General features: G+C 70.1%; 51 protein-coding genes (1 of these 51 only partly in view). 31 read left to right on the top strand and 20 right to left on the bottom strand.

Annotated features, from left to right (window positions below; translation table 11 throughout):
- Positions 1 to 19 precede the first annotated feature (19 nt).
- The 9 genes from C4K88_RS15280 (at position 20) to C4K88_RS15240 (ending at position 9,160) form a co-directional block, all read left to right on the top strand.
- Positions 20 to 1,339, top strand: coding sequence for an extracellular solute-binding protein (locus C4K88_RS15280; protein ID WP_104122493.1), 1,320 nt, complete (start codon positions 20 to 22; stop codon positions 1,337 to 1,339).
- A gap of 26 nt (positions 1,340 to 1,365) precedes the next feature.
- Entirely contained in the window at positions 1,366 to 2,253 is an 888-nt protein-coding gene (locus C4K88_RS15275) for a carbohydrate ABC transporter permease (protein ID WP_174705261.1), read from the top strand.
- A 3-nt stretch (positions 2,254 to 2,256) separates the two neighbouring features.
- Complete coding sequence (locus C4K88_RS15270; protein ID WP_104122491.1) at positions 2,257 to 3,147, top strand: carbohydrate ABC transporter permease; 891 nt, start codon at positions 2,257 to 2,259, stop codon at positions 3,145 to 3,147.
- A 17-nt stretch (positions 3,148 to 3,164) separates the two neighbouring features.
- Positions 3,165 to 4,346 (top strand): Gfo/Idh/MocA family protein, encoded by a 1,182-nt coding sequence (locus tag C4K88_RS15265; protein ID WP_104122490.1) that lies wholly within the window; start codon positions 3,165 to 3,167, stop codon positions 4,344 to 4,346.
- Complete coding sequence (locus C4K88_RS15260) at positions 4,339 to 5,406, top strand: sugar phosphate isomerase/epimerase family protein (protein WP_104122489.1); 1,068 nt, start codon at positions 4,339 to 4,341, stop codon at positions 5,404 to 5,406. Before C4K88_RS15265 ends, C4K88_RS15260 begins: the two co-directional genes overlap by 8 nt.
- On the top strand, positions 5,403 to 6,098 hold the full coding sequence (locus C4K88_RS15255) for a ThuA domain-containing protein (RefSeq protein WP_167399065.1): 696 nt from the start codon (positions 5,403 to 5,405) through the stop codon (positions 6,096 to 6,098). Before C4K88_RS15260 ends, C4K88_RS15255 begins: the two co-directional genes overlap by 4 nt.
- Positions 6,083 to 7,216, top strand: coding sequence for a Gfo/Idh/MocA family protein (locus tag C4K88_RS15250; RefSeq protein WP_104122488.1), 1,134 nt, complete (start codon positions 6,083 to 6,085; stop codon positions 7,214 to 7,216). Before C4K88_RS15255 ends, C4K88_RS15250 begins: the two co-directional genes overlap by 16 nt.
- Before the next feature lie 170 nt (positions 7,217 to 7,386).
- Positions 7,387 to 8,217: an oxidoreductase gene (locus C4K88_RS15245; RefSeq protein WP_104122487.1), complete on the top strand. Its 831-nt coding sequence runs from the start codon at positions 7,387 to 7,389 to the stop codon at positions 8,215 to 8,217.
- Positions 8,218 to 8,272: 55 nt separating this feature from the next.
- The gene (locus C4K88_RS15240; protein WP_104122485.1) at positions 8,273 to 9,160 is read left to right on the top strand and encodes an NAD-dependent epimerase/dehydratase family protein; all 888 of its coding nucleotides are present in this window, start codon (positions 8,273 to 8,275) and stop codon (positions 9,158 to 9,160) included.
- Between the two features lie 34 nt (positions 9,161 to 9,194).
- Here the strand turns inward: C4K88_RS15240 and C4K88_RS15235 are convergent, their stop codons facing one another.
- The 3 genes from C4K88_RS15235 to C4K88_RS15225 all read right to left on the bottom strand — a co-directional run bounded on the left by C4K88_RS15235 (position 9,195) and on the right by C4K88_RS15225 (position 12,054).
- Positions 9,195 to 10,406, bottom strand: coding sequence for a cation:proton antiporter domain-containing protein (locus C4K88_RS15235; protein WP_104122484.1), 1,212 nt, complete (start codon positions 10,404 to 10,406; stop codon positions 9,195 to 9,197).
- 63 nt (positions 10,407 to 10,469) lie between these two features.
- Positions 10,470 to 11,621, bottom strand: a complete 1,152-nt coding sequence (locus C4K88_RS15230) for a glutamate--cysteine ligase (RefSeq protein WP_241522000.1) — start codon at positions 11,619 to 11,621, stop codon at positions 10,470 to 10,472.
- Between the two features lie 16 nt (positions 11,622 to 11,637).
- Positions 11,638 to 12,054 (bottom strand): hypothetical protein, encoded by a 417-nt coding sequence (locus C4K88_RS15225; RefSeq protein WP_146065707.1) that lies wholly within the window; start codon positions 12,052 to 12,054, stop codon positions 11,638 to 11,640.
- A gap of 162 nt (positions 12,055 to 12,216) precedes the next feature.
- Here C4K88_RS15225 and C4K88_RS15220 point away from each other — a divergent pair, with 162 nt between their 5' ends.
- Complete coding sequence (locus C4K88_RS15220) at positions 12,217 to 14,088, top strand: alkyl/aryl-sulfatase (protein WP_104122481.1); 1,872 nt, start codon at positions 12,217 to 12,219, stop codon at positions 14,086 to 14,088.
- Between the two features lie 48 nt (positions 14,089 to 14,136).
- Here the strand turns inward: C4K88_RS15220 and C4K88_RS15215 are convergent, their stop codons facing one another.
- Positions 14,137 to 15,414 carry an LssY C-terminal domain-containing protein gene (locus C4K88_RS15215; RefSeq protein WP_104122480.1) on the bottom strand — a complete coding sequence of 426 codons (1,278 nt, stop codon included), beginning with the start codon at positions 15,412 to 15,414 and terminating at the stop codon, positions 14,137 to 14,139.
- 161 nt (positions 15,415 to 15,575) lie between these two features.
- Between C4K88_RS15215 and C4K88_RS15210 the strand changes: the two genes are divergently transcribed.
- Positions 15,576 to 16,376 (top strand): CPBP family intramembrane glutamic endopeptidase, encoded by an 801-nt coding sequence (locus C4K88_RS15210; protein ID WP_104122479.1) that lies wholly within the window; start codon positions 15,576 to 15,578, stop codon positions 16,374 to 16,376.
- 24 nt (positions 16,377 to 16,400) lie between these two features.
- Here the strand turns inward: C4K88_RS15210 and C4K88_RS15205 are convergent, their stop codons facing one another.
- Together C4K88_RS15205 and C4K88_RS15200 are read right to left on the bottom strand one after the other, a co-directional pair.
- The gene (locus tag C4K88_RS15205; protein WP_104122478.1) at positions 16,401 to 16,865 is read right to left on the bottom strand and encodes a GyrI-like domain-containing protein; all 465 of its coding nucleotides are present in this window, start codon (positions 16,863 to 16,865) and stop codon (positions 16,401 to 16,403) included.
- Between the two features lie 56 nt (positions 16,866 to 16,921).
- Complete coding sequence (locus C4K88_RS15200; RefSeq protein WP_104122476.1) at positions 16,922 to 18,484, bottom strand: chitinase; 1,563 nt, start codon at positions 18,482 to 18,484, stop codon at positions 16,922 to 16,924.
- A gap of 200 nt (positions 18,485 to 18,684) precedes the next feature.
- On the opposite strand from C4K88_RS15200, the gene C4K88_RS15195 reads away from it, so the two are divergent.
- The 3 genes from C4K88_RS15195 to C4K88_RS15185 all read left to right on the top strand — a co-directional run bounded on the left by C4K88_RS15195 (position 18,685) and on the right by C4K88_RS15185 (position 25,029).
- A complete protein-coding gene (locus C4K88_RS15195; protein ID WP_104122474.1) occupies positions 18,685 to 21,021 on the top strand; it encodes a glycosyltransferase family 2 protein in 2,337 nt (778 codons plus the stop codon).
- A 535-nt stretch (positions 21,022 to 21,556) separates the two neighbouring features.
- Complete coding sequence (locus tag C4K88_RS15190; RefSeq protein WP_104122473.1) at positions 21,557 to 22,150, top strand: hypothetical protein; 594 nt, start codon at positions 21,557 to 21,559, stop codon at positions 22,148 to 22,150.
- A complete protein-coding gene (locus C4K88_RS15185) occupies positions 22,147 to 25,029 on the top strand; it encodes a PKD domain-containing protein (RefSeq protein ID WP_104122471.1) in 2,883 nt (960 codons plus the stop codon). The genes C4K88_RS15190 and C4K88_RS15185 overlap by 4 nt, the downstream gene beginning before the upstream one ends.
- Positions 25,030 to 25,115: 86 nt before the next feature.
- Here the strand turns inward: C4K88_RS15185 and C4K88_RS15180 are convergent, their stop codons facing one another.
- The 3 genes from C4K88_RS15180 to C4K88_RS15170 form a co-directional block, all read right to left on the bottom strand.
- Positions 25,116 to 27,449, bottom strand: a complete 2,334-nt coding sequence (locus tag C4K88_RS15180) for a coiled-coil domain-containing protein (RefSeq protein ID WP_104122470.1) — start codon at positions 27,447 to 27,449, stop codon at positions 25,116 to 25,118.
- Between the two features lie 220 nt (positions 27,450 to 27,669).
- Positions 27,670 to 27,966 carry a hypothetical protein gene (locus tag C4K88_RS15175; RefSeq protein ID WP_104122468.1) on the bottom strand — a complete coding sequence of 99 codons (297 nt, stop codon included), beginning with the start codon at positions 27,964 to 27,966 and terminating at the stop codon, positions 27,670 to 27,672.
- A 99-nt stretch (positions 27,967 to 28,065) separates the two neighbouring features.
- Positions 28,066 to 29,529 (bottom strand): protein adenylyltransferase SelO, encoded by a 1,464-nt coding sequence (locus C4K88_RS15170; RefSeq protein ID WP_104122467.1) that lies wholly within the window; start codon positions 29,527 to 29,529, stop codon positions 28,066 to 28,068.
- Positions 29,530 to 29,713: 184 nt separating this feature from the next.
- Here C4K88_RS15170 and C4K88_RS17470 point away from each other — a divergent pair, with 184 nt between their 5' ends.
- A complete protein-coding gene (locus C4K88_RS17470; protein ID WP_167399064.1) occupies positions 29,714 to 29,872 on the top strand; it encodes a hypothetical protein in 159 nt (52 codons plus the stop codon).
- A gap of 70 nt (positions 29,873 to 29,942) precedes the next feature.
- Here C4K88_RS17470 and C4K88_RS15165 read toward each other — a convergent pair whose 3' ends face one another.
- A complete protein-coding gene (locus C4K88_RS15165) occupies positions 29,943 to 30,788 on the bottom strand; it encodes a metal-dependent hydrolase (RefSeq protein ID WP_104122466.1) in 846 nt (281 codons plus the stop codon).
- Between the two features lie 144 nt (positions 30,789 to 30,932).
- On the opposite strand from C4K88_RS15165, the gene C4K88_RS15160 reads away from it, so the two are divergent.
- The 5 genes from C4K88_RS15160 to C4K88_RS15140 all read left to right on the top strand — a co-directional run bounded on the left by C4K88_RS15160 (position 30,933) and on the right by C4K88_RS15140 (position 36,838).
- Positions 30,933 to 31,934: an MsnO8 family LLM class oxidoreductase gene (locus tag C4K88_RS15160; protein WP_104122465.1), complete on the top strand. Its 1,002-nt coding sequence runs from the start codon at positions 30,933 to 30,935 to the stop codon at positions 31,932 to 31,934.
- Between the two features lie 106 nt (positions 31,935 to 32,040).
- Positions 32,041 to 32,985, top strand: coding sequence for a DUF2382 domain-containing protein (locus tag C4K88_RS15155; RefSeq protein WP_104122464.1), 945 nt, complete (start codon positions 32,041 to 32,043; stop codon positions 32,983 to 32,985).
- A gap of 112 nt (positions 32,986 to 33,097) precedes the next feature.
- Positions 33,098 to 33,505, top strand: coding sequence for a hypothetical protein (locus C4K88_RS15150; RefSeq protein ID WP_104122463.1), 408 nt, complete (start codon positions 33,098 to 33,100; stop codon positions 33,503 to 33,505).
- Between the two features lie 59 nt (positions 33,506 to 33,564).
- A complete protein-coding gene (locus C4K88_RS15145) occupies positions 33,565 to 34,698 on the top strand; it encodes an aminotransferase class V-fold PLP-dependent enzyme (protein ID WP_167399063.1) in 1,134 nt (377 codons plus the stop codon).
- A gap of 322 nt (positions 34,699 to 35,020) precedes the next feature.
- Complete coding sequence (locus C4K88_RS15140; protein WP_306418624.1) at positions 35,021 to 36,838, top strand: immune inhibitor A domain-containing protein; 1,818 nt, start codon at positions 35,021 to 35,023, stop codon at positions 36,836 to 36,838.
- Between the two features lie 228 nt (positions 36,839 to 37,066).
- Here C4K88_RS15140 and C4K88_RS15135 read toward each other — a convergent pair whose 3' ends face one another.
- Positions 37,067 to 37,891, bottom strand: coding sequence for a hypothetical protein (locus tag C4K88_RS15135; protein WP_104122458.1), 825 nt, complete (start codon positions 37,889 to 37,891; stop codon positions 37,067 to 37,069).
- A gap of 142 nt (positions 37,892 to 38,033) precedes the next feature.
- Positions 38,034 to 38,492 (bottom strand): GtrA family protein, encoded by a 459-nt coding sequence (locus C4K88_RS15130; protein WP_241521999.1) that lies wholly within the window; start codon positions 38,490 to 38,492, stop codon positions 38,034 to 38,036.
- Positions 38,493 to 38,659: 167 nt separating this feature from the next.
- On the opposite strand from C4K88_RS15130, the gene C4K88_RS15125 reads away from it, so the two are divergent.
- On the top strand, positions 38,660 to 39,673 hold the full coding sequence (locus C4K88_RS15125; RefSeq protein WP_241521998.1) for a zinc-binding dehydrogenase: 1,014 nt from the start codon (positions 38,660 to 38,662) through the stop codon (positions 39,671 to 39,673).
- A 20-nt stretch (positions 39,674 to 39,693) separates the two neighbouring features.
- Here C4K88_RS15125 and C4K88_RS15120 read toward each other — a convergent pair whose 3' ends face one another.
- The 4 genes from C4K88_RS15120 to C4K88_RS15105 all read right to left on the bottom strand — a co-directional run bounded on the left by C4K88_RS15120 (position 39,694) and on the right by C4K88_RS15105 (position 42,110).
- A complete protein-coding gene (locus tag C4K88_RS15120; protein WP_104122456.1) occupies positions 39,694 to 40,218 on the bottom strand; it encodes a flavin reductase family protein in 525 nt (174 codons plus the stop codon).
- Positions 40,219 to 40,252: 34 nt separating this feature from the next.
- Positions 40,253 to 40,705 carry a redox-sensitive transcriptional activator SoxR gene (soxR, locus tag C4K88_RS15115; protein ID WP_241521997.1) on the bottom strand — a complete coding sequence of 151 codons (453 nt, stop codon included), beginning with the start codon at positions 40,703 to 40,705 and terminating at the stop codon, positions 40,253 to 40,255.
- A 130-nt stretch (positions 40,706 to 40,835) separates the two neighbouring features.
- A complete protein-coding gene (locus C4K88_RS15110) occupies positions 40,836 to 41,474 on the bottom strand; it encodes a nucleoside/nucleotide kinase family protein (protein WP_104122453.1) in 639 nt (212 codons plus the stop codon).
- 90 nt (positions 41,475 to 41,564) lie between these two features.
- Positions 41,565 to 42,110, bottom strand: a complete 546-nt coding sequence (locus C4K88_RS15105) for a hypothetical protein (RefSeq protein ID WP_104122452.1) — start codon at positions 42,108 to 42,110, stop codon at positions 41,565 to 41,567.
- A gap of 138 nt (positions 42,111 to 42,248) precedes the next feature.
- On the opposite strand from C4K88_RS15105, the gene C4K88_RS15100 reads away from it, so the two are divergent.
- The 5 genes from C4K88_RS15100 (at position 42,249) to C4K88_RS15080 (ending at position 48,779) form a co-directional block, all read left to right on the top strand.
- Positions 42,249 to 42,563: an MmcQ/YjbR family DNA-binding protein gene (locus C4K88_RS15100; protein WP_104122451.1), complete on the top strand. Its 315-nt coding sequence runs from the start codon at positions 42,249 to 42,251 to the stop codon at positions 42,561 to 42,563.
- Between the two features lie 376 nt (positions 42,564 to 42,939).
- Entirely contained in the window at positions 42,940 to 44,400 is a 1,461-nt protein-coding gene (locus C4K88_RS15095) for a hypothetical protein (protein ID WP_104122450.1), read from the top strand.
- A gap of 59 nt (positions 44,401 to 44,459) precedes the next feature.
- Complete coding sequence (gene pelF / locus C4K88_RS15090) at positions 44,460 to 46,154, top strand: GT4 family glycosyltransferase PelF (RefSeq protein WP_104122449.1); 1,695 nt, start codon at positions 44,460 to 44,462, stop codon at positions 46,152 to 46,154.
- Entirely contained in the window at positions 46,151 to 47,230 is a 1,080-nt protein-coding gene (locus C4K88_RS15085; RefSeq protein ID WP_104122448.1) for a putative glycoside hydrolase, read from the top strand. Before pelF ends, C4K88_RS15085 begins: the two co-directional genes overlap by 4 nt.
- Before the next feature lie 94 nt (positions 47,231 to 47,324).
- Entirely contained in the window at positions 47,325 to 48,779 is a 1,455-nt protein-coding gene (locus C4K88_RS15080; protein WP_146065706.1) for a hypothetical protein, read from the top strand.
- A gap of 10 nt (positions 48,780 to 48,789) precedes the next feature.
- Here C4K88_RS15080 and C4K88_RS15075 read toward each other — a convergent pair whose 3' ends face one another.
- The 4 genes from C4K88_RS15075 to C4K88_RS15060 all read right to left on the bottom strand — a co-directional run bounded on the left by C4K88_RS15075 (position 48,790) and on the right by C4K88_RS15060 (position 52,683).
- Positions 48,790 to 49,779, bottom strand: a complete 990-nt coding sequence (locus C4K88_RS15075) for an acyl-CoA thioesterase (protein WP_104122446.1) — start codon at positions 49,777 to 49,779, stop codon at positions 48,790 to 48,792.
- Between the two features lie 49 nt (positions 49,780 to 49,828).
- Entirely contained in the window at positions 49,829 to 50,872 is a 1,044-nt protein-coding gene (locus C4K88_RS15070) for a zinc-dependent alcohol dehydrogenase family protein (protein WP_104122444.1), read from the bottom strand.
- Positions 50,873 to 50,938: 66 nt separating this feature from the next.
- The gene (locus C4K88_RS15065) at positions 50,939 to 52,183 is read right to left on the bottom strand and encodes an MFS transporter (RefSeq protein WP_167399062.1); all 1,245 of its coding nucleotides are present in this window, start codon (positions 52,181 to 52,183) and stop codon (positions 50,939 to 50,941) included.
- A gap of 173 nt (positions 52,184 to 52,356) precedes the next feature.
- Complete coding sequence (locus tag C4K88_RS15060; RefSeq protein WP_104122440.1) at positions 52,357 to 52,683, bottom strand: hypothetical protein; 327 nt, start codon at positions 52,681 to 52,683, stop codon at positions 52,357 to 52,359.
- A gap of 279 nt (positions 52,684 to 52,962) precedes the next feature.
- Between C4K88_RS15060 and C4K88_RS15055 the strand changes: the two genes are divergently transcribed.
- From C4K88_RS15055 to C4K88_RS15035, 5 genes are all read left to right on the top strand, one after another.
- Positions 52,963 to 54,240, top strand: a complete 1,278-nt coding sequence (locus tag C4K88_RS15055; RefSeq protein WP_104122439.1) for an Nramp family divalent metal transporter — start codon at positions 52,963 to 52,965, stop codon at positions 54,238 to 54,240.
- A gap of 31 nt (positions 54,241 to 54,271) precedes the next feature.
- A complete protein-coding gene (locus C4K88_RS15050; RefSeq protein WP_104122438.1) occupies positions 54,272 to 54,613 on the top strand; it encodes a thiamine-binding protein in 342 nt (113 codons plus the stop codon).
- 48 nt (positions 54,614 to 54,661) lie between these two features.
- The gene (locus C4K88_RS15045; protein WP_241521996.1) at positions 54,662 to 55,198 is read left to right on the top strand and encodes a GNAT family N-acetyltransferase; all 537 of its coding nucleotides are present in this window, start codon (positions 54,662 to 54,664) and stop codon (positions 55,196 to 55,198) included.
- A gap of 10 nt (positions 55,199 to 55,208) precedes the next feature.
- The gene (locus C4K88_RS15040) at positions 55,209 to 56,021 is read left to right on the top strand and encodes a spermidine synthase (RefSeq protein WP_104122437.1); all 813 of its coding nucleotides are present in this window, start codon (positions 55,209 to 55,211) and stop codon (positions 56,019 to 56,021) included.
- A gap of 91 nt (positions 56,022 to 56,112) precedes the next feature.
- Positions 56,113 to 56,854: the start of a cation:proton antiporter gene (locus C4K88_RS15035; protein ID WP_104122435.1), read on the top strand. The gene runs 989 nt beyond the window's last position; the window shows 742 of its 1,731 coding nt (coding positions 1-742); the start codon lies at positions 56,113 to 56,115; its stop codon lies off the right edge, out of view.

Here is a 56,854-nt window from a genome sequence, read left to right as displayed (position 1 = left end):
GTCGACTACGGAAGAACTGATGACCATGCGAACAACCAAGACCCTGACCGCTACGGCCTCGGCCCTCGCCCTCGCCCTCGGCCTCGCCGCCTGCGGGTCCAGCGGCCCGGCCGACCCCGCCGCCGATTCCAGCTCGCCCACGATGTGGGCCCTCACCGGCAGCAGCGAGGACATCTTCCGCTCGTCGGTCGAACGCTGGAACGAGGAGAACCCGGACGCGTCGATCAATCAGGAGTTCTTCGCCAACGACGCCTACAAGACCAAGGTGCGCACGGCGATCGGCGCGGGCGAGGGCCCCAGCTTCATCTACGGCTGGGGCGGCGGCGTCCTGAAGTCCTACGTGGATGCCGGCCATGTCGAGGAACTCGACGACTTCCTCGCCGAGAACCCCGAGATCAAGGACCGATACATCCCCTCCGTCTTCGAGAACGGCGTCATCGACGGCACGACCTACGCCCTGCCCAACAACAACATGCAGCCCGTGGTCCTCTACTACAACAAGCAGGTGTTCGAGCAGATCGGGGCCGAGCCCCCGGAGACCTGGGATGAGCTGATGGCCCTGGTGCCCAAGTTCAACGACGCCGGGATCGCCCCCTTCGCCCTCGCCGGACAGTCCAAGTGGCCGAACCTGATGTGGCTGTCCTACCTGGTGGACCGGATCGGTGGTCCCGAGGTCTTCCAGGCGATCCTCGACGGGGAAGAGGACGCCTGGTCGGATCCCGCGGTGATCGAGGCTCTCACCAAGATCCAGGACCTCGTCGACGCCGGCGGGTTCGTCAACGGCTTCTCCTCGATCGCGGCCGACGCCGGAGCCGACAGCGCCCTCCTCTACACGGACCGCGCAGCCATGATGGTGCACGGGGGATGGGTCTACCAGAACCTGAAGAACGACGCCCCGGAGTTCGTCGAATCGGGTGAGGTGGGCTTCGTCCCCTTCCCCGCGGTCGAGGGCGGAGCGGGAGACCCGGCGAACGTCGTCGGGAATCCGGCCAACATGTGGTCCCTCTCGTCCACTGCATCGGACGAACAGAAGGAAGTGGCCTTCGAATACCTCAAGGACGGATTGTTCAGCGAGGAGTACACCCAGGCGATGATCGACTCCGGAGCGGTCCCGGCCGTCAACGGCATCGAGGACCAGCTGGCCGCCTCCGACGACAAGGATTTCGTCGAGTTCGTCTACGGCCTGGCGCAGGATGCGCCAAGCTTCCAGCTGTCCTGGGACCAGGCGCTGAGCCCTGCCCAGGGTGATGCCATGCTCGCCAATCTCGACCAGATCTTCATCGGGAAGATCACGCCGGAGCAGTTCGCCGAGAACATGAACGCCACCCTCGGCAAATGACTACCATTCTGAAGCCCAAGCCGGGGATGGCGGTCCGGGGCCCCCGGGCCGAGGGTCCCTCGGCGTGGATGGTGGTCCCGGCGCTGGTCTTCTTCCTGACCTTCGCCGTCGTCCCCCTGCTCGGGGTGGTGTTCCTCAGCTTCACCAACTGGAACGGGCTCGGTGCGATCACGTGGGCCGGGCTGGAGAGTTGGCGGACGGCCCTCACCGACTCGGTGACTCTCAACGCCCTCGTCGTCACCGTGAAGATCATGGTCTACTCCCTCGTGGTGCAGGTGCCCATCAGTCTCCTCCTGGGCGTCTTCACGGCCGGCAACCAGCGCTACCGGGCACTGCTGGCCGTCCTGTACTTCGTCCCGCTCCTGCTGTCGTCGGCAGCGGTGGCCATCGCCTTCAAGGCACTGCTGGACCCGAACTTCGGGATGGGGCCGGGCCTCGGGATTCCCGCCCTGGCCCAGAACTGGCTCGGCAGCGAGGACCTGGTGCTCTTCGTCGTCATCTTCGTCATCGCCTGGCAGTTCGTGCCCTTCCACACCCTCATCTACCAGGGCGGGGTGCGGCAGATCCCGGCGTCCTTCTACGAGGCAGCCCAGATCGACGGGGCGGGCCGCGTGCAGCAGTTCATCCACATCACGCTGCCGCAGCTGAAGTACACCATCATCACCTCGTCCACCCTGATGGTGCTCGGATCGCTGGCGTACTTCGATCTCATCTTCATCCTGACGGCGGGCGGTCCCGGCTACGCCACGCGCCTCCTCCCGCTGCACATGTATCTCACCGGCTTCAGGGCGAACGACATGGGCGCTGCCAGCGCCCTGGGCGTGATCCTCGTCGTGATCGGTCTGGTGCTCGCCCTCGCCCTGCAGCGGATCGGCGGCAAGAGCCGGAGTTCGAGCCAATTGGAAGGAGCGTAAGCCATGGCCACGGTCATCGAAACACCACGGGATACCGCGCCCTACCCGGACGAGCGCGGCCGGCGGACGCGGCAGGGCAGACGGGCTCCCAACGTCCTCGGTGGTCTCGGGGGGTGGGTGTGGCTCGCGCTGATCATCCTGCCCGTCTACTACGTGGTCATCACGAGCCTCAAGAACCAGGCCGGCTTCTTCGGGTCGAACCCCCTGGCGCCGCCGACCGAGCCGACCCTCGTCAATTACAGGACGGTCCTGGAGGCCGACTTCGTCCGGTACTTCGCCAACAGCGTGATCGTCACGCTGGGCAGCGTCATTCCGGCAACCGCCGTCTCCTTCATGGCTGCCTATGCGGTGGTGAGGGGACACGGACGCATCATCGCGTCCGCGAACACGCTCTTCCTCCTGGGGTTGGCGATCCCGCTGCAGGCGACGATCATCCCGATCTACTTCATGATCACCCGGGCGAGTCTGTACGACACGCTGCTCGCGCTGATCCTGCCGTCGATCGCCTTCGCGATCCCGATCTCCGTGCTGATCCTCTCGAACTTCCTCCGGGACGTCCCCCGCGAGCTGTTCGAATCCATGCGGCTCGACGGGTGCTCTGAATTCACCATGATGTGGCGCCTGGCCCTACCCCTGGTCCGCCCCGCGGTGGTCACGATCGCCATCTACAACGCCCTGCACGTGTGGAACGGATTCCTCTTCCCCCTGATCCTCACCCAGAGCCCCGACAAGCGGGTGCTGCCGCTCTCCCTCTGGGCGTTCCAGGACGAGTTCACGGTGAACATCCCCGCGGTCCTCGCGGCTGTCGTGCTCTCCACTCTTCCCCTGGTGGTCCTCTACGCGCTGGCTCGCCGCCAGCTCGTCAGCGGGTTGACCGCCGGATTCAACAAGTAGAAAGGCACCACAGACCTATGGCATCCAATCCCACGCCCACCCTGAGGGTCGGCATGATCGGCTACGCCTTCATGGGTGCGATGCACTCCCACGCCTGGCGGACGGCGCCGCGTTTCTTCGACCTCCCACTCCACCCCGAACTGACGGTCCTCGCCGGACGGGACGCGGCGGCCGTCAAGTCCGCCGCCGACAGGATGGGCTGGCAGGACACCGCGACGGACTGGCGGTCCCTGGTGGAGCGCGAAGACATCGACCTGATCGACATCTGCACGCCGGGCGACACCCACGCCGAGATCGCCATTGCGGCCCTCGAAGCCGGGAAGCACGTGCTCTGCGAGAAGCCCCTCGCCAACTCGGTCGAGGAGGCCGAGCGGATGGCCGCTGCTGCACGGGCCGCCGCGGAGCAGGGCGTCTTCGCGATGTGCGGATTCTCCTACCGCCGGACACCCGCGCTGACCCTCGCCCGGCGGCTCGTCGAGCAGGGCAGGCTGGGAGACATCCGGCACATCCGCGCCCAATACCTCCAGGACTGGCTGTCGGACGCGAATGCGCCGATGACGTGGCGTCTGGACAGGACCAAATCGGGTTCGGGAGCCCTGGGGGACATCGGTGCGCACAGCATCGACGCCGCCCAGTTCGTGACCGGGCTGAAGATCTCGGGGGTCTCCGCGCTGCTGAACACCTTCGTGCACGAGCGTCCCCTCAGTGGGACGCGCGTGGGCCTCGGCGGATCGGGTGCGGGCGACGGCGGAACCGGGCAGGTCACGGTGGACGACGCCGCGATCTTCAGCGCCCGGTTCGACGGAGGGGCGGTCGGGGTCTTCGAAGCCACCCGCTTCGCCCTCGGCCGGAAGAACTCGATGCGCCTGGAGGTCAACGGGACCCTCGGGTCGCTGGCCTTCGACTTCGAGAACATGAACTCCCTCGAGTTCTACGACGGAACGGTGTCCTCGGAGACCGCGGGCTTCAGCACCATCAACGTCACGGAACCCGCCCATCCGTACACCGGCAACTGGTGGCCCGCCGGGCACGGACTCGGCTACGAGCACGGATTCACGCATCAGGTGGTGGACCTCGTCCAGGCCATCGCGGACGGCACCACGCCGTCGCCGTCGTTCGACGAGGCGCTGCGGGTCCAGAAGGTCCTCCGCGCCGTCGAACAGTCGGCCTCGGCCGATTCGGGGTGGCAGCATGTCTGACGCCGTCCCGAGCACGCCACCGCGCCCTGTGACCCTGTTCACCGGCCAATGGGCCGACCTGCCCTTCGAGGAAGTGGCGCGCCTCGCCGGTGCGTGGGGGTTCGACGGCCTCGAGATCGCCTGCTGGGGCGATCACCTCGATCCTGTGCGGGCTGCCCGCGACGACGCCTATGTCGACGCCAAGCTCCGCGTCCTGGAGAAGAACAACCTCACCGTCCACGCGATCGCCAACCACCTCACCGGGCAGGCCGTCTGCGACGACCCGATCGATGAACGGCACCAGGCCATCCTCGCCCCCGCCGTATGGGGGGACGGCGACGCCGAGGGTGTCCGGCAGCGTGCCGCCGCCGTGCTGCAGGACACGGCACGGGCAGCCGCACGTCTCGGGGCACCCGTGGTGACCGGGTTCAGCGGGTCCTCGATCTGGAAATACGTCGCCATGTTCCCGCCCGCGTCCGAGCAGATGATCACGCGGGGTTACGAGGACTTCGCCGCCAGGTGGAACCCCATCATGGACGTGTTCGACGCCGAGGGGGTGAGGTTCGCCCTGGAGGTCCACCCGTCGGAGATCGCCTACGACTACTGGACCGCGCGGCGCACCCTGGACGTCATGGCCGACCGGCCCGGGTTCGGGCTCAACTTCGATCCCTCGCACTTCATCTGGCAGGACCTCGACCCGGTGATGTTCCTCCAGGACTTCGCACCACACATCTTCCATGTCCACGTGAAGGAGTCCGTACGGCAACTGAACGGCCGCAACGGCCGGCTCGGCTCGCATCTGGCCTGGGGCGACCCGCGCCGGGGCTGGGACTTCGTCACAGCGGGTCATGGGGACGTCCCCTGGAAGCCGATCTTCCGCATGCTCAACACCATCGGCTACCGCGGTCCGACCAGCATCGAGTGGGAGGACGCCGGCATGGACCGGCTCGTCGGTGCGCCCCAGGCGCTCGCGCTCGTACGGGAGCTGGCGACGATCGCGCCGTCGGCGGCGTCCTTCGATGCAGCATTCTCCGCTCCGGCGCAGGGCCGCGAGCAACCGATCACGAAAGAGGCATCATGACCAGCAAGGAAGCTCTCGTCGTCCGTGGGGGGTGGGACGGGCACCAGCCCGTCGAGGCCACGGACCGGTTCATCCCGTTCCTGCGGGAGCACGGCTTCGCCGTGCGGATCGAGGAATCGCCGAAGATCTACGCGGACTCCGACTACATGGCGACGGTAGACCTGATCCTGCAGTGCAACACGATGAACACCATCGAGAAGGACGAATTCGCGGGCCTCCGGTCGGCGGTCGAAGCGGGAACAGGCCTGGCGGGCTGGCACGGCGGGATCGCCGATTCGTACCGCAACGAGTCCGACTACCTCCACCTGATCGGCGGGCAGTTCGCCTGCCACCCCGGCAAGCACCCGGAGGAGCGGGTCGGCGAGCAGTCGGACAACTACGTGCCGTACCGGGTGACCATGCTCCCGGCCGCCGCGGACCACCCGATCACCCAGGGGATCGGGGACTTCGACCTCGTCACGGAGCAGTACTGGGTCCTGGCCGATGACTACATCGACGTCCTCGCGACGACGACCCAGGCCGTCCGCGAGTGGGACCCCTGGCATCGCCCGGTGACGTCTCCTGCCATCTGGACCCGCCAGTGGGGCAGGGGCCGCATCTTCGTCTCGACCCCGGGCCACCGCGTCGAGATCCTCGACGACCCGAACGTCCGAACCATCATCGAAAGGGGTTTGCTGTGGGCGAGCCGTTGAACATCGGAATCATCGGCTGCGGAGCGATCGTGGCCCAGTATCTGAAGACCCTTCCCTCTCTTCCGTCCGTCGAGCTCCGGGCCGTCGCCGATCTGGACCTCGGCCGCGCCGAGGCGGTGGCGGCCTCCCAGGACGGTGTGCGCGCGCTGACCGTCGACGCCCTGCTGGCGGACCCCGGGATCGACACCGTGCTGAACCTGACGATCCCCGCGGCGCACGCGGAGATCGCTCTCCGCGCGATCGCCGCCGGGAAGCACGTGTACGGGGAGAAGCCCCTCGCCGCGAACACGGACGAAGCGCGTCTCGTCCTGGACGCCGCACAGAAGGCGGGTGTCAGGGTGGGCTGCGCTCCCGACACCGTGCTCGGCACGGGCATCCAGACGGCCCGCCACGCCATCGACAACGGATTGATCGGCCGGCCGATCTCCGCGACTGCGACCATGGTCACCCCCGGCCACGAGCGGTGGCACCCCAATCCCGACTTCTACTACGTGCCCGGCGGAGGACCCCTGCTGGACATGGGTCCCTACTACGTCACGGCGCTGGTCACCCTGCTGGGCCCGGTGACGTCCGTGATCGGCGCCGCGAGCCACACCCGTTCGGAGCGGACCATCGGCGGTGGCCCTCGGGCGGGCCAGACGGTGCCCGTCTCGATCGACACGCACGTCACCGGCGTCCTCGTCCACGCCTCGGGAGCCCTCTCCACCCTCGTCATGAGTTTCGACGCCGTGCAGACCCGGTCCTCCAACATCGAGATCCACGGTGAACAGGCCAGCATGACCGTCCCCGACCCGAACTACTTCGACGGGGAGGTATCGGTGTGCGATCTCGGGAACAGGGAGAACGACAGGGAACTCGGGTGGGACGTCCTGCCCGTCAGCGCAGGCTACCTCGACGCCGGCAGGGGCTACGGACTCGCCGACATGGCACTGACGCCGCCGGGCGAGCAGCACCGCGCCAGCGGAGAACTCGCGTACCACGTGCTCGACGTCATGGAGTCCCTCCTGAAGTCGGCGGCCGAGGGCGCCTCCGTGCCGGTCCGGAGCGCCGCCGAACGGCCCCCGGCCGTCCCCCTGGCGTCGCTGACGGAACCGCTGACCGCCTCCGTCCGCGCCTAGCACTCCGAGGCCCGTTCCCCGCAGGAGCCCGCCCGCACCGTCCCCGGGGACGGTGCGGGCGGGCCCTCGGCCACCCGGGAGGCTGGTCCGTCACGGTCTGCGTGGAGACGCGGGCCCTTGCATCGACTGTTACGTAGCCGGCAGAGCGCCGGCACCCTGAAGGAGACACCATGACCACCTGGCTGATCACCGGCTGTTCGACCGGACTCGGACGCGCCCTCGCAGAGGCCGCGCTCCGACGCGGCGACAGCGTGGTGGCCACCGCCCGCGATGCGTCGACGGTCGAGGATCTCGCCGCGGACTTCCCCGAAACGGCGCTCGCCCTCTCCCTCGATGTGACGGACGCCGCGCAGGTCCAGGCGGCCGTGCACCGCGGGACCGAGGTATTCGGCGGGATCGACGTGCTCGTCAACAACGCCGGCTACGGATACCGTGCCGCCGTGGAGGAGGGAGACGACGACGACGTCCGCACCCTGTTCGACACGCACTTCTTCGGCACCGTGGACATGACCAAGGCCGTCCTGCCCCAGATGCGCTCCCGCCGTTCGGGCACCATCGTGAACCTGTCCTCGATCGGTGCGAGGATCACCCCGGCCGGATCCGGCTACTACGCGGCCGTGAAGGCCGCGGTCGAAGGGCTCACCGGGTCACTGCGCAAGGAACTGGAACCCCTGGGTATCACGGCGATGGTCGTGGAACCCGGTGGATTCAGGACGGACTTCTCCGGCCGGTCCCTCCAGCAGTCAGCGGAAGCCCTCGACGACTACGCCGACACCGCGGGCCGGCGCCGCAAGGAGAACGACACCAGCCACGGGACGCAGCCCGGGGACCCTGCCAAGGCCGCGGCAGCGATCCTCACGGCGGTGGATTCCACCGACGCCCCCGAGGTACTCATCCTCGGGGCCGACGCGACCACCGCCCACGCGGACGTCCTCCGGGCACAGCTGGCCTCGCTCGAGACCTGGCGCCACGTCAGCGAGAGCACCGCGGTCGACGAGTAGCCCCCATCGCGCCCTCCGCCCGACATCCCGACCTGCACCACCCCGAGGAGACACCATGAAAGTCCTGATCACCGGCGCCCACGGGAAGGTGGGCCGCGCCACCACCCAGGCGATGATCGACGCCGGCCACGAGGTCCACACCACCGATCTCACGCGGCCCGGCTTCGAACGCAAGGCCGACGACGCACCCCGGTACACGATGGCGGATCTCACCGATGCGGGGGAGGCCTACGCCGTCGTCCACGGCGCGGACGCCGTGGTGCACATCGCTGCGATCCCCGAGCCGACCGGCAACCCGCCCCACATCGTGTTCCGGACCAACCTGATGGCCACGTTCAACGTGCTCGAGGCGGCCATCCGCTTCGGCGTCGAACGCTTCGTCTACATCTCGAGCGAGACCGTCCCCGGGTTCTTCTTCCCCGAGCGTGATTTCCTGCCCGACTACGCACCCGTGGACGAGGAGCATCCGATCCGCCCGCAGGACCCGTACGCCCTGTCGAAGCATTTCGGCGAGCAGCTCATGGACGCCGCGGTGGCCCGGGCGGACATCCGGTGCATCTCCATCCGGCCGAGCTGGGTGCAGTTCGAGGGCAACTACGAGCACAACCTCGGGCCGCAGATCCGCGACGCCTCGGTCCTGAGCCCCAACCTGTGGAGCTACATCGACGTCTACGACCTGGCCGACGCGATAGTCCTCGCCACCGGATCGGACCTGCCGGGGCACGAAGTCTTCTACATCGCTTCTCCCGACAACGTGGGCGGCTACGACTTCGCCGAGATCCTGACGAAGTACTACGGTGACCAGATCGAACTGCGCGAACTCGACCGGACGGACGCTTCGGGCATCTCCAGCAGGAAGGCCCAGGACCTGCTCGGTTGGCAACCCCGGCGCTCATGGCGGGACTACCTCGATGCGGACGGGAAGGCGCTCCCGACGACGTAGACCCCGATCGGCGTCGGGACCCCATGGGCGCTTCCTAGGGCCGTGCGGCGGGAGGGTTCGGCGTCGACGCCGCCCTCCCGTACCGCCTGGCCAGCGGAGTGGCGCTGAGCCCGTGGGCCAGCACGCTGAGGAGGATGGTGACGGCGATGATCACCACTGCCCCGTCGGCTTCGGGGCCGAGCGCGTCCAGGGCGAGCAGGGCGAACACGATGGACGCGAGACCGCGCGGACCGAACCAGCCCACGAAGAGCACGGTGCGCACATCGAGGCCGGAGCCGATGAGGGCCAGGGCCACGGGGATCATGCGCACCACCGTCAGGCTCAGGACGGCGTAGACGACGGTCAGCACCGTGACGCGGTGCAGGACGACGGCGACGGTGACCGCCCCGAAGACCGACCACACGAGCATCGACACCAGGCTGCTCGCCTGCTCGAGGAACACCAGTTCGCTCTTCGCCCGGGAGCCGGCGGACGCACCGAACGCCAGCCCGCCGCAGAACGCGGCGACGAAGCCGTTACCACCCACCCCGACGGCCGTGGTGTAGGTCAGCAGGGCCAGGGCCAGCACGCCGATGCCCACGAAGTCCTCGGCCGCGACCCCCCGGCGTCGGGTCCACCGCAGCAGCCACCCGCCGGCGCCTCCGATCATCGCGCCGACGGCCACGCCGATGAGCAGGGTGACCAGCGCAGGGCCCGCACCCTCGGCGTTCTCCATCCCGGCGGCGGTGGCCGCCCCCGCGATGGCCAGCAGGACCACGGGGGTGATGATGCCGTCGTTCAGCCCACTCTCCACGGTGAGCAGTCGGCGGATCGGCGACGGCACGGCCGGGTTCGTCACCACGGGCAGGCCCAGCGCGGCGTCCGTCGGGGCCAGTGCGGCGGCTACCACGAGGGCCGGCCAGGGGCCCAGCTGCGGGAAGAGGAGGGTGGCCGCCGCCCACCCGAACACCACCGTCAGGGGCAGGCCCAGGCCCAGGAGCCGGGCGACCCGCCCTGCGTCCCGGCGCAGTTGCTGCAGCTGGAGGCCGGCGGCGTCCGAGAAGAGCACCCAGACCAGGGTGACCTCGACCAGGGGGGCGTACGTCTCGGGAATCGTGGAGCCGTCCACCAGGCCGGACCCGGCGAGGGCCCCTCCGAGGACGAGGAACACGATCGGCGGCGTCAGGTCAGCCCGTTGAAGGCGGGCCGAGACCAGGGCCCACACGAAGAGGCCCGCCGTGATGACGACGATCGCCAGTTCACTCATGCAGAGCCTCCCTTGCTCGTCGGTGCACGGCGTCCTGGGCGGGAAGACCCCGGTACCCCTCGATCAGTCGACCCTGCGGTCCACGGGGCCGGCCGCGGTCCCGCTCCGGGCGGAGGAGTGGGTGACCTCCACGGCATCCGTGACCACGTCCGCAAGGCGGCCGGTGCGCTGCAGGACGCCGCGTTGCCGGTCTGCACCGGTGCCCCGGTCGAGCAGTCGCAGGAGCCCGTCCACCACGGCCGCGGTGTCGCCGGCCTCGGTCAGCGCCGGCAACACGTGGTTCAGGAGGGCCACCACCACATCCCACGCCGGGGCGGGGCGACCGGTCAGCGGATGCACGAGGTCCCCGCCCAGCCCGGACAGCCTCGCCTGCAGGCCCGCGAGACGCAGGGCCGGGGCGGACATCTTCGCCGGAGGCAGCCCCGCGCGCCAGTCGCGGGCCGCCGTCTCCACCAGACCGCGGGCCAGGGCAGCGATCACCCCGGCGTCCTCGGCGAACAGGCAGACATCGGCGACGCGGATCTCGACCGTCGGGTACGTCCGGGACAGCCGGGCATCGAAGTAGAGCATCTTGCGGTCCAGCAGGACCCCGGTGGCCATCAACTCATCCTCACGGGCTCGGTAGGCGCCCACCGAGCCGTACACCGGTGACGGCCCGGCCGAGGGCCACCCCTGCCAGACCTGCGAGCGGTAACTGGCGAAACCGGTGTCCTGCCCGTTGACGAAGGGGGAGTTCGCGCTCAGGGCCACCAGCACCGGCAGCCACGTGCGGATACGGTCGAGCACCCCCACGCCTTCCCGCGGGGACGTCACGAAGACGTGCACGTGCATTCCGCACGTCAGGTTCTCCCGGGCGAGGACGCCGTAGCGGTCGATGATCGCTCCGAAGCGTGCCGTCGGGTGGACGTGCGGACGCCCGGGCAGGGGAGAGGTGGCCAGGGCGGCGGCCCGTGCTCCGACCGCACGGGCCGTCCGGTCCGCAACGGCCCGGCCGGCGACGACGTCCGACACCAGCCGCGCCAGCGTGCGGGGCGCGGAGGAGACCACCTCGATCATCTCCTGCTGCAGCTCGGCCTCGAGAGTGGGCCCGGACTGGTCGGCGTGCGTGTACTCCTCGAGCAGGGCCCAAGAGGCTGCGAGCGGCAGGCCGGTGGCGCCGTCGACGAGGAGCAGTTCCTCCTCGATCCCGAATGTCCTCACGTCCTCGGCGTTCACGAGGCGTCCTCCACGGTCAGCCGCAATCGAGCTCGGCGACGTACTCGTCGCGCGTGATGTCGATCTTGGCGACCTCCGCCCGCAGGACGGCGGCGCGCTCGAGCAGCGCGGCGTCGTCGGGAACGGCATCGACCGCCGTCTGGAACTCCCCGACGGCCTTGTTCAGGGCCTCCCTCTTGTCCTCGGCCACATCCCCGCCCTCCTCCATCAGATCCTCGAAGGTCCGCTGGACGTCCTCGCGGGCCGCCTGGACCTCGTCGACAGTCGTGCCCGGACTGAGGGTGTCCGTGAAATCGTTCACCGCGGTTCGGAAGGCGTCGGCAGAGGCGCAGGCCTGGTCGGTGTTCTCGCTCGGGGTGGATGAATTGCACCCGGCCAGCAGGGCGGCAATCGCCCCCCATGTGATCAGTCCGGTGAGGACTGGTTTGGTCATCGGCATGGAACGTCTCCCCTTCGAGTGCGGCTGCGCCGGTGGTCCCGCCATTGTTGGCTGCGGCCGCCGATCATGTCCTCACCCGGAAAGGATGTTGTTCCCTGCCGGGGAGTATCAAGACTGGGGGTGTCGAGCCCACCCGCAACGAAGCGAGGACATGCCATGCACCAGAAACCTGCATCACCGCCCATCGAACACGCGCACCGTGCGGCAGGGGAGTCGCTCCCGTTCTCGGACACCCGGGACTTCGACAACTCGGACCGCGGCTTCATCGGTGCCCTCGAGAAGGGCGTCATCACGACCGACGACGGCAGGGTGGTCTGGGACAACGATGCCTACTCCTTCCTTGCCGGCGACGCGCCGACCACGGTGCACCCGAGCCTCTGGCGGCAGTCGCAGCTCGTGGCGCGGCAGGGGCTGTACGAGGTCGTGGAGGGTATCTACCAGGTGCGTGGATTCGATCTGTCGAATATCACGTTCGTCGAGGGGGACACCGGCGTGATCGTGATCGATCCGCTCATCTCCACCGAGACGGCGGCCGCGGCCCTCGCGCTGTACCGGGAGCACCGGGGCACCCGGCCCGTGGCCGCCGTGATCTACAGCCACAGCCACGTGGACCACTTCGGGGGAGTGTTCGGCGTTGCATCGCAGGAGGACGCCGACGCCGGACGGGTGGAGATCATCGCGCCCGAGGGCTTCACGGCCGATGCGGTGGCGGAGAACGTGTACGCGGGGGTGGCGATGGCGCGCCGCGCCGGGTACATGTACGGGGCGGTCCTTGACCGCGGCCCGCGGGGGCAGGTGGGTACCGGGCTGGGGCAGACCGCGTCGAGCGGGGAGGTGGGCCTGATCGTGCCCACCACGCTGATCACCGCCACGGGCGAGACCCGCACCGTCGACGGCGTCGAGATCGAGTTCCAGCTGGCGCCGGGCACCGAAGCTCCCTCGGAGATGCACTTCTACTTCCCCGGGTTCCGGGCGCTCTGCCTCGCGGAGAATGCGACGCACACCCAGCACAATCTCCTCACGCTCCGCGGCGCCCTGGTGCGGGACCCGCGCGCGTGGGCCGGGTACCTCACGGAGGCTCTCGGCCTGTTCGCCGACCGGACGGACGTCGCTTTCGCCTCCCATCATTGGCCCACCTGGGGGCGCGAGGAGATCGTCGAGTTCATCAGTACGCAGCGCGACCTCTACGCCTACCTGCACGACCAGACCCTCCGGTACCTGAACCAGGGGCTGACCGGCGCGGAGATCGCCGAGCGGATCGAGCTCCCGCCAACCCTGGAGCGGGCGTGGAGCGCGCGCGGCTACTACGGCTCCGTCAGCCACAACGTGAAGGCGATCTATCAGCGCTACATGGGGTGGTTCGACGCCAACCCTGCCCGGCTCTGGCCACACCCCCCGGCCGAGCTGGCCCGCCGGTACGTGGAGGCCCTCGGCGGGATCGACCGCGTGGTCGAGCTCGCGCAGGCGGCCTTCACCGCCGGCGATTTCCGCTGGGCGGCCACGCTGGGCGACCACGCGGTGTTCGCCGACGCGCACCATCCGGCCGCCCGGGCCCTCTACGCCGACACCCTCGAGCAGCTCGGGTACGGCGCCGAGAACGGGACGTGGCGGAACTTCTTCCTCTCCGGGGCCACCGAGCTCCGCGAGGGCAACTTCGGCACTCCGGCGGCGACAGCCGCCCCCGCGGTCGTCGCGCAGCTCACGCCCGAACAGCTCTTCGACGCGATCGCCATCTCGGTGGATGGTCCCAGGGCGTGGTCCCTGGACCTCGCCGTCGTCGTCGTCCTCACCGACCTGGACGTGTCCTACCGCCTGACCCTCCGGAACGGGGTGCTGATCAGCACCCGCTGCGCGGACGATGCAACGGCCGACCTCACCCTCAGGCTCACCAGGCCGCGGATGATCGCACTGGTGGGCGGGGACCTCTCCTCCCCGGGCCTCGACCTGATCGGCGACGAGAGCGTGCTCGGAACACTGCTGGGCGTTCTCGGGAAGGGCGACCCGGCTTTCGAGATCATCACCCCGTAATGGCTGCGCTCGGCGCAGCGCTGCCATCGCCGTCGGTGGGTGCGCGCGTCACTGCCCGTCGCGGCGACGGCGCCGGTGCGCGAACTCGCGTGAGCGCTGGCTCGACAGGGCGAGGATGAGCAGGATGTCGAGGGAGAGCCCGAGGAGCGTCGTCTCGAACGTCACGGGCGCTCCGGTCCCGAAAGCGACCACGGCCTGGCCCGTGATGGCGACCGCACTGAGGATCATCGCGGTGATGCGGGCCCTGTTCCCCCCGCGGAGCACGAAGCGGGAGAGGACCAGTTCGAAGAGCCCGAACGCGATGAGGACCGTGGCGACGGCGGGGAGCACGCGGGCGTTCGACCCGGCAGCGACGAGGGCGTCCGCCGATCCGCCCAGGAGGGCCAGGCCGAGCACCAGGGCGGCCAGCCCGCGCAGTCCGACGAGGACCGCGCCGACCACGGTGGGGGCCGGCGTCGTCTGCCGCTGGTCCACCGGCGGCAGGGGCACCTCCGGGTCCGGTTCCACGCCCGTGAGGTCCACGACGGGCAGGTCCCCGTCCGTCGAGATGGTGTCCCCGCCCCCGTTGCGCGAGTGGTAGCCGGTGGAGAAGTCCTCGATGATCCGTACGCCGATGCCGGGGTCCGAAGCCTGGAGCGACGCCAGGACGAAATCCCGCTCCCGGTCCGTGTCCGCCTCGATCTTGTGCGTGACCTGGAGGGTGAACAGCGACAGCCCCACGGAGCGGTCGTACGTGCCCGCCGCCAGCCAGTCGACGGCGATCCCCCCGGGCAGCACCCAGCCGGGCGGGCACGGCCAGAACCGGATGTGGTGCCGCTTGCCGGGATTGCCGTCCACCTCCTGCTGGTAGGCGAGGTCCTGCTGGCGCCCGAAGAGGAACAGCGGGCTGACCGGGGCCCGGTCGTAGCTGCGCCGCCGGAGCGTGGCGGTCACGATCCGCCGGCTGCTGCCGAGATCGACGGCATCGGCGAGGATCCACCCGGCGCGGTGCATCGCCGTGTGGAGCTGCTGGGCGCTGCCGAGCAGCGCGACGTTGACCGGGTCCCCGAGCAGCCCGTCGCTCGTCCGTGCGCGGCCGATGAAGTAGTCGGGGAGGTAGATGCGCGTCAGGATGCGGTGCACGCGGGGGAGGACCAGATAGGCCAGGACCGCCCAGAAGACGAAACCGAACCACAGCTGCCCCCACTGCAGCGTCTCTTCGAGGAGGACGGCGGCGAACCAGACGGCGGCGAGACCACTGAAGGCGAACAGGGCACGATCGAGGATGGTGTCACGGGCTTCGGCACCATGCGGGTCCGGCAGAACACCGCCAGATCGGGCGGTCATGCGCAGAACAGTACAGCCCTGCCCGGGGCCGCAGAAGGGTATGGGGCGGCCGGGGTGGTTCCGGCCGGATCACCCCGGGTGGAGGATGCGGCCCGGCGTCAGGCGGCATAGGGTCTGCCCGACCGCCGGTGCGCCGGCGGACCTGCTCGAAGGAGTGGATCATGCCGCAGTCCAATGCACCCGCAGCCCTCGAGCGCGGTCCGCGGATCGCGCCGTCCACCGGGTCGGCCCTGCTGGTGGTGGTGGCGTATGCGGTGGTCTTCACCGTCGCGGCCGCGACGTCGGGCATCCCCTACACGGAGTGGTTCGATACCCCGGCGAACGTGTGGCGCACCGCCGTCCTGCCCCTGGCGGCCGGGACGATCGTCCTCGTCGCCTTCCTCGGGTGGTCCCGGTGGAACAACATCTTCCGGGACAGGGAACGGCTCCGGGTCCCGGCGGTGCTCTGGATCGCCGTGGGGGCCTTCCTCATCGGCACCGTCCTCCACTTCGTCTTCGTGGACTGGGCCGGGCTGGGCATCAACCTCCTGATCCCGGTCCTCGTCGCGGGACTGCTGGTGGGCTTCGCCGAGGAGACCCTGTTCCGCGGCATCCTCCTCCGGGGCCTGCGGGCCGATGGGCGTACCGAGGCGACGGTCGCGGTCGGCACGTCGGTGGTCTTCGGCGTGTTCCACCTGACCAACCTCATCACCGGCTCGCCCGCCCCCGCCGTCCTGAACCAGGTGCTCCTCGCGACGCTGACCGGTGCCATCCTCTACTCGTTCCGGAGGATCAGCGGGCTCCTGCTGCCGGCCATGGTCGCCCATGGTCTGTGGGACATCTCCCTCTTCCTGCCCGTGGCGGACCCGACCGCGGCGTCGTCCGTGATCGGCCTCGCCCTCCTGGTCGTCATCCCGGCGCTCGGCCTCATGGCCCTCGTCACGGTTGCCGTCGGGGACCGGGCCACGCCGTCCATGGCGTGAGACCGGGCGCTGCGCTGTGCCGTGTCAGCCCTGATGGACGGGCCAGCAGATCTCGGTGCGCCATCCCGCCGGGTCCAGCTCCATCTCCGGATCGGTGAGGTAGTTCTCCCACATCACCGGCGCCGGCGTCAGCTCGGCCTCCGCGAAGTAGCGCTCCAGATCGGCATACGTGTCGGCCAATGTGTCGAAGGGCCCGACGTGCGTCGCCGCGGCCACGCTCCCGGCGGGCAGGATCCCCGGCACCACGTTCCCCGCCGGAGCGATCGCCGCGGCGACCGGGAAGCCCGCTTCGACGTCGACGACGGCGCCGGGCGGTCCGTAGTACTTCCCGAACGGTGCGCCGGCCGGGTGCACGCCCTGGGCCCGCAGGGCTGCCATCGTGTCCTCGAACGCACGGGAGAAGAACCCCGGAAGCTCCGTCATCGGCACCCGCTCCCGGACACCCGCCGTGAGTTGCTCGTCCTGCTCCCGGATCTGGATCGTCGTCATGGACCAACCCTTGTAGCGCCCCCGGCCGCAGCACAGGGCCGAAGGTCCCCGGCGGGTCAGGACGACGCCGGGTCCTCGAGGATCTTCAGGAGGGTGGCGTCGTCGAGCTTCTCCCAGGGTGAGGCGTCCGAGCCCTGGACGGCGGCCTCGGGGCTGTCGCTCTGGCTCCACCACTTCGCCTCGTACACGCGCCCCTCGACGAGGATGCGGTCGCCGCGCTCGTACACCTGCTTCGGATCCCATTCCGGGTAGAGATCGGCCGGGGCGGTGACTGCGGGGACGGGCCGCTCGTCCGGCAGCACCGGGCCGAGCAGGGTCCACGGGGTCTCCTCCGCCTGCAGGACCGGGTCGTTCGGGAGGTCGCCCTGCGTCCAGTACTTCGCCACGTACACGTTGCCCTGCCACACCACGCGGTCGTCCTCGCGGTAGGTGCCGACGTCGGACCAGATGGGGTACGGGCTCGTCTCGGGGTCGTCCTCGACGAGCGCCTCGGGGGTCTCCTCGGCCACGGGCTCGTCCGCGAGGGTCGCGGCGCGGCCCTCGAAGTCCGCCCCGAGGGTCGGCGCGAAGAGCAGGCCCTGCTGGTCGATCCCGCTGCAGGAGTTCGAGACCACCGTGGTGTCGGCGTAGTTCTCGCTGCACGTGGCGTCGCGGTTCAGCGACCACATGGACATGCGGCCCACGCCGCGTTCGGCGGCGAAGGCGTTGAAGGCGTCGGCGTCCTCGAGCGTGAAGACCTCGCCCTTGACGTCGTTCTGGCCGATCATCGGCGTCAGCCCGATCTTCCGCCACGCGGCCTGCGGGCCGATCTCGATGCCCGCCCGCTCGTACAGCACCTGCAGTTGCCGGTGGGTGGCGTCCGCGGCGTTCCGGGAGGCGGTGAGCATGCTCGTGCCCTCGGGCCGGCTTCCGCCGTAGTCCATGGTCATGACGTTCACCCCGGCGAGGTCCACGCCGGCCTCCAGGAACTGCGCGACGGCGGCGGTGCCCTCCGCGGTGAGGCCCGTCGGGGCGACGGGCAGGGTCAGCCACACGTTGAGCGGCGTGTCCGAGCCGGCCCGCGCGGCCTGGAGGGTGGCCATCGCCTCGGCGCGGCGCTCGCCGGCGGCGACGTCCTTGAGGTTCTCACCCTCGATGTCGAGGTCCACGGTCGAGAGCGTGTAGCGGTCGATGACGGAGGCGTAGGCGTCCACCAGGTCCGCGGGATCGGTGCAGGAGGTCGCGAGCTCGTCGTTCAGGAGGCCGCCGAAGGACACGATGACCTCGCCGCCGTCCTGCACCAGCCGGGCGACGCGGCGGTCGAGGTCGAGGGCCGCCTCGGCCTCGTCCAGGCCGTAGTAGGTGCCCCACGACGGGGTGCAGGGATCCTCCTTCGACGCCACGACGAAGGACAGCACCGCGCTGTCACCGTTGTCCGCGGCCGGATCCTCGAACGCGTAGGAGGGTGTCGCCGTGACGTCGACGTAGCCGGCGAAGAAGGCGCCGGTGCCTTCGGCGGCCCGCGCGTCCTCCCAGCGGTTCCAGCCCGTGAGGCTCCCCACGGAGACCGCGCCGACGACGACGGAGAGAAGAAGCAGGCGGAGGAGAGACAGCCTCCGGCCAGGAAAGCGTGCAGACACAGGAACCCCAGATGACGGCCTCGGCGAGAGGCGGGAGTGCGCATCCAGATGCGCGAGACGCTTGAAGCGTAGGGGAAATTCCGGCGTTCGTCACTGTTCCGCCTAACGCTCACGGCGGGCCGACCGATGGTGGACAGTGACGCTGTCTGTCGCGGGGGCGACGCCGTGCGTTCATCCGTCCGCCATCTGCCGAGGTAGCCATGTCACCATCCAGCGATGTCACCGAATCTCCGGTTCTTCCGGCCGCCCCTGCGCGGCGCCGGCAGTGGGGCGCGGAGCGGCGCTCGGAACCGCTGTCCATCGTGCACCCGACGCCGTCCTCACGGAAGATCGCACTGGGCCGCCTCGGCATCGTGGTCACGGTGCTGGCATGGGTGACCTACATCGTCACGACGATCCTGCGGCAGTTCGCCAACAACCCCGACGCCGGCTTCCGGTTCCAGATCGAGGCGGTGTCGTACCTGATCGTCGTCACGTTCCTGACCTTCTCCGCGCTCATGTACCTGCTCGCCCGCCAGGGTGCGCTGTACCGGTTCCGCGACCACCGGCGCGTGCCGCGGGGTGAGCTGGACCGCCACTTCGCCGATCACCGGGAGGGCATCACCGTCCTCGTGCCCTCCTACGCGGAGGAGCCCGCCGTCGTCCGGGCCACCCTGTGGTCCGCCGCCCTCCAGGAGTTCCCCGACATCCGCGTGGTCCTGCTCCTCGACGACCCCCCGCACCCCACCGACCCGGTGATCCGGCAGCGCCTCGACGCCACTCGGGCCCTCACGTTCGAGATCGAGTCCGCACTCCTCGAGCCGTCCTCACGGGCGGCTGCGGCGCTCGCCGGGTTCGAGGCCGCCCTTGCCGCGCGCGAGCCGGACGCGCCGTCGTCGTTCGGTGACCTGCCCCCGCTCATCGCGGCGTACGAGGACGCCGCCGCCTGGCTCGAGGGCATGGCCGACGCCGAGACGGTGGAGGACCACGTGGACGAGTTCTTCGTGGACCTCGTGGTAATGGGCCTCGCCCGGGAGCTGCGGCTCACCGTGTACGCGCTCAAGGCCGCGCTGGCGCAGGAGCAGTGTCCGGAACCCGGCCGCATCCGCGAGCTGTACGTGCGCCTCGTACGGATCTTCAATACGCGCCTGGAGACCTTCGAACGCAAGGCCTACGCTTCCCTGTCCCACGAGGCGAACAAGGCCATGAACCTCAACGCCTACATCTCCCTGATGGGCCATCGCTGGCGGAAGGAGCACGTCGCCACCGGCACGGTGCTGCGCCCGATGGTGGCGGGGGAGGCCGCGGAGGACGGCGATGTCCTGGACGTCCCGGATTCCACCTACCTGCTGACCCTCGACGCCGATTCCCTGCTGCTGCGCGACTACTGCATCCGGCTGGTCCACCTGCTCGAGTCCCCGGGCAACGAGCGCATCGCCGTCACGCAGACGCCGTACTCCTCCTTCCGGGGGGCGCCGACGCGGATCGAGCGGGTGGCCGGCGCATCGACGGACATCCAGCACATCCTGCACCAGGGCATGACCTACTACGGGGCGACGTTCTGGGTGGGCGCGAACGCCGTGATCCGCAAGCGCGCGGTCGAGGACATCGTCGAGGTCGAGAACGTGGGCGGCTTCGAGATCAAGACCTACATCCAGGACCGCACCGTCATCGAGGACACGGAATCCAGCGTGGACCTCGGCAGCCACGGCTGGACGCTGGTGAACTACCCCGAGCGTCTCAGCTACAGCGCCACGCCACCGGACTTCGGCTCGCTCGTGGTCCAGCGGCGCCGATGGGCCAACGGCGGGCTGCTGATCCTGCCGAAGCTGTGGAACCAGCTGCGCCAGCGCCGCCACCTCCGCGAGCAGGTGCTCTTCCGGGAAGTGCTGCTGCGGGTCAACTACATGGCCTCCATCGCGTGGGCGAGCTTCGGGCTGCTGTTCCTCCTCGCCTACCCCTACGACAGCCGGCTCCTGAGCCCCGTCGTGTTCCTCGCCGCCGCGCCGTACTTCCTGGCCATGGGCAGCGACCTCCGCGACTGCGGGCACCGCTTCTCGGACATCTTCCGGATCTACGGGTTCAACCTGGTGCTGCTACCGGTCAACCTCGCCGGCGTGCTGAAGTCCATCCAGCAGGCGTTCACGGGGGAGAAGATCCCGTTCGTCCGCACCCCGAAGGTCAAGGACCGCACCGCGGCGCCCGGCCTGTACGTGGTCATCCCGTACGCGATCGTCGCCTTCTCCCTGCTGACCCTGGCCCGGGACGTGCTGGAGCAGAACTGGGGCAACGCGCTGTTCGCCGGGCTGAACGCCGTGCTGGCGGCCGGCGCGATCCGCGCGTACATCGGGATCAAGAACTCCGCCGTGGACATGGGACTCGGCGTCCTGAACTGGCTGTACGTGGCACCCCGGGTGAGGAAGGTCGAGGAGTCGAAGGTCATCGACAAGGCGCCGGAGGAGGCGGACTGGGCGTCCATCCTCTACCACGGCGACCGGCGGCTCAACCGGGACCTGCGCTCGGGCAACGACCGCCGTCGTCGGGCCGGGGTGCGGTAGGGGCCTGGAGCGCGCGGCACGTAGTCCACGGGACCAGACAAGTAGATTTTACTCGTGTCGTCCCGTGCGCCCGCTCGTAAGCTCCGTCTCGAGAGAGATGAAGGGCCGGGCCGGACGCCGAGGAGCAGATACCCATGAACCGTGGCGTCGCCGGCAGTGGTGACCGCACCTCTCGACGTCGGGTGTTCACCCCGCGATCCAACGGACCGGGTGCTCCGCCGGTGCCCGGACCGTCGGTCGGCCTCCGGAGGACCTTCGGGCGGAGATCGTCGCCATGACACCCGCCCGGGCCGGCCGGCAGGAGGAGGGGGTTTCCCGGGGACGGCGGGCCGCAGCCTCTACCGCCCTGATCGCCGCGCTCGGCCTGACCGGATGGGCTGTAGCCGCTGGCCCGCTCGCTCCCGCTGCCGGGCCGCAACCGGCGCAGGCCGGGAATTCCCCCGACACCCCCGGATCCACGCCGCACGAGTCGTCATCACGCGGTCCCGTTCCCCGCGAATCGGCACGGTCCGCGCCGGCGTCGTCGGAGGCCTCGATGCCGTCCGCCCCGGAACCGTCCGCCCCGGAACCGTCCGCCCCGGAACCGACACCTCCTGACCCAGGGGTCTCCGCCCCCGACGTACCGGCTCCGGAAAGCACTGCCGCGTCCAACCGGAGCGAGGATGCCTTCGCTCCCCCCGCCCCCACCGGGAAGATCGTCGACGAGCCTCCGACCGTCGCGCCGGCCAAGGGCTTCGAGGACCCTGCGCCCGTCGCCGAGGGTGTGGCAACCCGGGTGGCGGCGATGAAGGCGGTCGACGGCGAGGCCCGGGGAGTGGGCGAGGTCGGCGGGCCGGCGGTCCAGTTCACGCTCGAAGTGACGAACAGCACGAAGAAGGTCATCTCCCTGGCGGAAGCGGTCGTCAACGTCGAGGCGGGAGCGGACCGTTCCCCGGCAGAACTACTCAGCGGCCCGGGTGCGGTCCCCTTCCCCGCCGAGGTCCGCCCGGGACAGTCGGTCGCGGGTGTGTTCGTCTTCCAGATCCCACCGGAGCAGCGTGATTCCGTCCGCGTGCTGTTCCACTATCAGGCAGTTCTACCGGTCGCAGCCTTCCAGGGCCCAGCGCCACGGCAAGGGGAGGCGCCATGAAGAAGGCCAGCCATTCGGCAGCGGCACGGGTGTGGGGGGAACCGGTCCCCGGACGCCTGCGGTACCGGGAGCTGCCCCGGAGAATCCTGGCGATGACGGCGGCCTGTGTCGTCGCCGCCGCCGCGACGCTCGCAGCCGGCCCGCTCGCCTCGGCGGACACGACGCCGGATCCCGTCACGGCCGCGAATCCACCCACCGTCGCGGCCGATCCGTTGCCGACGGTGCAGGTCGATGGCGTCGTGTGGCAGCAGGTGATCGTGGGCAACACCGTCTATGTCGCGGGTAACTTCACGACGGCCCGTCCGGCGGGGGCGGCTGCCGGGACGAACACGGTGGCGCGCAACCACATCCTGGCGTACGACCTCACGACAGGCGCGCTCGTCCGGTCCTTCGCACCGAGCCTCAACGCGCAGGCCCGGTCCATCGCGGCGTCGCCGGACGGCTCCCGGATCTACGTCGGAGGCGCGTTCACCACGGTCAACGGGACTCCCGCTTCACGGATCGCCGCGCTCGACCCGGCCACGGGCGAGGTCATCCCGTCGTTCAAGCCGGCGCCGAACTCGCGGGTCGACACGATCGTCGCAACGGCCGACGCCGTCTACCTGGGCGGCTGGTTCTCAGCCGTGGGTTCGACCCCACGGGCACGGCTCGCCGCCGTCGACGCGGGTACGGGAGCGCTGCGCAGCTGGAATCCTACGGCGGCCGGCGGCGACGTCGCCGCGATGGTCATCTCCCCGGACCGGACCAAGCTCGTCGTGGGCGGCAGTTTCACGACGCTCAACGGGTCGTCGAATCCCGGGTACGGGCTCGCAGCCGTCGACGCGGCCACAGGCGCAGTGAAGCCCTGGGCCGTCAACGGCCTGGTCCGCGACGGCGGAGTGAATTCGGGAATCACCAGCCTGTCCACCGACGGCACCCACGTGTACGGGACCGGCTATGTGTACGGTTCGGGCGGCAATCTCGAGGGGGCGTTCTCCGCGGACTGGGCGGACGGGGCCCTGACCTGGGTCGAGGACTGCCATGGTGATTCCTACAGCGTCGCTCCGATCGGAGAGGTGGTCTACGCCGTCGGGCACTCCCACCATTGCGGCAATATCGGTGGGTTCCCCGAGCAGTACCCGCAGATCTGGCAGCGTGCAATCGCGTTCAGCAGGAGCGCGACCGGGACGGTCAAACGGAACAGCGTGGGCAATTACTTCAACTTCGCAGGCAATCCCTCACCGTCGCTCCTCACCTGGTTCCCCAAGCTGACCGCCGGAAGCTTCACCGGTCAGTATCAGGCGGCATGGTCGGTGACCGGCAACTCCGACTACGTCGTGTTGGGTGGCGAGTTCCCCAGGGTGAACGGCAAGGCGCAGCAGGGACTCGTGCGCTTCGCTGTCCGTGACATCGCACCGAACAAGACCGGCCCCGATGTCACCGGTGCCGGCGCCAACCCGACCCTCACCTCCCCGGCACCCGGACGGGTCACCGTGAAGTGGACGGCGAACTGGGACTACGACAACGAGAAGCTCACCTACAGGGTGATCCGCGACGGGCAGATCGCCACCCCCGTCCATCAGGTCTCCCAGCAGTCGAGGTTCTGGGAGCGGCCCGTGCTCACGTTCGAGGACTCAGGTCTCGCCCCGTCCTCGACGCACACCTACCGGATCTTCGCCGCCGATCCCTTCGGCAACGAGGTGCGCTCCGAGAGTGTGAGCGTCACCGTCGCGGCGGGCGCGGCGGCGAATGCTCCTCCGGTGGCAGCGTTCACGCAGGCGTCCAGCGGCCTGACGGCGTCCTTCGACGCCTCCACGTCGGCCGATTCCGACGGCACCATCGCCTCGTACAGATGGGACTTCGGGGACGGGACCACCGGCGCGGGCATGACGGCCTCGCACCAGTACACCGCCGGGGGCACCTATCCGGTGAAGCTCACGGTGACGGACGACGCCGGCGCCATCCACACGACGTCCAAGGCGGTCACGGTCGAGGCAGCAGCACCCGTCAACACCCCTCCGACGGCGGCGTTCACGCAGACGTCCAGCGGCCTGACCGCGTCCTTCGACGCCTCCACGTCGACCGATCCGGACGGCACCGTCGCCTCCTATGCGTGGACCTTCGGGGACGGGACCACCGGCACGGGAGTCAAGGCTTCGAAGACCTACGCTGCGGCAGGCAGCTATCTGGTGACTCTGAAGGTGACCGACAACGCCGGGGAGCCGAACTCCGTGTCCAGTGCCGTGACCGTGACAGCTGCGGAGCAGCCCGGGACCGGACTCGCACGCGACGCATTCGCGCGGGTCGTCACCGGTGGCTGGGGTAGCGCCGACGTCGGTGGGGCCTGGGGGGCCCAGGGATCCACGAGCAAGTACTCGGTCGACGGAAGCGCCGGGGTGGTGAAGCTCGCAGCCGCGGCCTCGAGCGGCACGGTACGGCTCGACGCCGTATCCTCGCTGACCACCGATACCCGATTCACGACCGCACTCGACAGAGTCCCCGACGGGGGAGGCCTGCACCTGACCGTGCTCGGCCGCGATCTGGGAGGAACCGGGGACTACCGGGCGAAGCTCCTGATCGTGGGTACCGGCATGTCCCTGATCACCGAGAAGTCCGTGAACGGGACGGTGAGCCGACTCGGGAGCGCCTCCCTGCCCCTGACCCTCGGCGTGACGGACACCTACAACGTACGGGTCCGCGTATCGGGTACGGCCCCGGCCACGGTTCAGGCGAAGGTGTGGAAGGTGGGAACGGCGGAGCCGACGGCATGGCAGCTCACATCGACCGACTCCGAACCGGCACTCCAGACCGCAGGGTCGGTGGCTGTGACCGCCTACCTTTCGGGCTCTGCGACGGTGGCGCCGCTGCAGGTCCGGTTCGACGACTTCCTCGTCCAGTAGTGTCAGGAGGCATCCCGGGCAGTGAGCCGCATACGAGGGAGGCCTGGGCGTGGCCCAGGCCTCCCTCCCTCTTACGCGGGTGAGCGTCAGGCCACGCAGCCGCCGAGCAGGATCTGGCCGTCGATGGCCTTGATCTGCCCCTGGACCGCACCGAGCCGGTCCTGAAGCGTCTTGACCGTGGCCCGTTGCGCAGCGATGGCGTCCTTGTTCGCCTTCTTCTGTGCCTCGAGACCGCGGAGGACTGCCTGCGCGTCGGTGACCTGCTTGTCGAGGGTGGTCAGTTGTCCCTGCAGGGTCTTCAGCTGGGCCTCGGTGGCGCTGATCTCGCCGTTCAGGTTGTCGAGCTGCGTGAGGAGCGGCGCCACCCGGCCCTGGAGGGCGAGCACCTCCGACTCCTTCGTGGTGATGCCGGCGTTCAGGCCGGCCAGCGCGGAGACCAGCCGGTCGATCTCGGCGTTCAGTGCGCCCATGTCGGCGTGCTTGTCGGCGAAGGCCTTCGCGGAGCTGTCCGCCGCGGCCTGGAGCGTGGGCAGACGGTCCTGCAGGCCGGCGAGATCAGCGGCCTTCGCCGCAACTGCTGCGGTGGCCGACGCGAGCTGAGCCTCGGCGCCCGCCAGATCGGTTCGCGCAGTGTCGAGGACGCCCTTCTGGGTGGTGATCGCTGCCTGTGCTGCCTCGACCCCGTCGGTGAGACCGGGAAGCTCGGCCTCGAGATCGGCGACGACCTTCTCCTGCGCTGCGACGGCATCGCGGGCTTCGGCGGCTGCCGCCGTGAGGGCCGGGAGCTGTCCCTGCAGGGTCGTGACGCCCTGCTGCTGGGTGGCAACCGCGGCCTTGGCGTCGGTGAGGGCCGTCTGCAGCGCCGGGAGCTGGCCCTGCAGCGCCTTCACCTCGGCGTCCTTGGCCACGACGGCGGCGTTCGCCGTCGTCAGGGCGGCCTGCAGGGGTGCGGCCTCCTGCTGCAGGGTGCTGCTTTCACCCTGCTTGGCCAGCAGTTGCGCGTTGAGGGTGTCCACCTGGCCCTGCAGGGTCTTGAGATCGCCCTGCAGTCCTGCGATCTGCGTGCTCTTGTCCGTGATCTTCGCGTTCACGGCGGTGAGTTCCACCTGCTTCGCTGTGCGCTGATCCATCAGGGCCCTCCTGGTGGGGTTGTTGCCGTTGATCGCGTCGATCTGCTTGGTCAGCGTTGCGATCTCGCCCTCGAGGGTCCTCTTCTGGGTCTGCAGGGCGGCCAGCTCGTTCTGCGCAGTGGTGATGGCGCCCTGTTTCGCCGTGATTTCGCTGCTCTTCGCGGAGATGTCCTTCTGCAGCTTCGAGATCTCGGCGGACACGGTGGTGATGCGGGCGCTGTTGGCGGTGACGGCCTCGGCGGCTTCGGCGGCAGTCGCGCGGAGGGGCGTGAGTTCGGCTTCGGCGGCACTGATCGCGGCCTGCTGCGCGGTGACGGCCTCGGCGGCCTGCCCTGCGGCGGCATCGAGGGCGAGGAGATCGGCCTGCGCGGCGGTAATGGCCGCGTTCTGCGCCGTGACGGCGTCCGCGGCTGTTGCGGCGTCGGCCTGCAGGGTCGTCAGCGTCCGGGTGGCGGCCTCGATCTCGGCCCGTTGGGCATCGAGGGCGGACTGCGCGGCGGTGCCGGTGGTAAGGAGCTGATCGAGGGCGGCCTCGGCATCGGCCACGGTCTGCTGCGCGGCGCCGACCGCGGCGGCCGACTCCTCCGCGGTTGTCGTGAGGGACGCCAGGTCGCCCTGCGCACCTGCAATGGCGGCGTTCTGCAGCGCCACATCGGCCGCCGTCCGGTCCGCGGCGGCCTGGAGGCCGGCCAGCTCGTTGGTGGCGAGGCGAAGCGCCTCCTGCCGGGTCTGGACCTCGGCCGTCGCCGTGACTGCCTGCTTCTTCAGGTCCTCCGCCTCCGCCTGGGCGGCCGCCAGGTCCGCCTGGAGCGGGCTCAGCGCTGCGACGGCGGCGGTGTGCTGCGACTGCAGGCCGGCGAGCTCCGTGGTGGCTGCCTCGATGGCTTTCGCGGTGTCCGCCTGCTGCTCGATGAGCGCAGCGACCTCGGCGGTTGTGCTCTTCAGGTCGGTATCCAGCTTGGCGCTCTCGGCCTCGAGCGCGGCGAGCGCTGCCGTGGCGGCGTCGACCTGCCCCTTGAGGGTGGTGGCCTGCGTCTGGAGCGCCGACCGTTCGGACTGCAGGGCGGTGATGCGGTCCGCGTTCTTCCGCGCCGCGTTCTTCAGCAGGCTCTCCTGCACGGTCCCGCGGTGGGCCAGCTGATTCACGACGCCGTTGCACACCCCCGCTGTCGGCCCGGGCTGCGCGGACGCCTGCGGGGCGAAGACCAGGGCTCCTCCGAGGATCCCGGGCAGGAGGACGGCGCTCGCGAGGCGGCGGGTGAGGGCGGATCGTGTCGTGCTGGTGCGCATGTGTACTCCTGGGGCTCGGGTGGCATCAGTGCCTCCCACAAGCTATGGAGAATTGTTCACACAGGAAACAGTGCTACCTACTCAAGAAACAGCGGCAACCACTTGGTTTTCGTGCCGAACTACGTATCCCCTGAGGCAGGTGGTAGCCGTCGACGCCCCCGGCGTCACCGTCACCGGAGGTGCGCCGTCGGTGGCCGAGCGGGATGCGGATCGAGCAGTACTACGCGCCCGGTGAGTCGTCCGCGAGGAGGCGCTGGATCTGCTCGGGGGCGTCGTCGTAGGTCGCCAGGATGTCCTCGAGGTCGATCATCGGCGGGAAGTCGATGACCGACTGGTGCCGTGACAGGAACCGCGCTGTCGCCTCGACGACCGCCACCTCGTCCGCCTCGGGTCCTCCGAGGCGGCCCTGCAGGTCGGGGTTCATCCGGAACAGCGACTCCACCGACTGCCCTTCAGCCTCGGTCCGTACGCGGTACTCGTTGTCGTTGACCCGGGTGATGTCGAAGGATGCACTCATGGCGGCAACGCTACGCGGTCGGGCCGGCGGCACCCGCGAACCGTTCGTCGGTGGACAAACCGCGACCCGAGCCGGATGGCCCTTCGACGCCCCGCGCTCTCAGGTGCCGCAGTACGTCGTGTACGCCCCGAAGTCGTCCGGCGCCGCAGCGGCGTAGCGCTCCCTGCCGGGCTGCTCCACGAAGGGTGCCGTGACGACCTCGAGCAACCGGGTCAGCGGGTCCAGGTCGCCGGCGGTCGCGGCGCCCAGGGCCTCCTCGACGAGATGGTTCCGCGGGATGTACACGGGGTTCACGCGGTCCATCGCGTCGGCGTCGGGCGTGTGGGCGAGCCACCGCTCGGCCCAGGCGTCGAAGGCGGCGACGTCGAGCACCCTGTCCCGTGCCGGGCGGGCGTCGCCGCGAACCACGGAGCTCAGGCCCCGGAAGAAGGACGTGTAGTCGACGTGGTTGTCCTGCAGGAGGGTGAGGACGTCGTTGGCCAGCGAGGACGCGACGTCGTCGTCGACGGCGTCGGGCAGGCCCAGCTTGGCCCTCATCCCAGCCAGCCAGGCGGCACTGTACTGCGGGCGGAACGCCTCGAGCGCGGCGACGGCGAGCGGGATCGCCCGTTCCTGGTCGTCATCGATGAGCGGCAGCAGGGTCTCGGCGAGCCGTGCGAGGTTCCACTCCGCGATGAGCGGCTGGTTCGCGTAGGCGTAGCGGCCGTCGCGGTCGATGGAGCTGTACACGGCGGCATAGTCGAAGACGTCCAGGAAGGCGCACGGCCCGTAGTCGATCGTCTCGCCGGAGATGGTCATGTTGTCCGTGTTCATCACGCCGTGGACGAATCCCGTGAGCATCCACTGCGCCACGAGCGAGGCCTGCGCTGCCACGACCGCGTCGAGCAGGGCGAGGTGGGGTTTCTCGGCCGTGGCGGCAGCGGGGTAGTGCCGGCTGATCGCGTGGTCGGCGAGGCGTTCGAGGAGGTTCGGGTTGCCGGTGGCAGCGGCGTACTGGAAGCTGCCGACCCGCAGGTGGCTGCTTGCGACCCGCGTCAGGACGGCGCCGGGCAGCATCGTCTCGCGGCGCACGTCGCGGCCGGTGGCGACGACGGCGAGGGAGCGCGTGGTGGGAATGCCGAGCGCCTGCATGGCCTCGCTCACGACGAATTCGCGCAGCATGGGCCCGACGGCGGCGAGCCCGTCACCACCGCGCGCGAAGGGTGTGCGCCCGGACCCCTTGAGATGTACGTCGCGGAGGCTGCCGTCGACGGCGGTGATCTCCCCCAGCAGCAGCGCGCGGCCGTCCCCGAGGCCCGGGTTGAAGCTGCCGAACTGGTGGCCCGCGTAGGCCTGGGCCACCGGCGTCGCGCCGTCCGGTGCGGACGTGCCGACCAGCAACGCCAGCCCTGCGGACGTGCGGAGGAACGCCGGGTCGAGCCCGAGCTCCGCGGCGAGCGGCTCGTTGAGGACGAGGAGGGTGGGGTGGGGGGTGTCCGCCGCCTGCCACGGGACCGCCATCTCGGGGAGGTCCCGCGCGAAGCGTCCGTCGAAGGTGATCCTGGAATCTGTCGGCACGCTCATGTGCCCACCGTACGCCCGTGCGCCGGGTTGCCGGACCCCGCCGGAAGAGTTGCAGAACGGAAGCTTTTCGGCTCGACTGCCGAGCCGGCTGGGCATCGTCATCGCCGGGAGACGGACCGCATGCAGTAAACTAGTAAGCCACCTGATCATCCCGGGTGCAGACGCGCAACCAAAGGAGACCATCATGGGAATCAGCAACACGCTCAAGAACGCCGCAGGCCGTTACCTCAGCAGCAAGAACGGCGGCACCGCCGGCAAGTCCACCGGGGCCGCCCGCCGCGGCACGCCCGTCCCCGCGGGCAAGGCCGGCGGGATCCTCCGCGGCCTGCTGAACCGCCGCTAGTCGCGAGGCCCGGGCCCTGATCCTTCGGGATCAGGGCCCGGCCATCTCGAGTACCTCCCCGCGCCGCTGATCATCCGCCGCCGGTGAGGCGCGCGACCACCGCTGCGCCGTTGTCCATCTTCAGGACGGCCCAGCCGATCCCCCCGAGCGCGTAGAGCGAGACGGGCACCAGCAGGCACCACTCGCGGAGCGAGCCGGCGTTGCCGAGGACGGGCACCGCGATGTTGCCGTTGGGACGCCAGACCTGGGCGACGACGGGCATCTTCGCCAGACTCCGCGGCCTCCTGAGTCGGAACGGGTACACCGGATTGCAGCCGCCGGTGGTCAGCATGTCCCCGAGGATGTGCACCACGACGCCGATGCCCACGGCGAGCGGGAACCAGAACTGCTCCTCGGGCGCGAACGCCGTGATGAATGCGCCGGCGGTGAGCCCCACGGCCCACGGCGATTTCCGCATACGGTCCGGAATGATCTTCAGGGCCTTCGCAGCGAAGGAGACCAGCAGCACCGTCAGTAGTCCCGCCCCCGGATAGACGGTGCCGAAATCGGCGGTCTCGACGGTCCACAGCCCCGCGATGAACGCGACGGCGACGAACGCCGCCACCCCGAGCAGCGAGTGGGTGCCGCGCCGATGGCCGCCCGAGATCGCGCCGACACCGGCGCAGAACAGATTGGACAGCGGCGGCAGCGAGTGCGCGATCGTGGCGCTGTGATGATCGGCGTCGGGCAGGAGCGCCGCACCCGCCGTCACCAGGGCCCCGGTGATCACACCGACGGGACTGACGTCGAGGAGTCCGAGGCCCAGGGTGACCGACTCGGGCAGGACGGGAAGCCAACCGGCCACCGGCACCTCGATCCGGGTGGTCGCGGCGACCCAGGCGGCAGCGCCGCAGGCAGCATGGTGGGCGCCCATCATGGCGGGGAGTCCTTCCGATCGAGACCACGCCGCGCCGCAGCGGCGGCCGGCGATGAGAATCCATCCTGTCGCGCGCCACCCCCATTCCTCGAACAGCGGGTTCGGCCTGCGGAATGACGCCGACGGGCCAGGGGTTCCCTCCATATGCCCCTTCCCTTCGCCGCCCTCTCGATCCTCGACCGGGCCCAGTCCCGGACCGGCTCCTCCGAGGCCGACGCCCTGCACCACGTGATCGCCCGGGCGCAACGCGCGGAACGGCTCGGCTACCGGCGGTTCTGGGTCGCGGAACACCACGGCGTGCCCGGCATCGCAGGGTCCGTGCCCGCCGTCCTCGCGGCCGCGGTGGCCTCCGCGACGTCGTCGATCCGGATCGGGACCGGCGGGATCATGCTGCCGAACCACCAGCCCCTGGTGGTCGCCGAGCAGGCGGCGACCCTGACCGCGCTGACCGGCGGCCGGTTCGACCTCGGCGTCGGCCGCTCGCTCGGTTTCACGTCCGCGGTCCGGTCCGCGCTGCGGGCGGACAAGGAGGCGTCCGGCCGATTCGAGCGGGACCTCACCGAGCTCCTCGCCTTCCTCGAAGGCACCGCCCCCGTCACCGCGCGTCCGACCGACGGCGGCCGGACGCCCGTCTTCGTCCTCGCCACGGGCCAGGGCCTGGACATCGCGGCGCGTGCGGGCCTCGCCGTCGTGCTCGGTGGACCGGCCCTGCTCCGGGACGCCGACCCCGCCCTCGAGCGCTACCGGGAGTCCTTCCGCGCGTCCCGCTGGTGGGATGCGCCGTACGTCACGGTGTCACTGAACGTGGCCGTGGCGGGCACGACGGCGGCGGCGCGGCACCTGCTCCTGCCCGAGGCCCGGGCGCTCGCCGTCTCCCGGACGATGGGGTCCTTCCCTCCGCTCGATGCTGCCGCGGTCGCGCTGACGGAGCGGCAGGATGGTCTCGTGCGGGAGTCCCTCGCCGCGGCCGTGTACGGGACGGAGGACGAGGTGGAGCAACAGCTCACCGCGCTCCAGGGGCGCACGGGCGCCGACGAGCTGATGGTCAGCGGCGGGGCCCACGACCTCGACGCCCAGGCGGCCTCGGACGGGCTGCTGGCCGCGCTCGCCCGGCCCCGTCTGCCCACGGCAGGCGTCGTCAGCTGACCGCCGCCCTGCCGCAATAGTAAGCCTGCTTGTTATTCGGGGTCGCATCGCTCTACTCTGTGGTCAAGGCGCCGCTTCGGGCGGCACCACCGACGACAGGAACCCCATGCTCACGATGCACGATCTCGATCCCCTGCTCGGCCACCGCTCCGCGGTCGTCACGGACGAGGGGGACAGGGTGGGGTCGATCGGCGAGGTGTATCTGAATGACGACTCCGAGGCGCCGGCGTGGGTGACCGTCCACACGGGACTGTTCGGCACGAAGGAGTCCTTCGTGCCGCTCGAGGGCGCTACCGTGCAGGGTGACCGGCTCGTCGTCGCCTATTCACGCGACCTCATCCGGAACGCGCCGTCGATCGAGCGCGACGGCCACCTCGGCCCGGAGGACAAGGGCGTCCTGTACGCGCACTACGGCCTCGATGAGATGACAGCGACGACGGCGACGACCGGTCGCGACGTGGAGGCTGGCAACGCGTCGGGAGACGCCGCGGTCACCCGTGAGCGGCGCGGCAACGGCTCACCCTGGATGGTCCGTTCGGAGGAGCGGCTCCGCGTCGGGACCGAGACGCACGAGGCGGCCCGCGTCCGGCTGCGGAAGTACGTGGTCACCGAGGAGGCCAGCCGGACGGTGCCGCTGCTGAGGGAGGAGCTGCTGATCGAGCGGGAGCCGATCACGACGCGCAACGCACCGGCGGACGGGTCGCTCTTCCAGGAGGAGGTCGTCGAGCTCGTGAGCCATGAGGAGCAGGCCGTGATCCTGGGCCGGGACACCGTGCTCGTCGAGCGGGTCCGCCTGGCTAGAACCACCGTCACCGGCAGGGCCACGGTGAGGGAGGAGGTGCGGAAGGAACGCATCGTCACGAGTGTCGACGGCGACGCGGCGGTCGATTCCGAGGCCTTCGGCCCCGGGGCCCGCACCCGCCGGTCCGCTGGCCGCGTGCGCGGCAGAGCCGCCGGGCGCGGACAGGCTGCATCGACCGACGACCAGGCGGACAGGATCGTCACCAACACCCCGAACCCGCTGCTGAAGGGCAAGAACAAGCGGCGGTGACCAGGCGCCGATCGTTCCTGCTCCCGGGCGATCGCGGCGCAGGAGGAGGGTCCGTAGCCGGGCCGACTCCGCGTGCAAGGATGAGAAGAACTGCACTCACACTGGGGGAATCGTGAAGAAACTACTGACACTCACCGCGCTGCTGCTCGCTCTCACCGCCTGCGGATCGCAGGAGCCGTCGTCGGAGGCGGCGCAGCAGCCGGCAGCCGAAGCATCGCAGGCGCCGGCGTCCGAGGCGCCGCAGCAGCTGTCCACGGAGGAGACGTGCGCCGAACTGGAGGAGTCCTTCGGGATCTTCGAGTCCGAGGATCCTACGGACGAGCAGATCGCGGCACTTGCGAGCCAGCTCGACGACCTGGCGACGAGGGCGTCCGATCCCCTGCAGGATTCGATCGGAACTCTGGGCGGCCTGATCGCCAAAGGAAAGGCAGCCCTCCAAACGGAGGCAGCGGAGGATCCCGCGGTCATGGAGCAGTTCGAAGCCGCTATTGAAACGGCCGAGAAGGAATGCGGTCTCTAGATCGTCGGGCTCCGCGGAGAACCGGCCGCGAACCGTAGGCGGCTCGATAGGAGATGAGCATGAGCGGTCCCACGCCGCATGATGACGCCCTCGCGTCCTACCAGGCGTCCTTCTCGGAAGCGCGTGGGTTCCTGAACTTCGCGAGTTACGGGCCGCCGTCGCACGCGGTGCGCCAACGGGTGACGCACCTCATGGAGCTCGCGGCCGACGGCGGCAGCGGCACGAACGACACCCTGTACGGGGAAACTGTCCGTGCCCGGGAATCCTTCGCGCGCCTCAGCGGCTTCCCCGTCGGGAACGTCGGGCTGACCGGCAGTACCTCGCTCGGCCTGTTCCAGGTGGCGTTCGGCCTGACCGGCGGCTCCGTGCTCGTCAGTGCCGGCGAGTTCCCGGCCAACACCTACCCCTGGCTCCGCTCCCGTGCCGCGGGGCGGGCGCGCGTCGAGCTCGTCGGCGGGCCCGGCACCCGCATGACGCCCGACGTCGTCGCCCGTTCCCTCACCCCGGACACCGTCGCGGTGAGTGTCAGCGCCGTCGACTTCCGCACCGGCTACCGCGCGGACCTCGCTGGCATCCGCGCAGTGATCGGCGCCGACCGGCTGCTGGTGGTCGACGGCATCCAGGCCTTCGGCGTCGCGGACCTCGACTGGACCCAGGCCGACGTCCTGGTCGTCGGCGCGCAGAAGTGGATCCGCGCCGGCTGGGGTGCGGCCGCCCTCGCCCTGTCGCCGCAGGGCATGGAGCGGATCGAGCCGCTGCTCACCGGGTGGACGGGCGTCACCGATTCCGGCAGGTACGACGGCGAGGAGCACCCGCCGCTGCCCGGAGCGGGGCGCTTCTCCCTCTCGAACCTCTCGCCCTACGCGACCGGCGCCTTCGCCGAGGCTCTGGCCCTGATCGAGACGGTGGGTGTGCCGGTCATCGAGGGCGTCGTGGCAGCCCAGGCCCAGGCGCTGGGCGACCACCTCGACGCCGCCGGGGTGCCGGTCCTCTCGCCGCGGAACCGCCCGGAGGCCGCGGGGATCGTGGTGGCGGGCATCCCCGGGCGTGCGGCCGAGGCCCACGCCGCCCTGGCGGACGCCGGGATCACGGCGACGCTCCACGGCGAGGACCGTCTCCGCCTCTCCGTTCACGCGACCACCCGCTCCGCAGCATTCTCCGAGGCCGCGGCGGTCCTGGCGACGTTCGCCTGAGGCCGCCCGCGCCGTCGTGTCCCGGTTTCAGACGGGAGGGGACTGAAGGTCGGCGTGTTCCGCCGCGACACGCGGTCGGTGGCGTGAAAGCCGTGCACGACGACGCGTGCTCGGGTGGGCGACGGCGTCCGCACTATACGACCGCCTACCCCCTCGCGCCAGAGTGCACCAAGAAGATGGTTCACAGTGGGCAACCGATTGCCGAAGTGTCCGAACCCGGTGCTACGGTCCACACCATGTGACTCAGGCAACATGTTTGGTCATCGTAGGCACCGGCTCCATCGATGCCTGCACAGCTGGGACATTTCACAGAGGAGAACCCTTGAATTCCATCACTCGTACCCGCGGGCTGCGGTGCGCGATGGCGCTCGCCGTGACCGGCGCCGTCGTCCTTGCGCCCGTGAGCGCGCAGGCCACGCCCGGCCGCGCACCCGCCGCGCCGTCGTCCACCTCCTCGCCCAGCGCCGACGGCGGTGCCGCGAGGCTCGACGACCGCTCGGACCCCGCGGCCGATGCGCGCCGCGACCTCAATCAGCAGGCCCTCGGGAAGGTCCTCTCCGGAGAAGCGAAGGTCGAGGACCGGAACGGCTCGAAGGCCGTCAAGATGGCTCCCGGCCAGTGGGCGCAGTACGGACTGCAGGACAGCGACCAGATCCTGTCCTTCCTCGTCGACTTCGGCACCAAGATCGACCCGCGCTTCCCCGCGTCGACCGCCGGACCCACGCACGGCGCCATCAAGGAACCGAACCGGACGGTGGACAACTCCACCTACTGGACCAACTCCTTCGACCGCCAGCACTACCTCGACATGTTCTTCAGCGAGGACGGCGAGTCCCTCAAGAGCGTCTACGGCGAGATGTCGAGCGGCCGGTACACGGTCGACGGCGACGTCAGCGACTGGGTGACCGTCCCGTACAACTCGGCCAGCTACGGCGAGACCGAGAGCCAGGCGGACATGACCCGCTTCGTGCAGGACACCGCGAACGCCTGGTACGACTCCCAGGTCGCGGCCGGGAAGACTGCCGCCGAGATCGATGCGTATCTCGAGACGTTCGACCAGTGGGACCGCTACGACTTCGACAAGGACGGCGACTTCGACGAGGCCGACGGCTACATCGACCACTTCCAGGCCATCCACGCCGGTGAGGGCGAGGAGGCCGGGGCGGCGTCGTCGGCCATCTGGTCGCACCGCTGGGCCGTGGGCCAGGCGGGCCGCGGGACCGCGGGCCCGTCCGCGAACCCCTTCGGCGGCATCAAGATCGGCGAGTCCGACGTCTGGATCCGCGACTACACCACGGAGCCCGAGAACGGCGGCCTGGGGGTCTTCGCGCACGAGTACGGCCACGACCTCGGCCTGCCCGACCTGTACGACACCAGCGGCGGCGAGAACGGCACCGGCTTCTGGACGCTCATGAGCTCCGGCTCCTGGCTCGGCCACGGCGACGGTTCGATCGGCACCACCCCGAACCACATGGGGGCCTGGGAGAAGCTGCAGCTCGGCTGGCTCGACTACGACGTCGCCACGGCGGGCGAGAAGTCGACCCACAAGATCGGCCCGTCCTACCACGCCACGAAGGCCCCGCAGGCCGTCGTCGTGAACCTGCCCAAGGACGCGGCCGGCAAGAACCGCTTCTACATCGCCGAGAACCGTGTCTACGCGGGCTACGACGCCACGCTCGCCACCGGCCCGTACAACTTCGGCTGGGGCGTCACCGCGCCGGACACCGTGGAGCACTACGCCTATCAGGACGGCCTGAGCATCACCTACTGGAATACGGCGCAGAGCAACAACAACACGCGCCAGCACCCGGGTGCGGGCCTCGCCCTGCCGGTGGACGCCCACCCGAAGGCTCTGACGTGGTCGGACGGCACGATCGTCCGCAACCGCATCCAGAGCTTCGACGCCACGTTCGGCAAGCAGGCCACCGATGCACTCAGCCTGCACCGTGAGACGGCGGCGGGCGTCACCACGCTCACCGCTCCGTCGCAGCCCGGGGTCGCCGTCTTCGACGACACCAACCCGAACGCGTACTACGACGCCACGAACCCGCAGGGCTCCGTCGTCGTCGCCGGTACGGGGACGAAGATCGAGGTCGTCCAGTCCAATTCGACGGGCATGCTGACCCTCCAGGTCCGCTAGTTCGGATGCACAGCAGGAGCCGGGAGGTCACTCCCGGCTCCTGCTGCGTCTGGCCGTCCGTGCCGCCGTTCCCGTCCTCGGCGGTCTGCGCCGTCGTGTCCGGGTTTCAGGCGGTGGCAAGCTGGACGACGCGTGTCCTGCCCCGGCACGCGCGCCGTGGCGTCAAAGCCGTGCACGACGGCGCGTGCTCGCGTCCAGCGCGACGAATCCAGGTGCGGCGCCGGTGACTCAGCGCAGGCGGCGCGGCGGCCGCGGCTGGGCGACGACGGCGATCGCCAGGGCCAGGAGGAGGGCGAGGATGCTCAGGATCCCGGCAACCGTGTACCGGAGGGAGGTGCCTTCAACGGGCGGCTGGAAACCTTCGGCCTGCTCCGACCGGTCCGTCTGAATGATCTGATCGGTCTGCTCCACCGTGTCGACCCGGATCTCCTCGACGGGGGTCGGCTCCGCGGAGGGCGCTGCGCCGGTCCCGGAGGGCACGGGCCGCGGCGCTCGTGGCGCCGGTTGTTCGACGGCGACGGCATCACCGGCCTGCTGCCCGGCCGGGGCGACGGGGGCGGGGGTGTCGACGGTCTCTGCGGAAGGGTCAGCCACCTCGGGCGTCGTCTCCGGTGCCGTTCCACCGACGGAAGGCGGCGGGGCATCCGCCGTGGGAACGTCCGGGATGGGAGCGTCCGGGGTCGGTGTGACCGGCGCCGTGCTCGGTATGGACCCGGGCGTCGTCGTCGGATCGGCGGGCTGGGGGACCGTGGCGTCCGGGCCGGTCACGACCGCGTCGTCGGCGGCAGGCGCCGGGTCCGCCGGGGCGGTGGCCGGCGGGGCTGCCGTCTCGCCCGGGGACTCCTCGACAGGTGGCTCGGCCGGGATCGTGCCGGTTCTGGCGGGCAGGGGCGATGCGGTCCGTGCGGACGACGGCGCAGTGGGCTCTGCGGGCGGCGACACCGGATCGGACGGCTGCGGTGCCGGGGCGGGAGACGCGACGGCGGCCGCGGGTCCGGACAGCAGCAGCCCGAAGCTGATTGCCAGGGTGGGAAAGATTGTGGAGGCGCGCATGGCGGGGGACTCTCGAATAACTGTGAAGCATGGTGGCGGGACGGCCCATCAGCATTGCAAGCTGGCTGACTACCATATCAATGCTACGTGCCGGGTGATGACATGCCCACCGGAATGTTGCGCTGGACAGGTGGCGTCGGACTCATTTCCGACTGGCCGCCGGGACCGCGGCATCGGGTCCGTCGGCGGAGGGACGGTGCGAGGGCTGGAACACGACAAAGCGGTACGCGAGGTACCGGAACACGTTCCCGAGGAGTACTCCGATGACGTTCCCGGAGAGGTTGTCCGCCAGCGGCCCCCTGAAGCCCAGGACGTAGTGCGAGACGAAGAGGCACGCCGTCGCGATCCCGAGGCCCACCAGATTGGTCAGTCCGAAGAGGAACACTTCCTGGCGTTTCGTCCGGCCCCCGAAGTCGCGGAACGTGAAGCGCCTGCTGCCCCACCATGAGACGCCGGTCGCCAGGGCGACGGAGCACACCTTCGACGAGAGGGGGCCCACGCCCAGACCGGAGGAGAGGATGTTGAACACCGAGATGTCGACGACGAACGCCACGGCTCCGACGGCGGTGAAGGAACCCAGCCGCTTCCAGGCGTCGCGCACGAACCGGTCCCCTCTGTCGATGACGCTTCATTCTAGGCTTTCGGTCGCAGAGGCAACCAATCGCGCGCCGGGCCACGTCCGACACCGGGCGGTCAAGAACGCCGTGGGGCCGGCGGTGCAGCACCGGGCACTGGCTAGCATGGGGGTTCACTGTCTGGAAGGACACCATGAACGAGACCATGCTCGCCGGAAGACTCAACATCAGCACTGGGACCTTCGACGTCAGGGAGGTCCCGGTGCCGGTTCCCGCGCCGGGCTTCGTGCGCGTGAAGGTCCAGGCCGCGGGAGTCTGCCTGTCGGACGTCCACCTCATCCAGGGGCTGCTGAAGCCGAGGCACCTCCAGGGCGACGAGGTCACCCTGGGGCATGAGGTCTCGGGCAGCGTCGACCTGGTGGGCGACGGCGTCGAGGGGTGGGCCGTGGGCGCTCGCGTCGTCCTGCAGGCCGGCTACGAGTACCGGGGCGTCACCCTCACGATGGGCGTGGACTACGACGGCGGGTGGGCCGATTACGTGGTGGTCCCGGCCGGTGTGCTGGTGCCGCTGAGCGAGGGGTTCTCCTACGAGCAGGCCGCCATCATCCCCGACGCCGTCTCCACGCCCTGGGCCTCGATCGTCGCCACGGGCGGCGTCCGGCCCGCTGAAGCCGTGGGCGTCTGGGGTGTCGGAGGGCTCGGTGCCCACGGCGTGCAGCTGCTCCGGATGATCGGGGCGGCCCCCATCGTCGCCGTCGATCCGTTGCCCGAGGCTCGCGAGCGCGCGCTCGCCTTCGGCGCGGATGTTGCGCTCGATCCGCTCGCCGACGACTTCGCCGCCGCGATGGCGGCTGCAACGGCCGGGCGGGGACTGGATGTCGCATTCGATTTCGCGGGGGTGGACGCCGTCCGGGCGCAGGCTCTCGCGTGCCTGGGATTGAAGGGCCGACTCGTGCTGGTGGGCCTGAGCGGCAACCCCATCACCATCTCCGACAGCACCGGGTTCTCCTACAACCGCAAGCAGGTCCTCGGTCACTACGGGTCCGAGGCGCACCACGTGCCCGAGCTCGTGGCGCTGACCGAGCTCGGGCGTCTCGACTTCACGCGGTCCATCAGCGACACACTTCCGCTGCGCGAGGCCGCGGCCGCCGTCGAACGCCTCGAGCGCAAGGAGGGCAACCCGATCCGGCTGGTCCTCATCCCCTGAGGGCGGAGGCGCCGCGCCCGTCAGTCCAGCAGCGAGCGGTCGCTCAGTCGGTGATAGGAGCGGTTGTGGTAGACCAAGGGCGCTCCGGCCGCGCCGCCGTCGCCCTGCTCGATCGCCTCGACCTCCGCGGCGAGGATCATGGACCCGCCGACCGGGAGCCGGTGCAGGATGCGACACCGCAGGGCCCACGGCGCCTCCACCAGGAGCGGTTCGCCGGTGGGCAGCGGCCGCCAGTCCACGGCACCGCCGAAGCGGTCGGCGCCGCGGGTCGCGAAGAGCTGCGCGATGCCGACCTGATCGGCGCCGAGCAGATGGACCACCAGGGTGTCCGCCGCGATGAGGGCTGCCGCCGACGACGACGCCGTCGAGACCGAGAACGCGAGGACGGGCGGCTCGGCGGAGACGGAGGACACGGACGACGCCGTCAGTCCGACCGGTCCGTCCACGCTCTGGGCGGTGATGACGGCGATGCCGGCCGGGTGCGTGCGGAACGCGTCCTTGAAGAGCTCGGCCGTGGCGATCGGGTGGCCGGTGGGAATCGTCATGCCGTCAACGCTAGAACCTCAACAGAGGTTGAGGTCAAATCGGCGGGTCGGGGTCCAGCAGGGTGGACCGGATGCCCCTGGATCCGGCGGCGTCGTCCGGATTGACGAAACCGCAGGCCGCCAGCGACAGGCAGCCGCACCCGATGCAGCCGTCCAGCCGGTCCCGGAGGTGCTCGAGCTGGGCGATGCGCTTGTCGATCTCCTGCTGCCACGCCGCCGAGAGCCGCTGCCAGTCCGCCTGGTCCGGGACGCCGTCGGACGGCAGCTCGGCGAAGGCGCGGGCCACGGTGGCGAGCGGGATGCCCGCCCGTTGCGCGGCGCCGATGACGGCGACCCGGCGGAGGACCGAGCGGTCGTACCGGCGCTGGTTGCCGGTGGTGCGCCGGCTGGTGATCAGCCCCCGGCGTTCGTAGAAGTGCAGGGCGGAGACGCGCATGCCGCTGCGTGCGGCGAGCTGGCCCACGGAGAGGTCCTGGTCACTGCTCACGCGGACATTCCTTCCTGGTGCGGTAACGGGCGCCGTCGTGCCAGCGTAGCCTCGAGGCCGCCGGGCCTTCCTGGCGGCGCACCCGTGCAGGACTGATTCCTGATGGACCGGGGAGCCCGGCGGGGCAGCGTCAGCCCAGGCGCCACCCGGACAGGTCGAGGACGCGGTCGGCCCTGTCCCGGGTGGCGGCCACGAGCGCGGCATTCGGGTCGTCCACCCGACGGACCCAGTCCTCCGCCGCCGCGGGTGTCTTACCGCTCTGGATGTGCCGTGCGACGAGGCGCTTCCGGCGCAACCCCGGCTCGACGTCGACGAACCACACCTCGTCGATGAGGCTCCGGGCCTCCCGCCAGCCCGGCGTGTCGAGGAGCAGGTAGTTGCCCTCGGTGACGAGCAGGGAACACGCCGGCGTGACCGGCAGTGCGTTGGCGAGCGGCTGCTCGAGCCGGCGCTCGAACGCCGGCGCGTAGACGGTGTGGCCGGCATCGCCCGTCAGTCGCGCCAGCAGGGCGGCATAGCCGCGGGCGTCGAAGGTCTCGGGTGCGCCCTTGCGGTCCAGCAGGCCGAGGGCGGTCAGGGCCTGGTCCGCCAGGTGGAACCCGTCCATCGGGACCAGGGCATGGTGCTCGGGGTCGAGTCCGGCGACGGCCTCGGCGATCGTGGATTTCCCGGCCCCCGGAGGGCCGGCGATCCCGAGCAGGATCCTTCTGCCGGGGACGGGATCGGGCAGGAGGGCCTTGAGCTCCTCGATGCTGCGAACACTCGTCATCGCTGCGGATCCTCCTCCTGCGCCCGCCACCCGGCCGGCGTCGTCCCGGCGTCCATTCTGCCGTGCGGGCACCCTGCCGGCGCACCGCGGCTAACCGCCGGGGCGCAGGGACGTGAGCATCGTCCTGATCCGCTGGTACTCCTCCGTCTCCATGTACGCCTGCGGCGTGTCGATGTGCATCGGTTTGCCGGGATAGGCCTCGAACGGGTCGTAGACACCGCCGAACGCCGCTCCCGAGGGCGGCCACGTGAAGAAGTGGGCGATGGGGCAGGCGGTAGGCCCGTCCGGAAGGGGCGCGGAGGTGATGCCGTAGGCGAAGCTCGATGCCGCCACCGGATCGGGCACCGAGGGGTCCGTGCGGCTTTCGAAGACGAACCTCGGGGTGCCCGCGGGCTGAGCCAGGGCGGGTAGCGGCTCGGAGTCCAGCAGTGCGTACGGCACCTTCTCGGGACAGACCGCCCCGGTGACCAGTTCCGTCTGCAGGGACGCGAGCCGCCGACCGGCGTCATCCTCGACGTCGACGGCCACTCCCTGCGACGGGGCAGGGGCGGAGGAGATCACGGTCCAGTCCCGGGGGTGGTCGAAGGACAGGGCTCCGTCCGGGGTCCTGTAGGTGACCGGGGGCCCGATCGGCACGACGTCCGAATCGTTATCCGTCCGGCGGGATCGTTGCCGATCCGTATGTGCATCGTGATCCGACGGTGGCCGCGGGTTCGCCGAGACCGGTACGTAAAGGCACTGGACCGGCTGCACGGCTGGTGCCATGGTGGGTCCATGGTCACCGAAGACGATGTGCGCGCCGCCTGTCTCGCCCTGCCCGGCACATTGGAGCGGCTTAGCTGGAACCGGCCCGCCTGGTTCGCCCGCACCCTCTTCGCCCGCATGTGGGACGACGCCGTCCTGACGATCAAGACCGGGGAACGCGATGCACTGCTCGCGTCCCAGCCGGGTGCCTTCTTCGTCCATCCGCATCATGAGCAGTACGAGTCGCTGGTGCTCGTGCGCCTCGGCCGCATCGGTCTCGAGGAGCTGACCGAGCTCATCGACGAGTCCTACCGGATCGCCAACAGCACAGTGGCGAGACGCTAGCGCGGCCCCGCCATCAGTAATTGTGTTCTTCATCACAGTGGGGTTAAATCCCTCGACATGTCTGTTCCGCGCCAGTAAGCGGAATGTGCGTAGCTTCTATCTTGTCGAGCAAGTAGTGCGCCGACCGAAGCACGTAAACGAGTAGACACGACCGAGTGATATGTGAACATCCAGCGTAACCACTACTCGAATTGCAGAGTACTTTGTCCGATAACTTCGATGTAGGCGCTCGCTGGCAGAGCTGGCGAGGACGCCCCCACTACTTCCGTGTGGGATGACTCTCGGATTTCTGCCCTCGGCACCGACCTATCTCATTCACATCTCACACGAGGTCTCTCGTCCGCCTTGCTGGGCGACGAGTGGCCTAGGGAACATCATGATTTCGCTGCAACCCATTCTTCAGGACCCCTATGCCCGGCGCCGCACGGTGGCTATCGTCGCAGCACTCGTTCTGACGGCCTTCGTGCCTCTTGCCGACACCCTGCTGCCCGTCGGCTGGTCCTATGCACTCCTCGCCGCCGGCGTCGTCCTCGTCATGGTGGCTCTGCTCCTGCTCATACGACCCGGGGCGTCCAGCTCCAGGGGCAGCCGCGTGAGATCCGACGGTGGCGCGCGGCCGGGCGCCGGGCTGCTGCTCTATCTCTCCCCGGTGATCCTCCTGAACCTCGTGTACCCGCTCGTCAGCCCTGCCATGGCCGCGGTGAGCGTGGGAGGAGTGCAGCTCACCCTCGTGGTCCTGGCGTCCTCGATCACCGTTCCGTGGCTCGCGCAAGCTGCGTGCCTGCCGGCGTATCGTGCGATCGGTGACCTGATGGCGGAGCGCGACATGGCAGTCATCACCCGCCGCTTCTGCGCCACCTGGCCCGCGATGTTCGTCCAGGCGCTGCCGCTCGTCGTGGTCTTCGCCGTCCCGCTCTGGTTGGCCACTGAGTGGTCGTTCACTGCCCTGGCTACCTATGCGACCCTCTGCGCCCTCCACCTCCTCTTCGTCCAGTCCCTCATCCTCGCCAACGTCGGAAGCCGTCGCGGCCTTTGGGCGGTCGCTTGGGCGGCCTACGCCGCGGCCCTCTTCGCGTTCCCGACCCTGTGGTGGCTGCCGCCCCTGCTCGGGGCGCTCACGCAGATCGTGCCGATGGGACGAGGCCTCGCCGCTGTGAGCCTCACCCGGCTGGATGCCCGCGACTTCTCGACAGACCTCGTGCGAGGGCTCCTGCTGGGCGCGGTGCTGTGGGCCGACAAATTCGTGCTGTTCCTGGTGACCGACGGCGACTTCCAGGTGGTCATCGTGTTCCTCGCAATGCTGCCCGCGGTCATCGCGTACAACTACTACTTCGTTAATCTCGCCCCGAAGGTGGACAGGGCCGTCACCGACCTGCACCGCACCATCTCCGAGGAGCCGCTCACGGTCCTCGCCGCGCGGTCCGGCCGCCTCAGCCGTACCGTGGACCGGGCCATCCTCAGTACGGGCGCCGTCGGAATGGTGCTTACACTCGTGATTTCCCTGCTTCTCGAGGGTGCCCAACCCGTCAACGTGCTACTCGCCGTCTCGGTGGGCGTCGCGTCGTGGGCGTTCATGATCCTCACGCTCCTCAGCTACGAACTGGACTACATCGGCGAGAAGGTCCTGCCGCAGGTCTTGGGTGGCATCCACCTGGCGTTCTGTGTGGGCGCCTTCCTGCTGATCGGCGCGACGCAGACCTCCACGGGTGCTGTCCTCGCCTACGGCGCCCTCGTCGTCGCGGACCTGGCACTTGTCGTCGTCGCCTGGGTGCTCTACAAGCGCCACTGGAGCCAGCCCGAATACACCCTGTTCTGGCGCCACGCCACGTCCTGGTAGCAGCGCTGCCGACCCGGCTCCGTCCGACAACACCACTCCTCATCGCAGAAGGAAGACCCATGTACGTGTTCAAGACCCCGAAGGCCCGCCGGGCTGCGCTCGAAGCATCTGGCGGGGTCGTTCCTCCGGCCCAGGCCGCACGGCAGCGGCAGTACGAGGACGTCGACGTGGCGATCGTCATGGAATCCACCTACCCCTACCTCAAGGGCGGCGTCTCCGCCGTGGTGCACGACATCGTGACGCACAACCCCGACCTCACCTACGGCATCATCCACATCACCTGGGATGCCGATTCGCCTCAGGAGGACCTCTACGGCATGCCGGACAACGTGGCGTGGGTGCGGCCGGTCTTCCTGAGCCTGCAGGAGCACCGGCACGACTACATGGCGGCGACCCCCAAGGATCTGAGCATGACGCCCGCCGAACGCGCCGTCCTCGTGGACCGGCTCTTCGACGCGCTCCATGCGCTGGCGGAACGGCGCGAGGTGGAGCCGCTCTGGCAACTGATCGACGAAGGGTTCAACGAGCGCACCCGGACCTTCCCACTCTGGGCCGTGCTCGGGACGAGGGAATTCATGCAGGCCCTCGCGGTGAGGATGCCTCAGCTGGACCTCTCCCTCGCCGACTCCTTCTGGACGCTGCGCAACTTCTTCTCGCTCGCCTACGCCATCCTCGGAGAGACGATGCCGAAGGCGCGTGTCTATCACGCGCACACCACGGGGTATGCCTCGCTGCTCGGTGCCGCGGCCGCCCGGGACCATGACACCTCGTTCCTGCTGACCGAGCACAACCTCTACGTCCGCGACACCGTCAACACCCTGCTGGACCGCAACATGGCGCTGTCCATCACCTCCGAGGACTACCGCACATTCGACGTCACGCCGGAGCAGCGCGCATGGATGGCCTGGTGGATTGAAATGGGGCACTTCTGCTACCCGAGCGCAGCCCTGATCACCTACCTGTACCCGACGGCGATCACCGAGGCGGCGCGCCTCGGCACAGATATCGACAAGGCGGTCGTGGTCCCCAACGCCATGGTCATCGAGGAGTTCGAGGACAAGTACCGTGCGCGGCTGACAGCGCAGGAGGTCCTTAGGGAGCGCGGCGACGATCATACGTGGAAGCTGGTCTACATCGCGCGCATCGTGCCCATCAAGGGGCTGCTCGACCTCCTGTCCAGCATGGACCTCCTGCGCCGCCACGGATTTCCGAACCTCCATCTCGACGTCCTCGGCCCCACCGAGCACGTACCCGAGTACTACGAGGCGTGCCTGGCCAAGATCGAGAGCCTGGGGCTGCACGATCACGTGACGATCCACGGCACGGTCAACGTCAGGGACATGCTCGACCAGTTCGATCTCCTCGTCCTGCCGAGCTACAACGAGGGCCAGCCCATCGTCGTCCTCGAAGCGATGGCTGCAGGCATCCCTACCGTGGGCACCGATGTCGGAGGCATGCGACAGCTGATCGGGGACGAGTTACACACCCGGGACGGTCGGACTGTCGGTGCCTGCGGTGAACTCGTGGTCGCCGGAGACGTCCAGCAGATGGCGGACAGCGTACGTGCCGTAATCGGCGACAGGAAGCGCTACGCCGACTACGCGGTCAACGCCCGGACCCGGGTTCAGGAGTTCTTCCAGATGCACGAGATCATGTCCTCCTACAACGAGATCTACCGCACCGTCGGAGACATCACCGACCTCCGGGGCCTCTCGACAGCGGACCTCGAGGATCTTGCGTCGGCGGGCTCATGACCGGGGTCGGTGCGTGGATCCGGTACGGCGAACCCCTGCTGCCAGGGCAGCTCGAGTTCGCCGTGGAGCACTACCGGGCAGCGATCCTCCAGCCGTGGGAGACGGACGCCGCCGCCGAACTCAAGCGCAGGCGTCCGGACATGACCGTGCTCTGCTACAAGTGCCTGTCCTCGACGCGCAGCTACGAGCCCGGTCCCGTCTACACCTCCGGTGTCTCCTTCGCGGAAGCGGAATCCGTGGACGAGGGCGCGTGGTTCGCCCGGAGGCTCGACGGCACCCGGATCGAATGGGAGCGCTATCCGGGCCATTGGCAGATGCGTGTGTGGGATCCTGCATACCAGCGCCGCTGGGTGGAGAACGTAGTGGACGACCTGCGGGATTCCCCCTTCGACGGCGTCATGGCGGACAACGACGTCTTCGATGACTACTACGGCCTCGACCTCCCAATCGACGGGGCGACGGAGATGCTCAATCTTCGCTCCGCACTCGACGACCTCGTGCAGGCGGCAGGGACCGCCCTGAACGGGGCGGGGAAGCTCCTGGTGCCGAACATCGCCGAATCCCGCCGCGAGCCGGGCCGGTGGCAGGCGCACGCCGCCTACGGTGGGGGCTTCGAGGAGGTCTGGCTCGGCTACGGCGCGGAGCAGCTGTTCGACCCGGTGACGGCCGAGGCACAGCTGCCGCAGGCCACCGGACCGGGGCTCTCGATCCTCCGCGTCCCCACCGACGGCGACGACCGGCACCCGAACCTGACCTATGGGCTGTCGGCCTTCTGGATCTTCGGAGCCGGTAGGGGTGCGTACGCAGCCACGGGGCACGATGACTACAGCCGCACGCAGCACGTCCCCGAACTCGACTGGCAGCTCGGCCGGCCGGTCACTGAGCCGACGGGCCGGAACCACGCGTGGTGGCGTGAGTTCGAGGACGGCTTCGCGGCCGTCAATTTCAACGCGGACGGCAGGCGCCGCCGCAGGGTGCGGGTCCCCGCAGGGCTCGTCGACGCCGCCGGTGTGCCTGCGCCGTCGTGGGTGGTCCTGCCGCCCCGGCGCGGCATCCTCTTCCGCCGCGCCGCCTGACCCCGGGGGCGCCGAACGTCAGCTTCTCCGCAGGATTTCCCCAGATCCGGCTCCCCGGCGGGTACGCACCCCCGCCGTGGATCACCATGTGGAGATGAAACTGAATGCCGCTGGGGCAACCTTCGTTTCCGCCGCACTCGCCGTCGCCTTCGCCGTCTGCTCGCTCGCGGCGCCCGCGCAGGCCGGCAGCCTGACCTCGAGCACGGGCCAGCAATTGCCCGCCTACCTCCAGGGCTACCGCCAGGGTCAGCTGCTCTGCCCGGGCGGGGACCTTACGGGCAAGGTCTCCGTGGCGATCGTCGACCCCATGATGGCCACCACGGACGCACCCGGGGACTGCACCCTCTCCGACATGAAGGCCGCGAACCCGGGCACCACCTTCCTCGCCTACCTGAACATCGGCGCCATGAGGGACTTCGAGTCCTGGAACGGCGTCTTCCAGAACTCCTGCGCGGACACCGCCGCCGAGGCCGGCCGGCGCTTCGGCGTGACCACCTCGAACCCCAGGGTGGCCCGCACGGACGACGGCCTCGCCGGCTACCCGGGATACTCCTACCTGACGGTCGCCGACCTTTCGCCGGCCTACGTGGACGCCTGCGCGGCGACGGCACGGACCATGCTCAGCACCGACGCCCAGCGGGGCACCACGAATGCGCGCCCCGCGCGTTTCGACGGTATCTTCCTCGACGACGCCTCGATGTCGCCCTCGCACGGCCAGGACATGGTCGATGTCGGCCAGTGGGGTCCCTGGGCCGACGACGACGCCTACGGCCGGGCGCTGATCGCGGCCGTCCAGCGGTTCGACGCGACGCTCACCCGCACCATGGGCCGCAACATCCCTGTCGCCGTCAACCTGGGGGTCTACCCGGCCTGGAACAACCAGGTCGACCTCGCCAAGACCCTCGCGGCCACGCGCTCCGTCGACTTCGCCCTCCGGGAACACGTGGTCGCGACCGGGACCGGACGGCCCCTGCCGGTCATCGACCTGCAGCAGGCGAGCGCCGCCTACCAGGCGATCACCGCGGCGGGGATGCCCGTGGTGGAACACGACTACTCGGTTCCGCTGCGCGAGCTGCCGACATCGTCCTACCGGCAGGGCAGGGACATCGGGAGTTCGGACCCGTGCCTGCGTGACGGGTTTGCCAACCGCTCGTCGGTCGTCGCGGCGGCGAAGACCCGCCGCACACTCGATCACCGCATGACCCTCGGGCACCTGCTGCAGACGCGGACCGCGACGGCCCGCCAGATGACGGTGACCCTCTCGCAGGCCGAGCCCACCTGCCAGGACAACGCGTGGGACGACGACGCGAATTTCGAGGCGGTCACCACGGCCTCGGTGAAGGCGCTCGACACCCAGGTCACCGCCCTCACGAAGGCCGTGACCTCCGGCGCCTACGCGACCGCAGCCCCGCGGAACTACGCCGGCGTCAGCGTGGTACGGCTCTCCGACGGCCGTGTCGTGGCCGTCAACAGCACCACCGTCGCGCGATCCGTGACCGCTTACGGCAAAGTTCTCAGCGTCCCGGCGCGGTCCGCGACGATCCGCTGACGCGACGCTCTCAACCGACCTGCTGCCGGAGGTGCGTCGGCAGGACGCTTCCCGGGGCGCGGCTGCGGATGAGCAGGAGGTTCCGGGCGTGCTCGTGGAGCCGCCGGTCCTCCTCGGACACCGGCACCCAGCGCGGCACCGGGACCGCCGTCCCCTCGGTGTCGCGCGCCACCATGACCGTGAGGCACGTGGTGGTCAGCTCCATGTCGCGGGACTTCGGACTCCCGGAGCGGACATGGACGGCGATGTGCATGCCCTTGTTGCCCGTGTAGACGAGGCGCGCCTCCACCTCGACGACGTCGCCGATGTGCAGGGGCTTCAGGAACCGGACGCCGCCGGAGAACACGGCGACGGTGTCCAGTCCGCAGTACCGGGTGGAGCAGACGTAGGCGGCCTCGTCGATCCAGTCCATCACCGTGCCGCCGTGCACCTTCCCGCCCCAGTTGACGTCGGTGGGCGCGGCGAGGAACCGCAGGACCGTCCGTTCCGCCGTGCTGCCGTCGGTGTATTCCTGACGGCGCATCTCTTCGACGATCTCCTTGCGGACCTCGATGCGCGCGACCGCGTGCTCGCTCTCCACCCGTTCGGCGTCCGTCCGGGGTTCGAAGGGCGGCACCGGGACGGGCCTGCCGTCCGGGCCCACCGCCACGAAGATGACGAGGCACTCGCTGCGCTGCCCGCCGTCGTCGCCGGTCACGGATCCGGAGGAGACCCGCGTGCGGATGTGCATGGAGGAGGTGCCGGTATGGACGATCGTGGCCTCGACCTCCACGAGGTCGCCGACCGCCACGGGGTCCGCGAAGTGGATGTTCCCCACGTAGGCGGTCACGCAGTAGGTCTTCGCCCAGCCGACGGCGGCGGCGTAGGCGGCCTTGTCCACCCACTCGAGCACGGTGCCGGCATCCACCGAGCCGCTGTGCCCGAGGTCCGTGGGGGAGGCGAGGAAGCGGAGGGTGACGGAGTTCGACGGCGGATCGGCGGGGCGCGGCAGGGAGTCCATGCCCCAGTATCCCCATGCGCGGAGTGCCCCCGGTAGCGCGGTCGGCGCGTTACGCGCCGAGGTCGACGACGGTCACCCCGCCCGCGGACGTGTCATCGGCCATCGCGACCAGGGCGTCGGGGACGGCGTCGAGGGGAATCCTGCGTTCGATGAGGTCCTGCGGGCGGAGCCTGCCGGCGGCCACGAGGTCCAGCAGGCCGGGATAGTCGTGGGCGGGCATGCCGTGGCTGCCGAGGACGGCGAGTTCCTTCCCGATGACGGCGCCCATCGGGATCACCGGGTCCGTGGGGAACAGGCCGATCTGCACGTGGCGGCCTCTCGGCCGCAGGGACAGGATGCCGATGGCCGCGGTCTCCTCGCGGCCGAGCGCGTCGACGGACACGGCGATGCCCTCCGGTGCGGCGTCCCGGACGGCGTCGAGCACTGCGGAGCGGGAGAGGCCTGCCGAGTGGATGGTCCCCGCTGCGCCGAAGCGGGCCGCGCGCGTCAGGGCGTCCCGGTCGATGTCGACGGCGATCACGCGGGCGCCGAGGGCCACGCCGATCATGACGGCGCTCAGCCCTACGCCGCCGCAGCCGACGACGAGGAGGGTCTCGCCGGCGGCCAGGCGCGCCTGGTGCACGAGGCCACGGTACGACGTCGCGAACCGGCAGCCGAGGAGGGCGGCGGCACCGGCGTCGAGGGATTCCGGGACGGCGACGAGGTTCGTGTCGGCGTCGTGCAGGGCCACGAACTCTGCAAAGGAGCCCCAGTGTGTGAAGCCCGGCTGCGTCTGGTTGCGGCAGACCTGGCCGTTGCCGGACACACATTCGGGGCAGCGCCCGCAGGCGCACACGAACGGCGTGGTGACGCGCCCGCCGACCGAGAAGCGCCGGACGTCCCCGCCCACCGCCGTGATGGTGCCCACGAGTTCGTGGCCGGGCACGTGCGGGAGGCTGATGCCGTCGTCGTGCCCCAGCCAGCCGTGCACGTCGCTGCGGCACAGTCCGGTGGCCTCGACGCGGACGACGACGCCGCGCGGGGACGGGGACGGGGACGGGACCTCCCGGAGGACGGGTCGGGCGGAGAACTCATCGAAGCAGACGGCGCGCATCGCACCATTCTGCCCCGCGGTGACACTGCCCGCGCAACGGCGCCCGGCAGGCGCCCGACGAGCGACTCAGCCCGGTGAGCCGACGGGTCGGTCGGCGTGAAGCCGGTGCCGCTCCCGGCGGTCCTTCATGGTGTCGGTCGCCAGGCTCAGGGCCAGGCCCGCGGCCATGATCGCGATCATGGTGAAGGGGAGGATGCCCAGGCCGACGCCGTCGAGCAGGAGCCCACCGAGGAGCGCGCCGCCGCCGATGCCGATGTTGAACGCCGTCGTCTGCAGGGCGGCCGAGAGGTCGCGCGTACGGAAGGACGCGGTGCGGAGCATGCGGGTCTGTAGCAGCGCGGGGATCCCCCCGAACGCGGCACCCCACACGATGACGCTGGTGAGCACCACCACGGTGCTGGAGGGCGCGAGGGCCAGGGTCAGGACGGCCACCATGACCAGCAGGACGACGCCCACGAACGCCTTCCGGGGGAAGCGGTCCGCAGCGTACCCGGCGCCGATGAGGCCGATGATGCCCGCGCCGCCGTAGAGGAACAGGACCAGGGCCACGGACCCGGGCTCGAAGGCGGAGATGTCGGTCAGCCAGGCCGCGATGTACGTGTAGAAGGTGTTCTGGCCGGTCAGCAGGAGCAGGATCACCGTGCACAGCAGGATCACCGCGCGGAAGCTCGGGTCGCGGCGCAGCGGCACGCGCGCCTCGCCCGCGGTCCGCTCCACCCGGTGCTCGACGGGCGGCAGGAACTTCACGATCACGAGGGCGAGCAGCGCCACGACTCCGCCGATGATGGCGAACGCCGCACGCCAGCCGAGCGCGTTCCCGATCGCCGTGCCCACCGGGACGCCGAGCACGAACGCCGCGGTCCCGCCGCCCGCGGTGATGGCGACCGCCTTGCCGAGCTGGTGCGCGGGCACGAGGTGTGCCGAGTAGGCGGCGACCACAGCCCAGAACAGACCGTGCGCCAGGCCGCCCAGGATGCGCGCGGCCACGAGCACGCCGTAGGTCGGGGCGATCGCCGCGAGCACGTTCGCCACCGCGATGACCAGGAGCACGACGACGATGAGGGACTTGCGGGAGAACCGCTGCGTCACGGCGGCCAGGGGGGTGGTGGCGACGACGACGGTCCCGGCGAAGACGGTCACGAGGTAGCCGGCGGTCGAGATCCCGACGTCGAGGTCCCGTGCCATGGCGGGCAGGAGACCGGTGGGCAGGAACTCGCTCGTGACGGAGACGAAGATCGCCCCGGCGAGGGACAGCAGACCGAGGTAGGGGAACGGCGCGGTGGTGGTCACCTTCGCGGAGGAAACAGACAAGGGGGAACCAATCGTGGGATGTCCGGCGGTCATCGCCCCGGTTGCACCGTCGAAGACCGGAAGGCGTAAGGGTCGGGCCCATCAGCAGCGCGACTCCTGCGGCAACGCCGGCGCAGCGCGGACCATTCCCGCACCGGCTCGAGTACCGTCACCCCGGCGTGTGGTGGGTCCTCCTAGCGCTCGCCGCCGGCGCGGTCGGCCCCGTCGTGCTCGCCCTCGTCCCCGTCGGCGTCGTCCTCCCCGTGCGCGTCGGGGTCGTCGTCGTGCGGCTCGCCGTCGTGTGGGGGCACCAGGGTGAGGCCGGGGCCGGCGTCCCGGTCGTCGAGTTCGTCCTTGACCTCGTCCTTGCGGGCCGCCGTCTCGGGGTGGACCTCGCCCTCCGTGGCGAACTCGTGATCGACCTCCCGGTGGACCTTGCTGTTGAGGACTTCGACGTCCTGGTCCTTCAGCCGGCCGAGGTCCTCGGGGAACGGCTCGTCGGGGGAGATCCTGCTCTTCATGGGCATCCAATCTGCCGGCGGTGCATCGCACGGCAACGGTCCGAATCTTAAGCGGCGGCGCTGCTGGCAACAAGCAGGAGGCTTAGTGATCGCCCGGGTCGGCAGGTCCGAAGACGCGCCGGCCCAGGGCCGCCGCGGCGGGTGCCCCGATCCGGTGGAACGTTTCCCCGGGTCGGGGCCGCCGCGCCGGGCGCCCCGTGGAAACGCGGCGCGGCCGCCCGGGAATACACAGCCCCCTTGCTAGGCTCGTCCGGACGATCACGACTTCAAAGGAGCAGCATGAGCGCCGAACGCCTGGCCACGGACGTCGACGAAGTCGAGAAACCGAAATGGAGACTCGTCGGCCCCGGCCTCCTGGCGGCGGCCACGGGTGTCGGCGCGGGCGACCTCGTCGCCACGCTCATCGCGGGCAGCCAGTACGGGTACGCCCTGCTCTGGGCCGCCGTGATCGGCTGCGCCCTGAAGATCATCCTCGTCGAGGGCGTGGGCCGCTGGTACCTCGCCACGGGCAAGACCATCTTCCAGGGCTGGCGCACCCTCGGCGCGTGGACCAGCTGGTACTTCGGCCCCTACATCGTCATCTGGGGCTTCGTGTACGGGGCGACGGCGATGAGCTCCACCGCCCTGCCCCTCCAGGCCCTGTTCCCCGCCGTCCCGCTCAACGTCTTCGCCGTCGCCTCCGGCCTCCTGGGCCTGGCGCTCGTCTGGTTCGGCAGGTACGGGCTGTTCGAGAAGATCATGACCGTGATGGTCGGCATCATGTTCGTCTCCGTCGTCGGCTCGGCCGTCCTCGCCGTCCCGAACATCCCCTCGATGCTCACCGGGCTCGTCCCCACCCTCCCCGGCGGTTCCGTCTTCTACGTGCTCGGCCTCGCGGGCGGGGTGGGCGGCACCATCACGCTCGCCGCCTACGGGTACTGGCTGCGGGAGAAGGGCTGGAACAAGCCCAAGTGGATGAAGGTCATGCGGGTGGACAACTCGGTCGCCTACACGATGACCGGCGTCTTCGTCGTCTGCATGCTCATCCTCGGCGCCGAACTCCTCTACACCGCGAACATCTCGCTGCAGAGCGGCGATCGGGGCCTCCTCGACATGGGCGCCGTCCTCGAGGACCGCTACGGCGTGGTCTGGGCGAAGGTCTTCCTCATCGGCTTCTGGGCGTCCTCCTTCTCCTCGCTCCTCGGCGTGTGGCACGGCGTGAGCCTGATGTTCGCCGATTTCTGGGCGAACTGGCGCAAGAAGGCGGATGACCTCTCCGACGACGACGCCCCCGACTCCCACAGCAGGCCCGCCCGCGCGTACATGCTCTGGCTGACCCTCCCGCCGATGCTCCTGCTGCTCCTCGGCCGCCCGTTCTTCCTGATCCTCATGTACGGGGTCCTCGGCTCGCTGTTCATGCCCTTCCTCGCCATCACCCTGCTGGTCCTGCTCAACAGCACGCGACTGGCGCCTCGGTGGCGGAACAGGTGGCTGTCCAACGTGTTCCTGGCTCTCACCACGATCGTGTTCCTCGTCCTCGGGGCGAACGAACTGTTCAAGGCGATCAGCGGGGGCTGACCCCGGCACTACCGCGTGCCAGACTGGGACCATGCTCGTAGCCTTCAGTGTCGCCCCGTCCGGATCCTCCGATCTCACCCGCGAGAACCCCGACGGATCGGTGCACGACGCCGTCGCCGCTGCCGTCGCCGTCGTACGGGAATCAGGCCTGCCGAACTCCACCGACGCGATGTTCACCACCATCGAGGGGGAGTGGGACGAGGTCATGGCCGTGGTCAAACACGCCACGGAGGCCGTCGGCCGCTACGGGAGCCGCGTGTCCCTGGTGCTGAAGGCGGACATCCGCCCTGGCCGGACGGGCGAGCTGACCGGGAAGGTCGAGCGGCTCGAGGCGGCCCTCGCCGAGCAGGAGCAGTTCGAGGGCCACTCCTAGACCCTGCTGCGGCGCCGTCCGGTAGCCCCGGGCCACTAAACTGGCACGGTGACCCAGCCCGCGCCGACGCCGCCCTACCTGATCCGGCCGGCCACCCCCGACGACGCCGAGGCGTACGTCCGCACGCACGTCGCCGGCCTGCACGAGACGTACGAGCACATCATGCCCCCGGAGTACCACGCGCACTACGACGCCGAGGTGCCCACCCTGATCGAGCGCCGGCGCGCCGCGTTCGAGGAGGCGGCACGGACGCCCGGGAGTGCCCGGAGCTGGCTGGCGGTCGACGACGCCGGCGCGCCGGTCGCGATCGCGACCTCCGGGCCGGGCCGCGACGAGGACCGCCCCGACTTCGAGCTGCACCACATCTACACGCTGCGGTCCACGCACGGCTCGGGCCTCGGGCAGCGGCTGCTGGACACGGCCATCGGCACCGGTGCCGCGTACCTCTGGATCCTTAACGGCAATCCGCGGGCCGAGCGCTTCTACATCCGTAACGGCTTCGCACCCGACGGCACGTCCATGCTCTGCGGACCCACCTGGCACCACCGGCCCATGTTCCGCATGCACCGCCCCGACCACGACTGAGAAGGCCACGATGGCGAAACCGGCAGGGCCCCGCCCCGAGATCGGCGAGTTCCCGATCGACACCGGGACATGCGAGCTCGAGCCCGATCCGTACAGCCCGAACGGCTGGGTCCTGCGCGTCAACGGCGTCCCCAGTTCCCACATCGACCTGGACGATCCGCTGCACCTGGACTTCGAGTACATGCACTGGATCGCCTCGCTCGTCGACTCCCGGTGGGCCCCGTCGGAGCGGCTGCGGGTGCTGCACCTCGGGGGAGGGGCGTGCTCGCTCGCACGCCGTTTCGCCGCGAGCCACCCCCAGGCCCGCCAGGTCGTCGTCGAACTCGACGGGCGGCTCGCGGAGCTGGTCCGCACCTGGTTCGACCTCCCGCGCGCACCCCTGGTCCGCATCCGGGTCGGCGAGGCGCGCGCCGTGACGGAGTCCCTCAGCGAGGACAGCCGCGACCTCGTGATCCGGGACGTCTTCGCGGGGGCGGCCACGCCGGTACCCCTGACGACGGCGGAGTTCACCCGCGCGGCCAAGCGCGTGCTCGCGGCCGACGGCGTCTACCTCGTCAACTGCGGCGACAGCCCGAATCTCGCACTGGCGCGACGCGAGGCCGCGACGATCGCCGCCGAGTTCAGGCACACCGCGATCATCGCCGACCCGGCCATGCTCAAGGGCCGGCGCTACGGCAACGTGATCATCGCCGGCAGCGACGCCCCGCTGGCCGAGGACCCGGGCCTCGCGCGGGACCTGCTCGGAGGGGGAGTGCCCGCGCACCTCTGGCAGGACGCCCGCGTGAGGGCTTTCGCCGCGAACGCGCAGGTCCTCACGGACTGAGCGCGTAGCGCCCGTGCGTCCGTTCCGGAAGGGCCCGTCCAGCCGGCCGCTGCCGGCGGCCGACCCTCTCCCGGACCACTAGGCTTGCGGCGTGGAACTGGGACTGCTCGGCATCATCGGAATCGCTGTCCTGGTCGGGGCGGCCGTGCTCTCGAAGCGCGTGGGCGTCGCGGCGCCGCTCCTCCTCGTCGTCGTCGGCATCGGCCTCTCCTTCGTGCCCGGGGTCCCGAGCTTCAGCGTCCCCGACGAGTGGATCCTCATGGGCGTCCTGCCGCCCCTGCTCTACGCCGCAGCCATCAAGACGCCCGTCACCGACTTCCGCCGGAACATCACGCCCATCGCGAGCCTGTCCGTGGCGCTCGTCGTCGTCTCGGCGTTCGCCACCGGGTTCCTCCTGAATGCCCTGCTGCCGGGCCTCGGTCTCGCCGCGGCGATCGCCGTGGGCGCCGTGATCAGCCCGCCCGATGCCGTAGCCGCCACCTCGATCGGACGCCGGCTGGGCCTGCCGCCGCGCCTGCTGACGGTGCTCGAGGGCGAGGGCCTCGTCAATGACGCCACGGCGCTCGTGCTGCTGCGCAGCGCCATCGCCGCGTCCGCCGGGGCGCTGGCCGGGTTCGGGGCGGCCGCGGCGGACTTCGCCGTCGCTGTCACTGTCGCGGTGCTGGTGGGCTACGCCGTCGGCGTGGTGACGGTCTTCGTCCGCTCCCGGCTCGACGACCCCGTGCTCGACACCGCGCTGTCACTGGCTGTCCCGTTCATCGCCTTCCTCCCCGCCGAGGAGCTCGGCGCGTCCGGGGTGCTGGCGGTGGTCGTCGCGGGAATCTACACGGGGC

This window comes from Arthrobacter pityocampae (genome assembly GCF_002927275.1).
Classification (GTDB): domain Bacteria; phylum Actinomycetota; class Actinomycetes; order Actinomycetales; family Micrococcaceae; genus Arthrobacter_D; species Arthrobacter_D pityocampae.
This window is presented reverse-complemented; position numbering and strand designations above follow the sequence as displayed.

Excerpts from the sequence above, each read along its gene's own strand:
- C4K88_RS15280 (WP_104122493.1), top strand. The coding sequence starts at position 20 with ATGACCATGCGAACAACCAAGACCCTGACCGCTACGGCCTCGGCCCTC.
- C4K88_RS15275 (WP_174705261.1), top strand. The coding sequence starts at position 1,366 with ATGGCGGTCCGGGGCCCCCGGGCCGAGGGTCCCTCGGCGTGGATGGTG.
- C4K88_RS15270 (WP_104122491.1), top strand. The coding sequence starts at position 2,257 with ATGGCCACGGTCATCGAAACACCACGGGATACCGCGCCCTACCCGGAC.
- C4K88_RS15265 (WP_104122490.1), top strand. The coding sequence starts at position 3,165 with ATGGCATCCAATCCCACGCCCACCCTGAGGGTCGGCATGATCGGCTAC.
- C4K88_RS15260 (WP_104122489.1), top strand. The coding sequence starts at position 4,339 with ATGTCTGACGCCGTCCCGAGCACGCCACCGCGCCCTGTGACCCTGTTC.
- C4K88_RS15255 (WP_167399065.1), top strand. The coding sequence starts at position 5,403 with ATGACCAGCAAGGAAGCTCTCGTCGTCCGTGGGGGGTGGGACGGGCAC.
- C4K88_RS15245 (WP_104122487.1), top strand. The coding sequence starts at position 7,387 with ATGACCACCTGGCTGATCACCGGCTGTTCGACCGGACTCGGACGCGCC.
- C4K88_RS15240 (WP_104122485.1), top strand. The coding sequence starts at position 8,273 with ATGAAAGTCCTGATCACCGGCGCCCACGGGAAGGTGGGCCGCGCCACC.
- C4K88_RS15235 (WP_104122484.1), bottom strand. The coding sequence starts at position 10,406 with ATGAGTGAACTGGCGATCGTCGTCATCACGGCGGGCCTCTTCGTGTGG.
- C4K88_RS15225 (WP_146065707.1), bottom strand. The coding sequence starts at position 12,054 with ATGACCAAACCAGTCCTCACCGGACTGATCACATGGGGGGCGATTGCC.
- C4K88_RS15220 (WP_104122481.1), top strand. The coding sequence starts at position 12,217 with ATGCACCAGAAACCTGCATCACCGCCCATCGAACACGCGCACCGTGCG.
- C4K88_RS15215 (WP_104122480.1), bottom strand. The coding sequence starts at position 15,414 with ATGACCGCCCGATCTGGCGGTGTTCTGCCGGACCCGCATGGTGCCGAA.
- C4K88_RS15210 (WP_104122479.1), top strand. The coding sequence starts at position 15,576 with ATGCCGCAGTCCAATGCACCCGCAGCCCTCGAGCGCGGTCCGCGGATC.
- C4K88_RS15205 (WP_104122478.1), bottom strand. The coding sequence starts at position 16,865 with ATGACGACGATCCAGATCCGGGAGCAGGACGAGCAACTCACGGCGGGT.
- C4K88_RS15195 (WP_104122474.1), top strand. The coding sequence starts at position 18,685 with ATGTCACCATCCAGCGATGTCACCGAATCTCCGGTTCTTCCGGCCGCC.
- C4K88_RS15190 (WP_104122473.1), top strand. The coding sequence starts at position 21,557 with ATGCCGTCCGCCCCGGAACCGTCCGCCCCGGAACCGTCCGCCCCGGAA.
- C4K88_RS15185 (WP_104122471.1), top strand. The coding sequence starts at position 22,147 with ATGAAGAAGGCCAGCCATTCGGCAGCGGCACGGGTGTGGGGGGAACCG.
- C4K88_RS15180 (WP_104122470.1), bottom strand. The coding sequence starts at position 27,449 with ATGCGCACCAGCACGACACGATCCGCCCTCACCCGCCGCCTCGCGAGC.
- C4K88_RS15175 (WP_104122468.1), bottom strand. The coding sequence starts at position 27,966 with ATGAGTGCATCCTTCGACATCACCCGGGTCAACGACAACGAGTACCGC.
- C4K88_RS15170 (WP_104122467.1), bottom strand. The coding sequence starts at position 29,529 with ATGAGCGTGCCGACAGATTCCAGGATCACCTTCGACGGACGCTTCGCG.
- C4K88_RS17470 (WP_167399064.1), top strand. The coding sequence starts at position 29,714 with ATGGGAATCAGCAACACGCTCAAGAACGCCGCAGGCCGTTACCTCAGC.
- C4K88_RS15165 (WP_104122466.1), bottom strand. The coding sequence starts at position 30,788 with ATGATGGGCGCCCACCATGCTGCCTGCGGCGCTGCCGCCTGGGTCGCC.
- C4K88_RS15160 (WP_104122465.1), top strand. The coding sequence starts at position 30,933 with ATGCCCCTTCCCTTCGCCGCCCTCTCGATCCTCGACCGGGCCCAGTCC.
- C4K88_RS15155 (WP_104122464.1), top strand. The coding sequence starts at position 32,041 with ATGCTCACGATGCACGATCTCGATCCCCTGCTCGGCCACCGCTCCGCG.
- C4K88_RS15145 (WP_167399063.1), top strand. The coding sequence starts at position 33,565 with ATGAGCGGTCCCACGCCGCATGATGACGCCCTCGCGTCCTACCAGGCG.
- C4K88_RS15135 (WP_104122458.1), bottom strand. The coding sequence starts at position 37,891 with ATGCGCGCCTCCACAATCTTTCCCACCCTGGCAATCAGCTTCGGGCTG.
- C4K88_RS15125 (WP_241521998.1), top strand. The coding sequence starts at position 38,660 with ATGAACGAGACCATGCTCGCCGGAAGACTCAACATCAGCACTGGGACC.
- C4K88_RS15120 (WP_104122456.1), bottom strand. The coding sequence starts at position 40,218 with ATGACGATTCCCACCGGCCACCCGATCGCCACGGCCGAGCTCTTCAAG.
- C4K88_RS15110 (WP_104122453.1), bottom strand. The coding sequence starts at position 41,474 with ATGACGAGTGTTCGCAGCATCGAGGAGCTCAAGGCCCTCCTGCCCGAT.
- C4K88_RS15100 (WP_104122451.1), top strand. The coding sequence starts at position 42,249 with ATGGTCACCGAAGACGATGTGCGCGCCGCCTGTCTCGCCCTGCCCGGC.
- C4K88_RS15095 (WP_104122450.1), top strand. The coding sequence starts at position 42,940 with ATGATTTCGCTGCAACCCATTCTTCAGGACCCCTATGCCCGGCGCCGC.
- pelF (WP_104122449.1), top strand. The coding sequence starts at position 44,460 with ATGTACGTGTTCAAGACCCCGAAGGCCCGCCGGGCTGCGCTCGAAGCA.
- C4K88_RS15085 (WP_104122448.1), top strand. The coding sequence starts at position 46,151 with ATGACCGGGGTCGGTGCGTGGATCCGGTACGGCGAACCCCTGCTGCCA.
- C4K88_RS15080 (WP_146065706.1), top strand. The coding sequence starts at position 47,325 with ATGAAACTGAATGCCGCTGGGGCAACCTTCGTTTCCGCCGCACTCGCC.
- C4K88_RS15075 (WP_104122446.1), bottom strand. The coding sequence starts at position 49,779 with ATGGACTCCCTGCCGCGCCCCGCCGATCCGCCGTCGAACTCCGTCACC.
- C4K88_RS15070 (WP_104122444.1), bottom strand. The coding sequence starts at position 50,872 with ATGCGCGCCGTCTGCTTCGATGAGTTCTCCGCCCGACCCGTCCTCCGG.
- C4K88_RS15060 (WP_104122440.1), bottom strand. The coding sequence starts at position 52,683 with ATGAAGAGCAGGATCTCCCCCGACGAGCCGTTCCCCGAGGACCTCGGC.
- C4K88_RS15055 (WP_104122439.1), top strand. The coding sequence starts at position 52,963 with ATGAGCGCCGAACGCCTGGCCACGGACGTCGACGAAGTCGAGAAACCG.
- C4K88_RS15050 (WP_104122438.1), top strand. The coding sequence starts at position 54,272 with ATGCTCGTAGCCTTCAGTGTCGCCCCGTCCGGATCCTCCGATCTCACC.
- C4K88_RS15040 (WP_104122437.1), top strand. The coding sequence starts at position 55,209 with ATGGCGAAACCGGCAGGGCCCCGCCCCGAGATCGGCGAGTTCCCGATC.